The sequence below is a fragment of the Streptomyces tailanensis genome (assembly GCF_008386495.1).
Lineage (GTDB): Bacteria > Actinomycetota > Actinomycetes > Streptomycetales > Streptomycetaceae > Streptomyces > Streptomyces tailanensis.
In genome coordinates this window covers 16165-72659 of sequence record NZ_VTHJ01000020.1, presented here as the reverse complement: position 1 = coordinate 72659, position 56495 = coordinate 16165, and the positions used below count along the sequence as shown (strand labels likewise).

Below are 56495 nucleotides of genomic sequence, written 5' to 3'. Positions count from 1 at the left end.
CCGAGGGATACGACCCCACCACCACCGCGAAGGCGATGAGGGAGGCGATGGAGGCTGCCGAGTAAGGCGGGCGGACGTCCGAGCAGACGTCACAGTTCCTTCTCGTACCAGGCCACATCCCAGTACCGCCCGAACTTCCGGCCGACCTCCCGGTACGTACCGACGTGCCGGAAGCCGAAGCGTTCGTGCAGCCGCCGCGACGCCTCGTTCGGCGGGACTATGCCCGCGTACGCCCGGTGGAGGTCCTCTCCGGCGAGGGACTCGAACAGGGCCTTGTAGAGGAGCGTGCCCACGCCCCGGCCGCCGGCGTCCGGGGCCAGGTACGCCGACACCTCCACGGACGTGCCGTACGCCGGCTTCGCGCGAAACGCGCTGCTCGTGGCGTACCCAAGAATCTGCCCACCCGTCTCCCGGCCACCGCCCCTCAACGAGGCGCTTCGCGCCGCTGCGTCCAATTCATAGTTCGCCGTGGTGGCAACTATCAGGCGGTGTCGTCCGTCTTCAAGGTGGGAGAGGAGCCAAGGGCGGCGCTCTTCCGGAGTGAAGACAGCGGTATCGAATGTGATCGACGTCTCACGGATGTAGTGGTTGTAGATGTCAGTGAGGGCGGTGAGGTCGGCCTCGACTCCCGGTCTGACCTGCACCTCTTCGGACTCCGACGACATCTGGCCTCCTCGTGTGACGGCACAGGGTACTGCAAGATCAGAAAAATAGTGGGACGGCTTGGGAATTCTGTCCTGATTCCAGTCGTTGTTTCCTTCGGAAGCCGGGCACTCGGCACAGTGCCGGAAGAGTGTCCGCGCGGCCGCAGCAGACCCACGTAGACCAGACACGACCCTGCCAGCCCACCATCGCAAGGGAGCACGCATGGCAACCCGTGCCGTCGCCGCTCGTCGTTCGTCCGCTTCCGGCGGGAGCGACGCGGCAAGCAGCGTTCGCGCCTCTGGCGGCGAGATCGCCGACCGCGACCTGGTCGGCATGTACCTCGACGAGATCGCGCGTACGCCGCTGCTCGACGCCGCCAAGGAAGTCGAGCTGTCCCAGATCATCGAGGCGGGTGTGTTCGCGCAGCAGATCCTCGACGGCAAGGAGGAGGCCAGGGCGGACGCCACCCGTGAGGAGCTTCAGGCCCTCGTCGCCGACAGCGAGCGGGCCAAGGACATCTTCATACGGTCGAACCTGCGGCTGGTGGTGGCCGTGGCCCGGCGGTATCCGCGCAGCGGCCTGCCCCTGCTCGACCTCATCCAGGAGGGCAACGCCGGCTTGGTCCGCGCGGTGGAGAAGTTCGACTACCGCAAGGGCTTCAAGTTCTCGACCTACGCCACCTGGTGGATCCGTCAGGCCATCACCCGTTCGATAGCCGATCAGTCGCGGACCATCCGGCTGCCCGTCCACCTGGTCGAGGAGCTCGGGCGGATCCGGCGCGTCCAGCGCGAGTTCAACCGTGAACACGGGCGCGAGCCCGAGCCCCAGGAGATCGCCACCGAGCTCGGCTCCACCCCGGAGCGCGTCAGCGACGTACTCGACTGGGCCCGCGACCCGGTCTCCCTCAACATGTCCGTCGACGACGAGGGCGAGACCCAGTTCGGCGACCTGCTGGAGGACACCTCGGCCGTCTCGCCCGAGCAGTCCGTGCTCACGCTGCTGCGCAGCGAGGAGCTCGACAGTCTCATCGGGCGGCTCGACCAGCGCACGGCCTCCATCATCAAGATGCGGTACGGCATCGAGGACGGCCGCGAGCGCACCCTCACGGAGGTCGGCAAGGAGCACGGGCTCACCCGCGAGCGGATCCGCCAGATCGAGAAGCACGCGCTGCTCGAACTGAAGAAGCTCGCCCGGGACACGGGGTTCGACGCGGCGGCCTGACCGCCGCCGGACCCGACGCGGTGAGCACGGTCAGGGGCGTGCGCTGGCGTACCGCCGTACGTCGGCCACAACCTTGGCCGTACTACGCCGCTTCAACTCCCCGATCCCGGGGCACAAGACTTCCGAGCCCAAGACTTCACCGGGCCCGGAGCCGCCCGGCCCGGGACCCGGAGTCCGAGGGAGTCGAGGGCGCCGCAACGCAGCCAGTGCAGCCGTCGTACGCCGTACTCAAGGCTCTTGAGCCAACCTGAGCCAACCGAAGCCGAGTCCCGACGCTCTCCCCCCAGCGCCGGGACTCTCCCAGAGCCGGGCTTCGGCGCCTCCCCCCCCCCGGCGCCGGAGCCCGGCTCCTTTTGTCGTCATCGTCGTCAGCGCACGTCAGTCGCGCCGCCCGCCACCCGCCGCCCGCGTCAGACGCGCGCCCAACTCCCGTACGTAACGGACGAGTTCCGGTGGCTCATGCGCCGTGAACTCGCACTCGATGTGGGCGAGCCGCACCGCCAGCCATTCCATGGAGCCGCCGGAGGAGCCCCGCAGCCGACAGCTGTGTTCGTCGATGGGCTCCGGCGCGCCGAACCAGCGCGGGAGCCGGGCCGCGATGAACTCCACGGGCGCGGCGAACGTGACGTCGAACTCGTACGTCTCCTGCTGGTGGTACATCGACTGCCTCAGGTACTCCTCCGCGCTCCCCGTCGGCAGCTCGCGTGGCGCGAACCGGGCGCCCGTGGCGAAGGGTTCGGTGACCCGGTCGACGCGGAAGGTGCGCCAGTCGGCGCGGTCGAGGTCGTACGCGACGAGATACCAGCGGAGGCCGGTCGAGACCAGCCGATACGGCTCGCAGTGGCGGCGCGAGTCCGTGCCGTCGCCGGAGCGGTAGGCGAAACGCAGCCGCTCCTGGCCCGCCACCGCCGAGGCCATCACGGTCAGCGTCCCGGGCGCGACGGTCGCCCCGTCGCCGCTGGTCAGCGGGGTGGTGGCGGCCTGCAACGTGGCAACCCGGTGACGCAGCCGCGAGGGCAGCACCTGTTCGAGCTTGGCAAGCGCCCGCACGGACGCCTCGTCCACCCCCTCCACGGCGTGCCCGGCCCCGGCCCGCAGCCCCACCGCGATCGCCACGGCTTCCTCGTCGTCGAGCACAAGCGGAGGCATCGCCTTCCCCGCCACCAGCCGATACCCCCCGTCGGCCCCCTTGGTCGCCTGCACCGGATAGCCGAGCTCCCGCAGCCGGTCGATGTCCCGCCGGACGGTACGCCGCGAAACCCCGAGCCGATCGGCCAACTCGCCCCCCGGCCACTCCCGGGGCGTCTGGAGGAGGGAGAGGAGCTGGAGGAGCCGGGCGGGGGTGTCGGTGGTCATGAGAGCCCCTTTCCGGCCGGGGGTGTGCCTTTCGTCCTGAGCCTCGTCCTGCTTGTCGTCGTCATGAGTCGAGGGTGCCGGATATATAGGACGAGATCTGGCCTACTCCTGCTTCGCTCTGCCTCTTGTTGGTCGAAGCGCCCGTTCGTGTCCATTCCATGCCCGAACCTGTTTACTTTTCGGAAATCCGGGCGTAGCCTCCGAGCGAACCCACAGAATCGGGCATCGCATCACATCGGATCCGGATCAGTCGGAGGCGAACGGACATGTACGCACCGGAGCGGCAGCAGGAGATCCTCCGGCTCGCGCGTGACGGCGGCCGGGTGGACGTGGTGTCGCTGGCGGAGGAGTTCCAGGTCACGGCCGAGACGATCCGCCGCGACCTGAAGGCCCTGGACCGCGCCGGCCTCGTACAGCGCGTGCACGGCGGTGCCATCCCGGCCGGGCGGCTGGACTTCGAGCCCGACCTCGCCGAGCGCGAAGGCACGGCGGCCGACCAGAAGGACCGTATCGCGCAGGCCGCCCTCGCCGAACTGCCGACCGACGGCACGGTCGTCCTCGACGCCGGTACGACGGTCGCGCGCCTCGCCGCCGCCATCCCGCTCGAGGCCACGCTCACCGCGGTCACGCACAGCCTGCCGATCGCGGCCCGCCTCGCCGACCACCCGGGCATCCAGCTCCACCTGGTAGGCGGCCGCGTCCGCCACCGTACGCGCGCCGCCGTGGACGCCTGGGCACTCCGGGCTTACGGCGAAATCCGCGCTGATGTACTTTTCGTGGCGGCCAACGGCTTCTCCACCGAGCACGGCCTGACCACCCCCGACCTCGCCGAGGCCGCCGTGAAGCGCGCGGCGGTGGCCGCCGCCCGCCGCGTCGTACTGCTCGCCGACTCCTCCAAGCACAGCCAGGAACACTTCGCCCGCTTCGGCGCCCTGAGCGACGTGGACCTGCTGATCACCGACAAGGGGCTGAGCCCCGAAGACGCCCTCGCCATCGAGCGCGGCGGCACGGAAGTGCTGTGTGTATGAAACGAGTACGCATGATCCTCACCGTCACCCCAAACCCGTCCCTCGACCGTACCTACGAGGTCCCCTCCCTCGACCGCGGTGAGGTCATCCGGGCCACCGGCGAACGCATGGACCCGGGCGGCAAGGGCGTCAACGTCTCCCGGGCGGTTGCCGCCGCCGGGCAGCGCACCGTGGCCGTACTGCCGCTGGGCGGTGCGCCGGGCGCGCTGGTCGCGGACCTGCTCGACGCGCAGGGGATCGAGGTCGCGCGGGTGCCGGTGGCCGGGGCGACCCGTTCCAACATCGCCCTCGCCGAGTCGGACGGCGTCCTGACGAAGATCAACGCGCCGGGCCCGCAGCTGTCGGCCGCCGAGGAGGAACTCCTCCTGGAGACCGTCCGCGCCCAGTCCGTCGACGCCTCCTGGATCGCCTGCTGCGGCAGCCTCCCGCGCGGTCTCGCCCCGTCCTGGTACGCCGAACTCGTCGCCCGCGCCCACGCCGCGGGCGCCCGGATTGCGCTGGACACCTCGGGCCCGGCCCTGCTGGCCGCACTGCGTGAGCGCCCGGACGTCGTCAAGCCCAACGCCGAGGAACTCGCCGAAGCCGTGGGCCGCCCCCTCGCCACCGTCGGCGACGCCGTCAAGGCCGCGGAGGAACTCCGCGAGATGGGCGCCGACGCGGTACTCGCCAGCCTCGGCGCCGACGGGCAGCTGCTGGTGAACGCCTCGGGCGCCTGGTTCGGCAGCGCCCGCGTCGACGCCGTACGCAGCAACGTGGGCGCCGGCGACTCCTCCCTCGCCGGTTTCCTGATCGCCGGCGGCGACGGCCCGGAAGCCCTCGCCTCCGCCGTCGCCCACGGCGCCGCGGCCGTACAACTACCGGGCAGCGTCATGCCGACACCGGCCGACCTGGACCCGGCGGCTGTGACGGTCACGGCGGAGGCGCCGGTGGACCGGGTGCTGAGGGAGCCGGTGTCATGAGCGCCGCACCCCCGTTCCGGGAGGCCCTCAACGGTGTCGGCCACGAGTTACTCGCCTTGGTCACCGCCGTCCCGCCCCACCCCCTGTCGGCCCTCGCGGCCCGCGCCCCCCACACCCCCGTCCCCACCCCCGCCCACCACATCCCCAGGGCGATACGCGTGCGAAGGAGCCCGCGATGAGCGAGATGATCACCGCGGACCTGGTCGACCTCGACCTGTCCGCCGAGACGAAGGAAGCGGCGGCACGTGCCCTCGCCGAGCGCATGGCCGCGAAGGGCCGGGTCACCGACCTGGACGGCTTCCTCGCCGACGTCGCCGCCCGTGAGGCGCAGATGCCGACCGGCCTCGACGGCGGCATCGGTATCCCGCACTGCCGCAGCGAGCACGTCACCGAGCCGACCCTGGCCTTCGGGCGCAGCGCGGCCGGCATCGACTTCGGCGCGGCCGACGGTCCCGCCGACCTGATCTTCCTGATCGCCGCCCCGGCGGGCGCCGACGACGCCCACCTCACGATCCTGTCCTCCCTCGCCCGTCAGCTGATGAACGCCGAGTTCACGGACGCGCTGCGCTCGGTCGACGACGCGGCCCGCGCCGCCGCGCTCATCCGGGGCGACGAGGAGACGGAAGCCCCGGCGGACACCACAGACTCCGCGGCGGCGTCGGGCGGAACGGCCTCCCCCGACTCCGCCGCGGTCAGCACCACCACGGCCGAGCCCCCGGCCGACCCCACCGACGAGCCCACGGCCGACGGCGGTCGCCCGTTCCGTATCGTCGCCGTCACCTCCTGCCCCACCGGCATCGCGCACACCTACATGGCCGCCGAGTCGCTGGAGAACGCCGGCCGGGACGCCGGTGACGTCGAGATCGTCGTAGAGACGCAGGGCTCGGCCGGCTTCTCCCGGCTGGACCCGGCGGTCATCGCCGCCGCCGACGGCGTGATCTTCGCCCACGACGTGCCCGTACGGGAGAAGGGCCGGTTCGCCGGGAAGCCCACGGTCGACGTCGGCGTGAAGGCGGGCATCAACCGCCCCGCCCAGCTGATCACCGAGGTGCGGGAGAAGGCCGCGCGCGGAGAGGTCACCGCGGCTGCCAAGCCCGGCGGCACGCCCGTCGAGCGGGCCGGCGAGCCCGGTGAGGGCTACGGCACCAAGCTCCGCAAGTGGCTGATGTCCGGCGTCAGTTACATGGTCCCGTTCGTCGCGGCGGGCGGTCTGCTGATCGCCCTCGGCTTCGCGATCGGCGGCTGGGAGATCAACTCGGCCAAGCCGGTCACCGAGCACTTCGACTGGCTCCAGATCGACAGCTGGGCCGCCCTGCTGTTCCAGATCGGCGCCGTCGCCTTCGGCTTCCTGATCCCCGTCCTCGCCGGTTACATCGCGTACGGCATGGCGGACCGCCCCGGCCTCGTCCCCGGCTTCGTCGGCGGCATGATCGCCTCCAACATCGCCGCCGGCTTCCTCGGCGGTCTGGTCGCCGGTCTGCTGGCCGGTGCGGTGGTCCTCGCCATCCAGCGGATCAAGATCCCGCCGGTACTGCGCGGCATCATGCCGGTGGTGGTGATTCCGCTCGTCTCGTCGACCGTCGTCGGCTTCCTGATGCTGATCGTGATCGGCAAGCCCATCGCCGAGGCCCAGAAGGGCATGACCGACTGGCTGAGCGGCCTCTCCGGCTCCAACGCCGTCCTGCTCGGCATCCTGCTCGGCCTGATGATGTGCTTCGACCTGGGCGGCCCGGTCAACAAGGTCGCGTACGCCTTCGCCACCGCCGGTATCGCCGTGCAGGACCCGAGTCCCGCCGCGATGAAGATCATGGCCGCGGTGATGGCCGCCGGTATGGTCCCGCCGCTCGGCATGGCCCTCGCCACCACGATCCGCAAGAAGCTGTTCACCACCGCCGAGCGTGAGAACGGCAAGGCGGCCTGGGTGCTCGGTGCCTCCTTCATCTCCGAGGGCGCGATCCCGTTCGCCGCCGCCGACCCGCTGCGGGTCATCCCCGCCTCCATGGCGGGCGGCGCGGTCACCGGCGCGCTGACCATGGCCTTCGGTTCGACCCTGCGCGCCCCGCACGGCGGCATCTGGGTCACCCCGCTGATCGGCAAGCCGCTCCTGTACCTGCTGGCCATCGCGGTCGGTACGGCGATCACGGCCGGCCTGGTCATCGTCCTGAAGGGCATGCGCAAGACCCAGCCGGGCGCCGCGGCCGAGTCGGCCCCGGCCGCCGCGAAGACCGAAACGAAGGAGCCGGTCGCGGCCTGAGCACCACCTCTGGAATCCCGGTCGCAGCGTGAACCCGTGACCGTACGTCGGCCGCAGCCCCTCGCCGGGGCTGCGGCCGCACGCGTTCGGGCGCGGCCCGGATACCCCGCAGCACCCCGCGCGCCCCTTTGAGCGCCTTTACAACCCCTGTGAGTTGTACGCCGCACCTGCGAGATACGTCACGGTCCGGGCTCAAAGTCCCGTCCGGTGGTGTCTACTGGTGGGCATGCCTGAGCACGTGTCGATCCTCCAGTTGGTGGGCGTGGCCGCCCTCGCCCTCGCGGCGGTCATCTGGGTCGCCGTGCTGGTCCGTGTGCTGCGCCGGGACCGTGAGGTGCACCGCGTCCGCTTCGCCGAGATGGCCCGGCGCCGTGGTCACCGCCTGCGGGCCCTGCCCCACCAGCGCAGGAAGGGCCCGCACGTCGAACACGCGGAGCTGACCCCGGCGGAACAGGACGCCTTCGCGTTCCTGGCCCGCCAGTTCACCGACGACCGCCCCGCCTGAGCCCTTCACCGCGTACCTGAGTCCGGAACGGCTGCCCAAGCCCCGTCCTGAGCCCCTTCTTGCGCCTTACCCGAGGCTCCCCGCCCGTCGCTCCATCGCGTCCCGGGCCGCGTCCTCCGTCGCGTACACCTCGCACATATGACGTCCGTCCGGCGTGGCCGTGTGCTCGACCTCCCACAGGGAGACCTCCTGCCCGTCGATGAGCAGGAACGCGTGCTCGTAGAGCGAGAAGCTCAGCCCCGGCCGGCCGCGCCGACCGGGCCGGCTCGGGCGGCCGAAGGCCTGGGTGATCTCGTGCGCGAACGCGGTCCGCAGCAGCAGGGTGGCGAGCTCGTCCCCGGGAGGGTCCGGGTTCTCCGCGCGCCGCAGCAGCCGTCGGGCGTGGTCCGCCGAGTCGTCGGGCACGTACTCGTGGCGCGGCTCGGGGAACGCCGTCAGCTCCACCATGGCGGGCAGCTCGAAGTCGGGGGCGTCCGGCGGCAGCGGCAGGCGCGCGGTGGCGGCCCGCAGCTCCTCGTCGTCCGTGTACACCTCGTGCTGGGTCTCGCTGCCTGGCACGGTGTTGTGCACGAGCTCCCACAGCGTGACAGCGGATCCGTCGGTGAGCAGCCAGGTGTGCCGGTACGTCGCCCGGTGCAGCCCCGAACTGTAGTGCGCGGAGTGCAGCGAGCTGTCGTGCGCGAGGGCGCAGTCCAGCAGCCGTATCGTCTCGTCGGGCAGCTCGAAGGAGTTCAGGGCGCGACCGAGGAGTCGCGCGAGGTGCTCCTCCGGAGACTCGGGCGACTCGGGTGGCTCGTACGCTGCCGTCTCGTACGGAACGCTCAAGGTTTCTCCCGGCGTTGCTGCATGTCACCTTGTGGGTGCATACCGTAGCCCCTCGGTCGGACATCATGTCCGGGAACCGAGAAAACGTACGTCCATAAAACGCCGGAGCCGCGCGGTTGGTTCCCGCGCGGCCCCACGAACTCCCGGAAGCCCTTGGTCAGATGGGGTCCCGTCCTGGATCGGACGGCCCCGAACAATGGCCGGATGGCGCCGACTCTCGCTCGGACGATGCCGACTTCGGCTCGGCAGGCGCCGACTTCGGCTCGGGCGGCGCCGACCTCCACTCAGGCGGCGCTGCCCGCCGTCCAGGCGCTCCAGGACATGTTCCAGCCATTGAGACCGTTGTCCGGGGCGACCGTCTCGTCGGGAGAGTTCTTGACGACCACCACATCCCCGATCAGCGAGTTGTCGAAGAACCACTTGCCGACCGTGTCGCCGTTCGCCCCCTGGACGTCCGCGAGCCCGACGCAGCCGTGGCTGGTGCCCTGCCGCCCGAAGGGCGGGTTGGACCTGCTGTACCAGTAGTTGCCGTGGACGAACGTGCCCGACGTCGTCAGCCGCATCGCGTGCGGCACGTCCGGGATGTCGTACTCCCCGCCGAAGCCGACCGTGGATCCGTTCATCCGCGTCTGCGTGAACTTCTCCGAGATCACCATCTGCCCGTTGTACGTCGGGTTCTCCGCACTGCCGGCCGAGATCGGCACCGTCTTGATCGTCTTGCCGTCCCGTACGACCGTCATGGTCTGCGTGTTGACGTCGACCGTGGATACCTGTGAACGCCCGACGGTGAAGGTGACTGTCTTGTCCTGCACCCCGTAGACGCCGTTCGCGCCCTCGACACCGTCCAGGTCGATCTTCATCGTGACCTTGGACCCGGCCTTCCAGTACTCCTCGGGCCGGAAGTCGAGCCGCTGCGCCCCGAACCAGTGCCCGACCACCTCCTGCCCACCGCTCGACGTCACCGTGATGTGCGACTGCACGGCCTTCTGGTCGGTGATCGCCTTGTCGAACGTGAACGACACCGGCATCCCCACCCCGACCGTCGTGCCGTTGTCGGGCGTGTACGTGCCTATGAAGCTGTTGGCCGAGGAGACGGTGGTGAAGATGGAGTTGGCCGCCGACGTCTTTCCCCCGGCGTTCTTCGCGGTCGCCGAGATCCGGTACTTCGTCCCGCGCTCCAACTGCTCCTTCGGCTTCCAGGACAGCCCGTCCGCCGCGATCTCACCCGGTACGTCCGCGCCGCTCTCCGCCGCGGTCATCGTCACCTCGGTCAGCTTGCCATCGCTGACCTTCACACCGGTCGCGTTGATCGACGCCCCCGTCGAACCGTCCTTGGCCGAGATCGTGATCGTCGCCGCCGAGTCCTTGGCCGACGCGCCCTTGCCACCGTCCTTGTTGTCGGCCTTGGCGTCCCCACCGCACCCGGTGAGCGTCAACGCCCCGACCACCAGCACGGCACAGGCCCCCACCGCACGCCGCACAGCACTCTTCGGCCTCGTCACGATCTGCTCCCACTCCCACGCGTTCACGTGATCCACGCGATCCCCTCCCGTACGTGGACGAAGAGCGTCCGCCGACCGGGTGAGGTTCCCGACCGGCCCGATCCACAGCATCACGTGACAGAACCGGGACAATCGCCTACCCGGTAGGGCCCCTCCCCTCCCCCCCCAGCCCCCCTCCCCGGAACCCCCTACTCCGCCGGAACGGCGGCTCTCCCCACCCACGGCACGCCTCACTCGCGCTGTGTCATGCCCCTTCCTCGAACTCGCCGTACAACTCCCCGTAGGACGGCCACACTCCGCCCAGCCCGTCCACCGACTCGGCTGCCCGTACCGCTCGTACGATCGCCCGGGTCACCAAGTCCGCGCCTGCTGCGAGCAGTTCGTTCAGGGCGAGGGGGCCGGACTGGGGCGGCAGGGTGTGCGTGCCCGTCGCCAGGGTGAAGACCGTGTCGCCGTCGTTGAGCAGGTGGACGGGGCGTACGGCGCGGGCGATGCCGTCATGGGCGGTGCCGGCCAGCTTCTGGGCCTGGGCGCGGGTCAGGTCGGCGTTAGTGGCGACGACGGCCAGAGTGGTGTTCAGCGGAGGAGGCGGGCTTTTCGCGGCGGTTTCGGCGAGGCGCCGGAGCGCGACCTCGTGGATATCGGGCGCCGGATACGTCGTACGTCCCTCGAACAACTCCCCGTACAGCACCCCCGTCCCCGGATCCATCGCCGATCCCGCGGCGTTGGCCACCACCAGCGCGGCCACCGTGATCCCCGAGCCGAGCACGGTACTCGCGGTGCCGATGCCGCCCTTGAGCAGCCCGACCGTCGCCCCCGTCCCCGCGCCCACGCACCCCTCCACGACCGGGGCACCGGGCCCGGTCCCGGCGGCCGCCTCCACCGCCGCCCGGCCGGTCGCCGCGTCCGGTCTGGCCCGGAAGTCGCCACCGCGGCCCAGGTCGAAGACACAGGCGGCGGGCACCACCGGCACGACATGCGCCGGGTCGGGGCCGACCCGTACACCGCGTCCGTGCTCCTCCAGCCAGGCCATCACCCCCGACGCGGAGTCCAGCCCGTACGCGCTGCCCCCGGTCAGCACCACCGCCTCGACCTTCTGCACCAGGTTGCGTGGATCGAGAGCGTCGGTCTCCTTGGTGCCGGGGCCCCCACCGCGTACGTCCACGGCGGCGACGGCCCCGCCCTCGGAGGCGAGGACGACCGTCGTGCCGGTGAGCCAACCGTCGCCGTTGCGCGTCGCGTGCCCCACCCGTAGCCCCGCGACGTCTGTCAGAGCGTCAACTGTCATGAGCCCAGTCTCGTCCAGTGACTGGCGCCGTCGGTTGACCTCTCTAGCCCTTTTCCGGCTCTTACGCGACCGACGCCTTCACTCGCTCCATGCTCTCTCGGGCGGCCATGCGCGCGCCGTCAGTGTCACGCCGGTCACCACCGCCGGCAGGGGCACCGCGGGCCGAGGCGGCCAGCGTCGGGTCGGTGATCACGTAGACGTTCTCGCGGCTGTGTCTGCTGGTGGTGCGGCTGATTTGATGCCGGCGCCTTCGCGACCTGGGCGGCATGCGGAAGTCGACGCCGTGTCATGAAGTTCATCCACGTTCCCTGTGGAGTGTCGGAGCAATATCGCTATTCATCTGCGCTGATACCCATTGAGGAGTTCAATCGTCCGTGGGGGCAGCGTGAAGCGGTCCCAGTAGACGAACGGATGACCATGGAACGTGATGACCTGTCGACTCTGCGCGCACTGGGCTTCGAGGATGACGAGCTTCGGCGACTCGGTCTGTGGGACGTGCCGACCGGGGCCCCGGAAGACCTCGCGGAGGTGTACATCAGGCGCTCGAAGAAGCGGGACACGCTGACTACCGTCCGGGCCCATGTGCGGGATGTGTGTCGCCTCGCGGTCGTCGAAGGGAAGATGATCCGGCGTGTGTGGTTCGAGCAGCGGAGCGCGAGCAAGTCGCATGTCCGACGTGAGGAGTTCGAGAATGCGTACCAGGCAGTCTTGGACGGTCACTCAAAGACGCTTTACGTATGGAAGACCGACCGTCTTTCGCGTCGAGGCATGGGTCAAGTCGGCTTGCTCCTCGATGACTTCGACGATTGTGCTGCGCGTTTGGTGAGCGTCATTGAAGGGCTGGACTCTTCGAGGGGCGGACGGACTCTCTTCGGATTTCTCTCGGAGCGAGCTCGTGAAGAGGCCAAGGATATTTCGCTCCGGACAAAGACCGGGGGCGACGCGCATAAGGCGGAGGGGCGTTGGCCGGGCGGAGTGACACCGTACGGGCTCCGCTGCCCCAAGGGATCGGGGAAGCTTCAACATGACCCAGCGGAATACACATACGCGCGCACGCTGATCGCTGAGCGCCTGTTGGACAAGATGACACCTGCCGAGATCGCCAATGATCTCAATGAGCGGAAAATTTCCACACGCCACGGCAAGAAATGGCGGGCTCAGACAGTCATCAACCTTGCGCAGTCGCCGAGTTGGGCAGGTCTCATCCCGAACCGTGATCGCCAGACCGACGAATTCGGGACTCTCCTCGACAAGTGGCACCGTGGTGGAGGTCCGCTCCTTGGCGCAGGGGGTCATCCTGTCCGTGCGGGTCAGGGAGTGGTCACCTTCGAGGAGTGGGAGAAGATCAAGGCCATTATCTCGGGTCGCTCACGCCCAGGTACGACGATTGGCGACAGAACGCGCGGCATCCGCGAGGCAGCCACCATCATGACTGGCGTCCTGCGCTGTCCACACTGCAACGGCCCTATGGGGAACGGCGGGCGTAACTATCGATGCCTTGCCCGTGTGAATCAGGGAAAGTCTGTGTGTCAGGGGATCGCGACCATGCGTGAGCGGGTGGACGAGGCGATGGAGGTTCTTTGGATGGATCATGTCCTGAATCTAGTTCCGGACTCGCCCACGATCCGTGGGATCGCCCGACGTTGGCTGTCCTACCAGGACCCCGCGAAGGAGGCACGCAGGCGTTCTGTAGGGGCAGCGCTCGATGACGCGGTAAGTCGGGATATGAAACTGACTAGAGAATTCTTCATCGGCGGGGGCATGGATGAGGCACAGTTCGATGGCCTCCGAGGGGAACTGGCGGCCCAGATCGCGAGTCTCAAGGCCGAACTTGCGGATCTCTCAAAGGACTCTGACCTGTCGGCTCTTGCGAACCCTGAAGCACTGGCCGCCCTTTGGGAGGGTGCGGGAATTGCTGGGCGCCGGGCCCTCATTCAGGCAGCGCTGAATAGGGTCACCGTGAAGCCCCCCAAGGGACGGGGAGACAAAACACCGATCGTGGACCGTCTCGTGCCTGTCTGGAGAGACAAGAATGCCGACGCACTGCGTCTGGACGTTGGAGTCGAGGTTGGGGAACGCAGCAGGACGAGGCATGTCCCTGAGGCAGCCGCGTGAGTCCTGCCGCACCGCCACCTCGCGACCCGCCGCCCTGCGGCCGGGGCCCTTCGTACCGCACGATACGCCCACAGGGGGCGGACGGCCCTGGCAGGACCAGCTTCGTGGCTCACAACCTGGTACGTAGTGTGAACCTGCGGGACGGCAGGGACGCCTCTCGCCCGTCGGGGTCGTACCCTGGACGCATGAGTACCGCCCCCACCCGCGAGGCGCGCGAGCCGAGGCCCGCGCTGATTTTCGATGACCCGCTGGACCAGCAGTCTTCGGATGACACTGACCGCGGCTGGGGCGAGCGGCCCGGCGACGGCGGCGACAGCGCGGCCGACCTCAAGCGGTTCCTCGACGAGAAGCCGCCCCACCACCTCTGACGCCGCCGGGCGGGGGCCGTGAACGCCCCGGCTAGCCGCGGTCGTGTCCCGAGCCGCGCTGGGCCACCAGGGCGTCGCGGATCTCCTTGAGCACCTCCAGCTCGGTCACCTCGATGACCTCGTGGGCGCCCTCCTTCGCCTTGCGGCGGGCCTCCTGGCGGGCCAGGTACTTGGCCATGGGGAGGACCATCAGGAAGTAGACGACGGCCGCGGTGATGAGGAAGCTGAGGGTCGCGTTCAGCACCGAGCCCCACAGGATCGCGACGCCCTCGGTGACCGTACCGTCCGCCGCCACCTGACACGGGTCCTTCAGACACAAGCGGTACTGGTCGAGGTTCTTGGTGCCGAACGCCCCGATCAGCGGGCTGATGACCCCCTTCACGACCGAGTTGACGATGTTGGTGAAGGCCGCGCCGATGACCACGGCGACCGCCAGGTCGACGACGTTCCCCCGCATCAGGAAGGCCTTGAAGCCCTCCCAGATGCTCGGCTCCTTCTTCTCGCTCACCACGAGGCCTCTCTGCGCTGGTTGTAGAACGGCTGGTTGTCCAACGGCTGGTTGTACAACAGCCCGTTGTGGAACAAACGACTCCGCAACCTACGTCAAGGGTTGGCCGGCGTGTGCAGTTGGGTCCCTCCAACGAGGGCCTTGACAGCAGGCTCACCACAGCGTCACCGCCAGGCGGGACGTGGCGCCCGCGCCCGCCAGCCGTGCCGCCGTGGGGCGGGGCACCGACAGGACGACCAGGGCGCCGCTCTCGGTGGCGCTCGCGGTCGGCACCTCGGCGACGCGGGCGCCGCGGGCGACCACTCGGGCGGCGCCGATGCCCGTCGCGGACTCCTCGGCCGCGATCACGTCGACCCGGTCGCCGGGGCGCAGCAGCCGTACCGTCGCGCCGTCCGCGATCCGTACCGGGGCGGCCACCTTCTCGGCGGTTGCGCTCCGCTTGGGTACGGGGTCTGCCACGGGGTGGCCCCGGACCCGTTCGGCCTCCCTCGGGCCCGCGCCCGTCGCCAGCAGGGCGGCCACCGTCACCGCCAGGCCTGCCGCCATGGCTCGCCTTCGGCAGCGGGCCAGGCGGCGCAGGCGGTGTGCGCCGCCGCGTACGCGGAGTGGGGCGAAGTGGGGGACTTCGCAGGTGGGAGGGGTGTCTGTGCCGGGTGGGCCGGCGGCCCAGGAGGGGGTGCGTGTGGCGTGGGAAGGGCGGGCGGATGCGGATGTGGGGGAGGGGAAGGAAGAGGAGGAGGGCATGGACGAGGGACGGGACATGGGGTCACCACCTGCTGTGTGAGATCGGCTTGCGGTCCCACGATGAGGCTTCGCGGCGGAGCCTGCTGCGGGCTGTGGACCGTCGGCAGGTTGTGGAAAACTCCGGCACTCGAACGAGGAGTTCCGCCCCCGCCGCCCCTACCCGTCCCTCCACCACTCTCGGCTTCGCTCGAGTGGGGGGACCCCCATCCAGGGGCTGCCGCCGCCCCTTCAACCCCGCTCCTGGGGGCTGCCGCCCCCAGACCCCCCCCGCCTCCATACCCCGGCCGGGTGGGTGGGTCGTCCGCAGGTGAGTGGGTGGTGAATCGCCCTTCGGGCTCGTCCTCAAACGCCGGACGGGCTGGATATACGCCTCGTCACAAGCGCTGGACGGCGTGGAGGTGCCACCTCGTCTGAGCGGCGGTCCGGCCCCGCGGCGTCAGCCAGCCCTCCGGCGTCACCCCTTTACGGCAGTGCGAACCCCGGGTCCATGCCGCCCAAGGCCTTCGTGCACAGGCAATCTCGGGTGTCGGCCGGCGGTAGCGCGGCGACCGTGTCGAAGAGGACTCCGCGTAGGCGGTCGATGTTGGCGGCGAAGACTTCCAGGACTTCCTCGTGGGAGACGCCCTCGCCGGTTTCGGCGCCGGCGTCGAGGTCGGTGACGAGGGTCAGGGAGGTGTAGCAGAGCTCGAGTTCGCGGGCGAGGATCGCCTCGGGGTGGCCGGTCATGCCGACGACGGACCAGCCCTGGGCCTGGTGCCACAGGGACTCGGCGCGGGTCGAGAAGCGGGGGCCCTCGACCACGACCAGGGTGCCGCCGTCCACCGGTTCCCAGTCACGGCCGCGCGCGGCTTCGAGGGCGGCCTTGCGGCCGACCGGGCAGTACGGGTCGGCGAGCGAGACGTGGACGACGTTGGGGATCGTGCCGTCGTCCCGCGGGAGGCCGTCGAAGTACGTCTGGTCCCGGGATTTCGTACGGTCCACCAACTGGTCCGGCACGAGCAGCGTGCCCGGTCCGTACTCCGGCCGCAGACCGCCCACCGCGCACGGGCCGAGCACCTGGCGCGCCCCGACGGAGCGCAGGGCCCACAGGTTGGCCCGGTAGTTGATGCGGTGCGGTGGGAGGTGGTGGCCGCGGCCGTGGCGGGGCAGGAAGGCGACCCGGCGGCCGGCGATCTCGCCGAGGAAGAGGGAGTCGCTGGGCGATCCGTAGGGGGTGTCCACCTGTATCTCGGTCACGTCGTCGAGGAAGGAGTAGAACCCCGAACCGCCGATGACACCGATCTCGGCCGCGCCTGCCGGTGCCGATCCCGCCATGTTCTCCACGCTCTCCACGTGCTCCGTGTTCGCCATGCCCGCACCCTAACCGGGCCGCCCGCCCACCTCCGCCCGGCCCCGGAAACGCCGAAGACCCTGCCGACGTACGACGACGACAGGGCCCGGACGAAAGACCTACGCGGCGGAGCTGCTGCTGGTGGAGGAGGAGCCGGAGGAGGATGACGACGACTTCGAGTCGGACGACGAGGACGACGTCGACGACGAGGAGGTCTTCGAGTCCGACGAGGACGAGGACGCGGACGAAGCCGACTTCGACGCCGGGCTGCTGCTCGACGACGAGCCGCGGCTGTCGTTCCGGTAGAAGCCGGAGCCCTTGAAGACGATGCCGACCGCGGAGAACACCTTCTTGAGGCGGCCATTGCAGCTGGGGCACTCGGTCAGGGCGTCGTCGGTGAACTTCTGCACCGCTTCGAGGCCCTCACCGCATTCGGTGCACTGGTACTGGTACGTCGGCACTGGTCTTCCTCCTGGCACTCTCACTCGATGAGTGCTAACGACAGTCCATAGTGACCTATTCCCCGGGGATCAGTCCACTGTCAGCGGCACTCGGTGACCGATGACACGTGCGACCGTACGACTCCGGGGCCGCGTCGCGAGGCGCGAGCGCAGGGCCACGAGGGTCGCCAGCGCCAGTGCCGTACCGGCCATCGGGACCAGGAAACCGGCCCCGCTCCAGAGCCGGTCCTCCAGCTGTCCGGCGGCCGTGACGGCGGCCGCCTGGCCGAGTGCGACCGCGCCGGTGAGCCAGGTGAAGGCCTCAGTACGGGCGCCCGCCGGGACCAGACCGTCGACCAGGGTGTAGCCGGTGATCAGGGCGGGGGCGATGCACATGCCGACCACCAGGCCGAGCGCGGCGAGGACGAGCACGGAGTCGGCGGTCCACAGGGCGGAGGCCGCCAGCGCGAGGGCCGCGTATCCGACGATCAGGCGCCGCTGCGGAGCCACCCTCCAGGCGATCGCGCCGCAGACGAGGCCGGAGAGCATGTTGCCGGCGGCGAAGACGCCGTACAGGACGCCGTTCAGGCCGGGGTCGCCGATCGACTCGGAGAAAGCGGCGAGCGAGACCTGCAAGCCGCCGAAGACGGAGCCGATGCCCAGGAAGGTGACGATCAGGACGCGCACCCCGGGGACGGACAGGGCGGAAGCGTGCTCCACGCGCGCGTGGGCCATCGACACGACCTTGGGCTGGGTGCCCCGCTGGGCGGCGAACAGCAGACCGCCGATCAGGGTGAGCGCGGCCTCCGTGAGCAGACCGGCGGCCGGGTCCACGGCGGTGCACAGCGCGGTCGCCAGCAGCGGGCCGAGTACGAAGGTCAGCTCGTCGGTGACGGACTCGAATGCCGCGGCGGTGGTCATCAGGGGCGAGTCCTGGAGCTTGACGCCCCAGCGGGCCCGGACCATGGGCCCGACCTGCGGCACCGAGGCGCCCGTCGGCACGGCGGCGGCGAACAGCGCCCACAGGGGGGCGCCCGCGAGCGCCAGCGCCGTCAGGGACAGACCGGCCACCCCGTGGACGAGGACGCCCGGGATCAGGACGGCGCGCTGGCCGTAGCGGTCGGCCAGACGGCCGCTGTAGGGGGCGAACAGTGCCATGGAGACACCGGTGACGGCGGCGACGGCGCCGGCCGCCCCGTACGAGCCGGTGGTGTGCTGCACCAGCAGCACGATGGAGAGCGTCAGCATCGCGAACGGCTGGCGGGCCGCGAAGCCGGGGAGGAGGAACGTCCACGCGCCACGGGTGCGCAGCAGCTGCCCGTAGCCCGGGCGGGACGCCTTCGAGGTGTTCGAGGTGACCGTGGATGCCACGGCCGTGCCTTTCCGCTGCCTGGTAGCGCGGTCCCCGGTGTGTGGGGATCGGGCGCCGAGAGCTGTCCTCTTGCGCTACTGCGGTAGATGCCGGCGCCCACTGCGAGGGGCGTCCCGACCGCCATACGTTCGCGCCAGCTCTGCTTCAGACAGAGTTGGTCCGATCAAGTGCGCCTTCATCGTACAGGGTCACCGGCCGGGTGACCTGTGAAAATGAGCACCATGGGGCGACCACGCCCGTGATTCCAGAGGGTGTGAACCCTGTGAAACGCCCCCTTAACGACCTTCCCGTTGACGGCAACGACCTCCCCGTCAACGACCTTCATGCCCGTCCCCGTTGTTCCCCGTCCCCAGCCACCCGGCCAGCTTGCCGCCCTGGCCGACGGCCCTGAGGCGGCGTTCCGCGCTGTCGCGGACGGGGTCCGTGGCGACGACGAGGAGTTCGTCGCCGCGGCGCAGCACGGTGGTCGGGAGCGGCACGAAGGACTTGCCGTCGCGGACGATGAGGGTGACGGCGGCGCCCGCGGGCAGCCGCAGTTCGTTGACCTCGACGCCGTGCATACGGGACTTATCCGGGATGGCGACGGACAGCAGATGGCCGCGCAGCCGCTCCAGGGGCGCCGATTCGATGCCGAGATCGGCGGCCTCGTCGCCGGCGCCGCCGAGGCGCAGTGTGCGGGCCAGCCAGGGCAGGGTCGGTCCCTGGACGAGCGTGTAGACCACGACCAGCACGAAGACGATGTTGAAGATCCGGCGGCTGCCCTCGATCTCGCTCACCATGGGGATCGTCGCCAGGATGATGGGCACCGCGCCGCGCAGTCCGGCCCAGGACAGCAGTGTCTGTTCCCGCCAGGGGATCCGGAATGGCGACAGCGCGACGACGACGCTCAGCGGTCGGGCGACCATGGTGAGCACCAGGCCGATGACGAGCGCGGGCCAGATGTCGTCGCCCATCTCGTGCGGGGTGACGAGCAGGCCGAGCAGGACGAACATGCCGATCTGGGCGATCCAGCCGACCCCTTCGGCGAAGCCGCGGGTGGCCGGCCAGTGCGGCAGCTTGGAGTTGCCGAGGACCATGGAGGCCAGGTAGACGGCGAGGAAGCCGCTGCCGTGGGCGAGCGCGCCCGCCGCGTACGCGGCGACGGCGATGGCCATGACGGCGATCGGGTAGAGGCCGGAGGCGGGCAGCGCCACGTGCCGCAGGCCGTACGCGCCGAGCCAGCCCGTGGCGAGGCCGATGGCCGCGCCTATGGCCAGCTCCAGGGCTATGACGCCGATCAGGGCGTACCAGTGTTCGACGGGTCCGGACGCGGAGAGCGCGACGACGAGGATGACCACCGGGGCGTCGTTGAAGCCGGACTCGGCCTCCAGCGTGCCCGTCAGGCGCGCGGGGAGGGGGATTTTGCGCAGCACCGAGAAGACGGCCGCCGCGTCCGTGGAGGACACCACCGCGCCGATGATCAGTGCCTGACGCCACTCCAGCCCGACCAGGTAGTGCGCGCCCGCCGCCGTGACGCCGACGCTCACCGCGACACCGACCAGCGCCAGCGAGGCGGCGGCCGACAGGGCCGGCTTGACCTCCTTCCACTTCGTGCCGAGGCCGCCCTCCGCCAGGATCACGACGAGGGCCGCGTAGCCGATGACCTGGGTCAGCTCGGCGTTGTTGAAGTGGATGTCGCCGATGCCGTCCTGGCCCATGGCGACGCCGATGCCCAGGTAGACGAGCAGGCTGGGGAGCCCGCTGCGCGAGGAGATCCGGACCGCGGCGACCGCGACGAGCAGGACGAGCGAGCAGATGAGCAGGAGCTGGTTGAGGTCGTGGACAGTCAGGAGGGCCGTACCTTTCTCGTTTCTCGCCGATCAGGGCAGTAGCCGATCAGGGCAGTACCAGTACCCGTACTCTCCGACGTTTCTCGGACAGGGCACGGCAAGTACTTCGTTACCTTACCTAACTCTTGACGATTTCTTGACGCTTGCGGGTGCATGATCGAACGTCCGTCAGGGCCAGTTCCCGACTCCGCGTCAAGTCGTGTCGGGCCCTGCGCCTATGGTTGCTCCAGCGTTCAGTACAAAGCACAGCCCGACCTGCCGCTCGTGTTAGGACAGCAAGGACAGCGATGCCCCCCAACACCACCTCCTCCTCCGGCCAGCAGTCCGGCAAGTCCGGCAGGAAGAAGGGGCGCAAAGCCCGACTCCTCCTGATTGTCCTGGTCCTGGCCATCATCGGAGGCGTCGGCTACGGGGCGTTCTGGTCCGTCAGCACCGTCCGCGCCTCCTTCCCGCAGACCAAGGGCTCGATAACCCTGGACGGCCTCGCCGGTCCGGTGGACGTCAAGCGCGACGGCTACGGGATCCCGCAGATCTACGCCTCCACCGACGAGGACCTGTTCATGGCGCAGGGCTATGTCCAGGCGCAGGACCGGTTCTACGAGATGGACGTGCGCCGCCACATGACGGCCGGCCGCCTCTCGGAGATGTTCGGCGAGGGCCAGGTCGACAACGACGAGTTCCTGCGCACCCTCGGCTGGCACCGGATCGCCGAGGACGAGTACAAGAACGTCCTGTCCGCCGAGACGAAGAAGTACCTCGACGCGTACGCCAAGGGTGTCAACGCCTACCTCGCCGGCAAGAGCGGTGACGAGATCTCCCTTGAGTACGCGGCCCTCGGCTTCGAGAACGACTACACGCCCGAGGAGTGGACCCCGGTCGACTCGATCGCCTGGCTGAAGGCGATGGCCTGGGACCTGCGCGGCAACATGCAGGACGAGATCGACCGCGCCCTGATGACCAGCCGCCTCGGCCCGCAGCAGATCGCCGACCTGTACCCGCAGTACCCGTACTCCCGCAACGAGACGATCGTGCAGGAGGGCGCGTACGACGAGATCAACGAGGTCTGGTCCGGCGACGCGCAGTCCTCGCAGTCGTCCCGGTCCCAGTCGTCGCAGAGCACCGACGGCTCCACGCAGGGCGCGGGCGGCACGGGAACGGACGCGGGAACCGCCGGCACCTCCACGGACTCCGGGGCGCTCCAGACCCAGCTGGCGGGCCTCTACGACGCCTTGGAGGACCTGCCCGAGGCCGTCGGTGTGAACGGCAACGGCATCGGCTCCAACTCCTGGGTCGTCTCCGGCGACCACACCATCACCGGCAAGCCGCTGCTCGCCAACGACCCGCACCTGTCGGCCCAGCTGCCGTCGGTCTGGTACCAGATGGGCCTGCACTGCAAGTCGGTCTCCGAGAAGTGCCGGTACGACGTGGCCGGCTACACCTTCGCGGGCATGCCCGGCGTGATCATCGGCCACAACGCGGACATCTCCTGGGGCATGACCAACTCCGGCGTCGACGTCACCGACCTGTACCTGGAGAAGCTCACCGGCGACGGCTACGAGTACGACGGCAAGGTCAAGCCCTTCGACACCCGCGAGGAGACCATCGAGGTCGCCGGCGGCACGTCCAAGAAGATCGTCGTCCGCACCACCAACAACGGCCCCCTGCTGTCCGACCGCAACAGCGAACTGGTCCAGGTCGGCAAGAAGGCCGAAGTCGACCAGGACGCCCCCGACCGCGGCGACGGCTACGGTATCGCCCTGCGCTGGACCGCGCTCGACGCCGGCACCACCATGGACGCCGTCTTCGCGATGAACAAGGCCGCGGACTGGGAGGACTTCCGCGAGGCCGCCGCCCTGTTCGACGTCCCCTCGCAGAACCTGATCTACGCCGACACCGAGGACAACATCGGCTACACGCTGCCCGGCAAGATCCCCGCGCGCGCGAAGGGCCATGACGGCTCCGTCCCGGCGCCGGGTTGGGACCCCAAGTACAGCTGGGGGCCCGAAGGCACCAAGGACAACAAGAAGGACGACTATCTCGAGCAGGACGAGCTGCCCTACGAGTACAACCCGTCCCGCGGCTACATCGTCACCGCCAACCAGGCCGTCGTCGGCAAGGACTACCCGCACAAGCTGACCACCGACTGGGGCTACGGCACGCGCGCGCAGCGCATCACCAGCCTCGTCGAGTCGAAGATCAAGGGCGGCGGGAAGATCTCCACCGAGGACATGCGCCAGATGCAGATGGACAACAGCAGCGAGATCGCCAAGCTGCTCGTGCCGCTGCTGCTCAAGATCGACGTCGACGACAAGCACGTCCGTGAGGCGCAGAAGCTCCTGGAGGGCTGGGACTACACCCAGGACGCCGACTCGGCGGCCGCCGCGTACTTCAACTCGGTCTGGCGCAACATCCTCAAGCTCGCCTTCGGCAACAAGCTGCCCAAGGAGCTGCGGGTCGAGGGCCAGTGCCTGTCGGTCGAGCCGGTCGACACCACCGGACCGGCGGACGAGGACCAGAAGGTGCGCGAGTGCGGTCAGCGCGACGCCGACCAGGCGCAGCCGGACGGTGGCGACCGCTGGTTCGAGGTGGTCCGCCGCATCATCGACGACCAGGACAACGCCTGGTGGTCGACCCCGAAGACGCGCACCCAGAAGGCCGTGGACTCCCGTGACGAGCTGTTCAAGCGGGCCATGCGGGACGCCCGTTGGGAGCTGACCGCCAAGCTCGGCAAGGACATCGACACCTGGAGCTGGGGCCGGCTGCACCGCCTGTTCCTGAAGAACCAGACCCTCGGCACCGAAGGCCCCGGTTTCCTGCAGTACATGCTCAACCGCGGCCCCTGGAAGCTCGGCGGCGGCGAGGCCACGGCCAACGCGACCGGCTGGAACGCGGCCGGCGGCTACGAGGTCGTCTGGGTGCCCTCGATGCGCATGGTGGTGAACCTCGGGGACCTCGACAAGTCCAAGTGGATCAACCTCACCGGCGCTTCCGGGCACGCCTACAGCCCCCACTACACCGACCAGACCGACAAATGGGCCAAGGGCGAACTGCTGACCTGGTACTTCTCGGACAAGGCGGTCGACGACAACACCAGCGACACGCTGCTGCTCAAGCCATGACCTCCGGCTAGCGACAAAAACGGCCTCCACGCACGCGTGGAGGCCGTTTTTGCGTTCAGGCGAAGCGGCGCACCCCCGAAGGGGTCACCACCGCGTGCACCGGGCGGTCGTGTTCCTCCTCCGGGACCCGGTCGACGACCTCCGAGTCGTACAGGAGCACCACCAGGGCCGGATCGGCGCCCGCGCGCTCCAGGCGGGCGAGGACGCGGTCGTAGGAGCCGCCGCCGCGGCCGAGGCGCATGCCGCGGGCGTCGACGGCGAGGCCCGGCAGCAGGACGGCGTCGGCGCCGGTCACCGCGTCGGGGCCGAGGCGCTCGCCGGCGGGCTCCAGCAGGGCCATGCGGCCGCCGCCGTGTTGCACGCGCGCGAGGGAGCCCTCGCCGTCGTAGACGCCCCAGTCCAGATCGTTGTCGGGCAGCAGGACCGGGAGCAGGACGCGCACCCCGCGTGCGCGTAGCGCGTCGAGGAGCGCGAGGGTGCCCGGTTCGCTCCCCACGGAGACGTACGCCGCGACCGTGCGCGCGTGTGCCAGCTCGGGCAGATCGAGGGCCCGGGTGGCAAGGGCGTCCGTCGTTTTCCGGACGTCATCCTGCGTCAACCCTTTCCTCACCAGGAGGAGCTCTCGCCGCAACATTTGCTTGGCAGACTCCGGTCCGTTCCTCATCCTGCTCACAGGTTGCTCCAGTACTGTTCGTAATCGGCTTATATGAGAGCGAATTAATTGCAGCCACAGATTCGCCTCAAAGGCACCGGATATGGTTGCCGCCATGACTGAGGTGAACCCCAGGATCAGCAAGGCTGTCATCCCCGCCGCGGGTCTCGGAACCCGCTTCCTGCCGGCGACCAAGGCCACTCCCAAGGAGATGTTGCCGGTCGTGGACAAGCCGGCGATCCAGTACGTGGTCGAAGAGGCCGCATCGGCGGGGCTCGACGACGTCCTGATGATCACCGGCCGCAACAAGCGCCCCCTCGAGGACCACTTCGACCGGAACTACGAGCTGGAGTCGGCCCTGCAGAAGAAGGGCGACGCCGGCCGCCTGGCCAAGGTCCAGGAGTCCAGCGACCTCGCGACCATCCACTACGTCCGCCAGGGCGACCCCAAGGGCCTCGGTCACGCCGTCCTGTGCGCCGCCCCGCACGTGGGCAACGAGCCCTTCGCGGTCCTCCTCGGCGACGACCTGATCGACCCGCGCGACCCCCTCCTCAAGCGCATGGTCGAGGTCCAGGAGCAGCACGGCGGCAGCGTCATCGCGCTCATGGAGGTCGCACCCGAGCAGATCCACCTCTACGGCTGCGCGGCCGTGGAGAGCACCGAGGACGGCGACGTCGTCAAGGTGACGGGCATGGTCGAGAAGCCGGACCCGGCCGACGCCCCGTCGAACTACGCGATCATCGGCCGCTATGTCCTCGCCCCGCAGATCTTCGAGGTCCTGCGCAAGACCGAGCCGGGCCGCGGCGGCGAGATCCAGCTCACCGACGCCCTCCAGCAGCTCGCCGCCGACGAGAAGGTCGGCGGCCCCGTGCACGGCGTCGTCTTCAAGGGCCGCCGCTATGACACCGGCGACCGAGGCGACTATCTGCGTGCCATTGTCAGGCTCGCGTGCGAACGTGAAGACCTGGGCCCGGACTTCCGGACCTGGCTCCGCAGTTACGTAGCCGAGGAGATGTAGCCACTTTGAGCAGCGCCGCGACCCGCACCACCGGCCGGGACCAGTTCTGGTCGGTGACCGAACACCTGGAGGACATCCTCGCCACCGTCCGCCCCCTGGAACCCATCGAGCTGCAACTCCTCGACGCCCAGGGCTGTGTCCTGGTCGAGGACGTCACGGTGCCGCTGTCGCTGCCGCCGTTCGACAACAGCTCGATGGACGGGTACGCGGTACGGGTCGCGGATGTCGCGGGCGCGAGCGAGGAGTACCCGGCCGTCCTGACGGTGATCGGGGACGTGGCCGCGGGCGCGCCCGAGCAGCCCCATGTGGGCCCCGGCGAGGCCGCCCGCATCATGACCGGCGCCCCGCTGCCGCCCGGCGCCGAGACGGTCGTCCCCGTGGAGTGGACCGACGGCGGCCTCGGCGAGGGACCCGTCTCCGGGATGCGCGCCCGCAGCGCCAGCCCCGAGGACGCCACCGGCCAGGTCGCCGTGCACCGCCCCGCCGAGGCACGCGCGCACGTCCGCGCGAAGGGCAGCGACGTGCAGGCCGGCGAGCGCGCCCTCGCGGCCGGCACCGTCCTCGGCCCGCCGCAGCTCGCCCTGCTCGCCGCCATCGGCCGCGCCACCGTACGCGTGCGCCCGCGCCCGCGCGTGGTGGTGCTCTCCACCGGCAGCGAGCTGATCCCGCCGGGCGAGCCGCTCGGCACCGGCCAGATCTACGACTCCAACAGCTTCGCCCTCACCGCCGCCGCCCGGGACGCGGGCGCGATCGCCTACCGCGTCGGCGCCGTCGCCGACGACGCCGAGACCCTCCGCTCCACCATCGAGGACCAGCTCGTCCGCGCCGACATGATGGTCACCACCGGCGGGGTCAGCGTGGGGGCGTACGACGTCGTCAAGGAGGCTCTGGAGTCCGTCGGCGACGAGGACGAGGAGGGCGCCGGCATAGAGTTCCGCAAGCTCGCCATGCAGCCCGGCAAGCCCCAGGGCTTCGGCACCATCGGCCCCGACCACACCCCGCTGCTCGCCCTCCCGGGCAACCCGGTGTCGTCGTACGTCTCCTTCGAGCTGTTCGTCCGGCCCGCCATCCGCACCCTGATGGGCCTGGAGGACGTGCACCGGCCCACGACCACGGCGACCCTCCAGGCGTCCAAGGGGCTGACCTCGCCCGCGGGGCGACGGCAGTTCCTGCGCGGGACGTACGCCGACGGCGAGGTCACCCCCGTAGGGGGTGCCGGATCGCACCTGGTCGCGGCCCTAGCGCACGCGGACGCGCTGATCGTGATCCCCGAGGACGTCGAGTCCGTCGAGCCCGGCACGGAGGTCGAGGTCATCCTGCTCGGCTGACCGGTGCGGGGGAGCGGACGGTCCTGCTCGGCTGACGGGCGCCGGGGAGCGGACGGTCCTGCTCGGCCGACCGGTCCGGGAAGGGGACGGTCCCGCTCTGCCGAACCTCCGGGGGTGGCGTACCGTGTCGCGCACAACAGGCCGCGCGCCACATCGCGACGGGCCCCGACCGGGAGCGCCACACCACCATGACCACGCCGCAGGACCGACTGACCCACATCGACGAGGCGGGGGCAGCCCGCATGGTCGACGTCTCCGGGAAGGACGTGACCGCGCGCACCGCCCGCGCCAGCGGCCGGGTCCTGGTCTCCCCGCAGGTGGTCGAACTGCTGCGCGGCGAGGGCGTGCCCAAGGGCGACGCCCTCGCCACCGCGCGCATCGCCGGCATCATGGGCGCCAAACGCACCCCCGACCTCATCCCCCTCTGCCACCCGCTGTCAGTGGCGGGTGTCAAAGTGGATCTGTCGGTCGCGGACGACGCCGTGGAGATCCGGGCCACGGTGAAGACCACGGACCGTACGGGCGTCGAGATGGAGGCCCTCACCGCGGTCTCCGTCGCCGCGCTCACCGTGATCGACATGGTCAAGGCGGTCGACAAGGGGGCGGTCATCACGGACGTACGTGTGGAGGAGAAGACGGGCGGTAAGTCGGGCGACTGGAGCCGGTCATGACCGCCGGTTCGTATCGCGCGCTCGTCGTGACCGCCTCCAACCGGGCCGCCGCCGGGGTCTACGAGGACAAGGGCGGTCCCCTGATCGCCGAGGCACTCGCGGGGTTCGGCTTCGCCGTCGACGGCCCCCAGATCGTCCCGGACGGCGACCCCGTGGAGGCCGCGCTGCGGGCGGGCGTCGACACCGGGTACGACGTGATCGTGACCACCGGCGGTACGGGCATCTCGCCCACCGACCGCACCCCCGAGGCCACCCGCGTGGTCCTTGACCACGAGGTGCCCGGCATCCCCGAGGCGATCAGGGCCTACGGCCGGGACAAGGTGCCCACGGCGGCGCTCTCACGGGGCCTCGCCGGAGTCGCGGGCCGGACCCTGATCGTCAACCTGCCGGGCTCCACCGGCGGCGTACGGGACGGTCTGGCCGTACTGGAACCGCTGCTGACCCACGCCGTCGACCAGCTCCGCGGCGGCGACCACCCCAGACCCAGCCACGGGGGTGCGAGCTGAACAGCCCATCCTGGCCAGTCGTGCTGGCGGACGGCGATATCGTCCTGCGGCCCATAAGGATGCGCGACCAACGGGCCTGGCGCGAGGTCAACCGGCGCAACCGGGACTGGCTGCGCCCCTGGGAGGCGACCATTCCGCCGCCCACCCCCAGCGGGCCCATCGCGCACCGGCCGACGTACCGTCAGATGGTCCGCCATCTGCGGGCGGAGGCGAACGCGGGCCGGATGCTGCCCTTCGTGATCGAGTACCAGGGGCAGCTCGTCGGGCAGTTGACGGTCGCCGGGATCACCTGGGGATCGATGTGCTCCGGGCACGTCGGCTACTGGGTCGACGAATCGGTCGCCGGCCGGGGCGTGATGCCGACGGCGGTGGCGCTCGTCGTCGACCACTGCTTCCGGACCGTGGGGCTGCACCGCATCGAGGTCTGTATTCGCCCCGAGAACCGGCGCAGTCGGCGGGTCGTGGAGAAACTCGGATTCCGCGAGGAAGGCCTGCGTCCACGCTATCTCCACATTGACGGCGCCTGGCGGGACCATCTCGTCTTCGCGCTCACCGCCGAAGAGGTGCCGGAGGGTCTGCTCGGCCGCTGGCGGCGGGACCAGCGGCAACGGACGCGGAACGCCGGCTCCGACGCGGGCAAGCCCGGCCAGCCCCAATAAATGAAATACGTGTTCGAAAAAAATAGATCGCCCACGGATCGACCGGGGATCGGTCATGGAACGACCGGCGATCGGGATGACCGAGTCGAAGCCTTCTCGGTGCGTTAATTTCCTTCCCGCGGCGGCCTGCTGATCGCATCGTTCACAAAAAAAGCTCGAAATATCAGCCAGATCGTGCGACACACCGGCTCAATTGGCAGATGGCCTCACGCAAACCCCTCTACCGTGTGAGGCGTGAGCAGCAGCGGCCTCATCTACGCAGTCATCGTCGGGGCCTGGGCCGCCTACTTGGTGCCGATGTGGCTCCGTAGGCAGGACGAGCTGAACGAAGCCCGTCCGACGGAACGCTTCAGCACCGCCATCCGGCTGCTTTCCGGACGGGCGGGCATGGAGCGCCGATACGCCAAGGACCTGCGGGCGCGCTCCGCCGAAGAGGGGGAGCCCCACGCCGACCCGGGCGACGTCACCGACTCGGTGGACGTCCGGGCCTTCGCCATGCCCCCGCAACGGGAGCACACGAAGGCCCAACTGCCGGTGGAGCGGGGTGAGTCACCGCGACAGCCGCAACAGCAGGCGCACCAACAGCCGAAGCAGCAGGCGGGGAAACCGGCGCCGCAGGCGAAGTCGGCCAAGCAGCCGAGGGCCGCGCGCCGGGACACGTCGCCGGAGGCCGTGGCGCGGGCCCGGCGCTCGAAGGTGCTCGCGCGCCGGCGGCGTACGACCGTGATGCTCTTCCTCGCCTTCACGCTCGGCGCGGTCGTCGCGGCGGTCGGCGGACTCGCCTTCCTGTGGGCGCCGGCCGTACCGGCGGTGCTGCTGAGCGCGTACATCGCGCATCTGCGCCGCCAGGAGCAGAAGCGGTTCGCGTACACCATGGACCGGCGGCAGGCCGAGGTGGCGGCGCAGCGGCTGCGGGAGCGGCAGCCCCGGCGGCGGCCGGTGCCCGAGGCGGCGGACGCCGACGAGCCGGAGGACGGGCCAGAGAACACCGAGGAGACCAGGCCCGACCTGACCGCGCTCGCGGCCGACCGGCGCGCCCTCGTCGAGCAGACCGACCACGCCGAGTGGGTCGACCAGCAGCGCGAGCGCCAGCGGCGGCCCGCCCAGGGCGACAGCTGGGACCCGGTACCCGTGCCGCTCCCGACGTACGTCACCGCGCCGGTGGCGCCCCGGGCCACGTCCGGCGTCGACCTCGGCGCACCGGACGCGTGGAGCTCCGCGCGCTCCAGCGCCGCCGACCCGCACGCCTCGTCGAACGCGCCGGCGCGCGAGCCTGAGCCCGAGCCGGAAGCCGCCGCCGATGAGCCTCCGGCCGCCGACGCCCCCGGCGGCGGTCGCTCCGACGCCCGCCGCGCCAAGTCCGCCCGCCGCTCCCGTGAACGCGGCCGCACCCCGCTCTTCGACCAGTACGAGGACGGCGACCGCCCCCGGGCGGCCAACGAGTGACCTCCTCTGACCAGCCGGGGAGCCGGTCCGTGACCGCTCGGGAACGGATTTCCAAGCACCCGGACGGGGATGCTAGAGTTTCACTCGTTGCAAGGGCCTGTGGCGCAGTCCGGTAGCGCACCTCGTTCGCATCGAGGGGGCCAGGGGTTCAAATCCCCTCAGGTCCACGCAGCTCAGAGCCCCCAGTGGTGATCACCACTGGGGGCTCTGACGTGTTGTCAGACGGATGGCGCGGGCTGCACGGGCTGTGTGATCGCGTCGAAGTACGGCCAGCCGTCCAGCTCGACCGTCTGGGCCGAAGGGTGGAGCGCCAGGGCCGGGGCGGCGGCGTCCAGGAGGCGGCGGACCGTGCCGGGCTCGTGGAGGTTGAGGTAGGTGTGGTCCGGGAGGCGGACCAGGGCGCCGGCGTCGAAGTAGCAGTTGGAGACGACGCGGTTCTCGGCCGGGGAGAAGAGCAGGACCAGACGGCGGCGCCCGGGGCCCTCCGGGTAGAGGGTCAGCTTCAGATGGCAGTGGTCGTAGGCCACGCGGGAGCGTTGGCGGACCGTCCAGTGCCAGGTGGTGTCGCCGACGACGAGGCGGCGCAGGCGTTGGTTCTTTCGCACGACTGCACCGTAGGCGGGCAACATCCCTGGGCGCACGGGGATTTACGTGCCCCAGGGTTGCCCGGGGTCAGAGCGGCTTCGCGAAGCACAGGCTCAGTTCGTGGAAGCGGTAGTAGCCGAACTTGGCGCAGGGTTCGTAGCCGCTGGAGGTGTAGAGGGCGACGGCCTCGGGTTGCTTGGAGCCGGTTTCGAGGACCATGCGGGTACGGCCGACCGTGCGGGCGTCCGACTCCAGTCGGGCGAGGATGCGGCGGGCCAGGCCCAGGCCGCGGGCCTCGGGGATGACGTACATGCGCTTGAGCTCGGCGTCCCCGTCCAGATAGCCCTCGTCGTTGGCCTCCTGGGAGCGCCAGCCACCCGTGGCGAGCGGCCGGCCGTGCTCGTCGTACGCGATCAGGTACAGCCCGGCCGGCGGGGCGAAGTGCGCGGGGTCCACGAAGGTGGCGTCGCCGCCGTCGCCGTAGCGGACCTGGTACTCGGCCTGGACCTCGTCGTCCAGCTTGACGGCGTCGGGGTGGTCGAAGGGCACGGGACGGATGAGCATGTGCTGAATCGTACTTCTATGCGTATTCCTGACGTGGTCCTGGTGTGATCCGGTGTGATCTTCGTCGGAATCTGGACACTGTCCAAGGTGCGTCCAAGGTGTCGGTATCGTGCCCTGGTGCTGACTGTGACCACGGTGAATGTGAACGGGCTGCGTGCCGCCGCGAAGAAGGGCTTCGTGGAGTGGCTCGCCGAGACCTCCGCGGACGTGCTCTGCCTGCAGGAGGTGCGGGCCGAACCGCAGCAGCTGCCCGAGGGGGTGCGGCAGCCCGACGGATGGCATGTCGTGCACGCTCCGGCCGCCGCCAAGGGGCGCGCGGGCGTGTCGCTGTACAGCCGCCGCGAACCCGACCGGATCCAGGTCGGCTTCGGGTCGGCCGAGTTCGACGGCAGCGGACGGTACGTCGAGGTCGATCTGCCCGGGGTGACCGTGGCCAGCCTCTATCTGCCCTCCGGTGAGGTCGGGACCGAGCGGCAGGACGAGAAGGCCCGGTTCATGGCGGAGTTCCTCCCCTATCTCAAGGGGCTGCGGGAGCGGGCCGCCGCCGACGGGCGTGAGGTCGTCGTGTGCGGCGACTGGAACATCGCCCACCGCGAGGCCGACCTCAAGAACTGGCGGGGGAACGTCAAGAACTCCGGGTTCCTGCCGGAGGAGCGGGAGTGGCTGGGGCAGGTCTTCGACGCGGCGGACGGGGCGTACGTCGATGTCATGCGCGCCCTGCATCCCGATGTCGAGGGGCCCTACACATGGTGGTCCTACCGCGGGCGGGCCTTCGACAATGACAGTGGATGGCGCATCGACTACGAGGTCGCCACGGCCGGGCTGGCCGGCAAGGCGGTCAAGGGGTTCGTGGAGCGGGCGGCCACGCACGCGGAGCGGTGGTCGGACCATGCGCCGGTGACCGTCGTCTACGACCTCTGATCCAGACGGCGGTCCAGGGCCTTCGACAGGCGGCGGTCCAAGGCCAGCGACAGCTCCGCCTCCGCGACGCTCTTCGCGAGCGGACGCAATCGCCGCAGGTCCTCCGTCGTGCGTCCGCCCTGGGCGAGGATCAGATCGGTGAACAACTCCGCCAGGGCGTCGGCGTGTTCGCGTACGCGGCGGCCGGCCGACAGGACGTCCGCGAGGGGGATGCCCTCGCGGACGAGGGCGGCCGAGGCGTCCAGCAGGCGGCGGCTGATGTGGATGATGTCGCCGCCGTCGGTGGCGAGGTAGCCGAGGTCGAGGGCGGTGGCGAGGTTCTCCGAGGTCGCCTGGTCGCCGAAGTGGTCGGCGAGTGCCTCGGGGGTGAGGCGGACCGGAGTCTCCTCTGTGGGGGCGCCGAGGCCCAGCAGCTCGCCCACGTCGCGGCCGTGGTCGAAGGCCTCGGCCAGTTCGGCGATGCCGCTGAGGGTGTGGCCGCGTTCCAGGAGGGCCGAGATCGTACGGAGGCGGGCCAGGTGTGTGTCGTCGTACCAGGCGATACGGCCCTCGCGGCGGGGCGGCGGGATCAGTTTGCGCTCCCGGTAGAAGCGCAGGGTGCGTACGGTGATGCCGGCCTCCCTGGCCAGCTCCTCCATGCGGTACTCGCGTCGCTCGCCGTCTTCTGCCACGGCGGAAGCCTATGTTGTACCGCCGGTAACTTCAGTCTCCCCGCCCCCTACCCATCGGTACGGTCCTGCCCTACGCTCCCACTGCGCCAGTGATTACTGGCGTGGACATGAGGTGCGACCGTGGTACGACCGATCGGCGCGATGAGGCGTGGAGGTGCCGGGATGACCGGACGCGAGCAGGAGCCCGAGGGTGCACAGGGGCCTGGGGGCGTACCCGAACGCGAGCGTGTGCGGGTGGCGGTGATCGGGGCCGGCTTCGGCGGGCTCGGGGCGGCCGTACGGCTGCGGCGTGAAGGGATCACCGACTTCGTCGTCCTGGAGCGGGCCGGTTCCGTCGGCGGCACCTGGCGGGACAACGCGTACCCGGGCTGTGCCTGTGATGTGCCGTCCCATCTCTACTCGTTCTCCTTCGCGCCCCACCCCGACTGGCCGCGCACCTTCTCCGGGCAGGCGCACATCCGGGCGTATCTGGAGCAGGTGGCGGACACCTTCCGGCTCCGGCCGCACATCCGTCTGCACTCCGAGGTCAAGCGGATGACCTGGGACGGGGAGCGACTGTGCTGGGAGATCGAGACCAGCGGCGGGCGGCTGAGCGCCGACTTCGTCGTCTCCGCCACCGGGCCGCTCTCCGATCCGAGGATCCCGGCCGAGCTGCCGGGGCTCGACTCCTTCCCCGGCAAGGTGTTCCACTCCGCCCGCTGGGACCACGGCTACGATCTGCGCGGCAAGCGGGTCGCGATGATCGGTACGGGGGCGTCGGCGATCCAGATCGTGCCGGCGATCCAGCCCGAGGTCGGCCGGCTGACCCTCTTCCAGCGGACCCCGCCGTGGGTGCTGCCGCGCGTCGACCGGGACATCAGCGGCGTCGAGCGGTGGCTGCACCGGCGGCTGCCCGTCACCGCGAAGGCCCGGCGCGGACTGCTGTGGGGCATCCGGGAGTTGCAGGTCCAGGCCTTCACCAAGCACCCGGGCGAGCTGGGCCTGCTGGAAGGGCTGGCCAAGCGGCACATGGCCCGGGCCGTCGAGGACCCGGCGCTGCGGGCCAGGCTCACGCCCGACTACCGCATCGGCTGCAAGCGGATCCTGCTGTCCAACACGTACTACCCGGCGCTCACCAGGCCGAACGTCGACGTGGTCGCCTCGGGGCTGGCCAGGGTCGACGGCTCCACGCTCGTCGCCGCCGATGGGAGCACGGCGGAGGCCGACGCGATCGTCTTCGGCACCGGCTTCCATGTCACCGACATGCCCATCGCCGACCGGGTCGTGGGCGCCGAGGGCAGGACACTCGCGCAGGCCTGGACGGACAGCGGAACGAAGGCGCTGCGCGGGGCCTGCGTCACCGGCTTCCCGAACTGGATGACGATCATCGGGCCCAACACCGGCCTCGGGAACTCCAGCATGATCCTGATCATCGAGGCCCAGCTCACGTACATGGCCGACTTCGTACGGCAGTTGGACGTCCTCGGCGGCCGCGTCGCGCTCGACGCCCGCCCCGAGGCCGTACGCGCCTGGAACCACCGGGTCCAGGAGCGGATGAAGCGTACGGTCTGGAACACCGGCGGCTGCACCAGCTGGTACCTCGACGCGCACGGCCGCAACACGACCGTCTGGCCGGGGACGACCACGGAGTTCCGCGGCGCCACACGGCGCGTCGATCTGAGTGAGTACCGGGTGCTCCGGGCGGCGAGTGCTCAGGCAGCGACGGCCGCTGACAAGTCCCGTACGACCGACAAGGTGGAGGCCGGAGCGTGACCCGACTGATGCATGTGAAGCAGGGCCCGTACGCCCCGCCCGTCCCCGTACGGGAGTTGACGGCCGTGTCCGCCGACGGGGCCCGGCTGCACGTCGAGGTGCATGGGGCCGAGGGTTCACCCACTGTGGTGCTCGCGCACGGCTGGACCTGTTCGACCGCCTACTGGGCGGCGCAGATACGGGACCTCGCCGTCGATCACCGGGTCATCGCCTACGACCAGCGCGGCCACGGACGCAGCCCCGCCTCCGCCGCGTGTACCACGGACGCCCTCGCCGACGACCTGGAGGCGGTGCTCGCGGCGACGCTCGCGCCGGGCGAGAAGGCGGTGCTGGCCGGGCACTCCATGGGCGGGATGACGTTGATGGCGGCCTCGGCGCGGGCGGGCTTCCGGGAGCACGCGGCGGCGGTACTGCTGTGCAGCACGGGCAGTTCGCGGCTGGTCGCCGAGGCGCTCGTCGTACCCGGGCGGCCCGGACGGGCCCGCACCTGGCTCACCCGGAAGATCCTCGGTTCGCGGGCGCCGCTCGGGCCGGTCACGCCGATCGCCCGGCGGATCCTCAAGTACGCGACCATGGGCCCCGGTTCGGCGCCGGCGATGGTCGAGGCGTGCGCGCGGATCGTACACGCGTGTCCCACGCGGGTACGGTACGCCTGGTCGCACGTCCTCGACTCGCTCGATCTCGACCACGGCGTACGGGAGTTGACGGTGCCCACGGCCGTCGTCGTCGGCACGGCGGACCGGATGACGCCGCCCGTGCACGCGCGGGCGCTGGCCGCCGCGCTGCCGGACTGCGTGGGGGTGACCGAGCTCACGGGTGTTGGGCACATGGCGCCGGTGGAGGCGCCGGACGCGGTCACCGCGCGGATACGGGCGCTCGCGGCGGCGTACGTACGCGTCGAACCGGACGGGTTGTGGGACGAGTTGGAGGAGGCGGGGGCATGAGCAGGGGCAACGTTCTGGAAGGGCGGGTCGCGGTCGTCACCGGGGCCGCGCGGGGCGTCGGGGAACTCCTCGCCCGGAAGCTCTCCGTGCGGGGGGTGAAGGTCGCGCTCGTCGGGCTGGAGCCGGACGAACTGGGGCGGGTGTCGGAGCGGTTGTACGGCGAGAGCGCGTACTGGCACGCCGACGTCACCGACCACGAGGCCATGGCCCGGGTCGCCGAGGAGGTCAAGGAGCGCTTCGGGCGGGTCGACATCGTCGTCGCCAACGCCGGTGTGGCGGTGGGTGGTCCGCTCGTGGACTCCGATCCGGACGCCTGGCGGCGCGTGATCGAGGTCAACCTCGTTGGGTCCGCGGTGACGGGGAGGGTGTTCCTGCCGGCGCTGATCGAGAGCCGGGGGTATCTGCTGCAGATCGCCTCCCTCGCCGCGATCACGCCGGCGCCGATGATGACCGCGTACTGCGCGTCCAAGTCGGGCGTCGAGGCGTACGCGCACTGCCTGCGGGCCGAGGTCGGGCACAAGGGGGTCGCGGTCGGGGTTGGGTATCTGTCCTGGACCGACACGGACATGGTGCGCGGGGCCGATCAGGACGACGGGATGCGGGTGTTGCGGCAGCGGTTGCCCGGGCCCGCGGGGAAGACGTATCCGCTGGGGCCGGCCGTCGACCGGCTCGTCGCCGGGATCGAGCGGCGGGCCGGGCATGTGTACGGGCAGTGGTGGCTGCGGGGGATGCAGGGCGTGCGGGGGTATCTGCCGGGGCTCATCGGGACGTTCGCGCCGCGGGAAGTGCGGCGGGTCGAGGGGCGGTTGAGTGGGGTGCGTACGGGGCTTGTGGGGGCCGGTGGGGCCGCGGATGAGCGGGAGCGGGGGATCACTGGGGCTGCTGTTGCTACTGCGGCTGCTGTGACTGAGCGTGAGTGATCGACGTGCGTGTGTAGTTTGCTCGTGTTTGTCTGGTTGAGGCCCGATCCCCTCACCCAGTACGGGAGTGAAATCGCATGGGCATGAAGGATCAGTTCCAGGACAAGGCCGAGCAGCTTCGGCAACAGCAGGCGAAGCGGAAGGCCGGGCAGGGCGGGAAGTCTGGGCAGTCGCCCGAGGAGTCGCGTGGGCGGTCCCCGGAGGAGCGGCGATCCCGGGAGGAGCGGGAGCGGGAGCGGCAGCGGCAGGGTGGGGAGCGGCGGCGGCCGGAGACCGAGACTGAGCGGGAGCAGCGGGAGGCGGAGGAGCGGTTGGCGCAGGACTACGACATTTAAGTCGGCTGCGCCGCGGTAGTTGTGGAGTGGGGTGCCCTTTGATTGTGAGGGTGCCCCACTCTTGTCTGGATGCGAGCCCCTGTTTTTAGCGCGCCCTGGGTGGGAGCTTCGGGCGGGTTCGGGTTGGGACGTTTGTGTAGTCGGGGGGTGTGGCCGCTGGGGTGGTTGCCAGGAGGTTCATTGCCAAGGTCACCGCTGCTTGGAGTTGGGGGTGGCGGCCTTCTGCCCAGTCCAGGGGGGTGCGGTCGATTTCCAGGTCGGGGGTTACGCCCTGGTTTTCGATGGACCAGCCGTAGGCGTCGAACCAGGCGGCGTTCATGGGGACTGTGATGACGGTGCCGTCGCCGAGTTGGTGGCGGCCGGTCATGCCGACGACTCCGCCCCAGGTGCGCAGGCCCACCACCGGGCCGAGCTTGAGGAGTTTGAAGGCTGCCGTGATCATGTCGCCGTCCGATGACGTCGCCTCGTCGGTCAGGGCGACGACCGGGCCACGAGGGGCGCTGGAGGCGTACGACACCGGCTGGGCGTTGCGGGTGAGGTCCCAGCCGAGGATCGTGCGGGTGAGTTTCTCCACGACCAGTTCGCTGATGTGGCCGCCCGCGTTGCCGCGTACATCGACGATCAGGGCGGGACGAGACACCTCCATGCGCAGGTCGCGGTTGAACTGGGCCCAGCCCGAGCCGCCCATGTCGGGGATGTGGAGGTAGCCGCAGTGGCCGCCGCTCAGCTCGCGTACGACTTCGCGGCGTTTGGCCACCCAGTCCTGGTAGCGCAGGGGGCGTTCGTCGAGGAGGGGGGAGACGGCGACGCGACGGGAACCGCCTTCGCCCTCCGGGGGTTCGAACGTCAGCTCCACCGTCAGACCGCCCGCGCCCGCGAGGAGCGGATACGGCCCCGTCGTCGGGTCCACGGGGCGGCCGTCGACATGGGTCAGCACCGCGCCCTCCCTGATTCCCGTGCCGGCCAGCGGTGAGCGGGCCTTGGAGTCGGAGGAGTCGCCGGGGAGGATGCGGCGGATCATCCAACCCTCGTCCCTGTGGACGAAGTTGGCGCCCAGCAGGCCCTGGCGGCGCTGGTAGTGGGGCGGGCCCTCGTTGCGGCGCGCGGGGGAGACGTACGCGTGGGAGGTGCCCAGTTCGCCGAGGACCTCGCGGAGCAGGTCCGCGAACTCGTCGGGGGACGCCACCCGTTCCACCAGCGGGCGGTACTGGTCGAGGACGCCGTCCCAGTCGATGCCGCTCATGCCCGGGTCCCAGAAGTACGCGCGGATCAGGCGGCCGGCCTCCGCGTACGACTGGCGCCACTCCGCCGCCGGGTCGACCTCGTGCAGGATGCGGCGCAGGTCGATCCAGACGGTCGTGTCGCCGTCGCCGGACTCGGTGGAGGGGACGGCTCGCAGGTCGCCCTCGTCGACGACCACGAGGCGTGAACCGTCGCCGCTGACCGCGAACCAGTCGAGATGGCCGACCAGTTCGGACCTCTTCGCCTTGGTGATGTTGAAGTATTCGAGGGTCGGGCGGCCCGTCAGGTCGTCCGGATTGGCGAAGGTCTCGCCCAGCGCGCCCGAGATCGGCCAGCGCAGCCAGACCAGACCGCCGCCCGCGACCGGATGCAGCGCCGAGTACTTGGAGGCGGTGACCGGGAAGGGGGTGACGCGGTTCTCCAGGCCCTCGATCTCGACCGTCACCGCGCCACCGGTGTCCTCCTCCTCCGTCGGGTCCATGCCCCCGGCCACCGGGCGGCCGTCCGGGTTCAGGGCGAAGGGGGAGGGGGTGGCCGAGGAGAGCGGGACCAGGTACGGGCGGCAGCCGAGCGGGAAGGAGAGGTCGCCCGTGTGGACGTCGTACACCGGGTCGAAGCCGCGCCAGGAGAGGAAGGCGAGGTAGCGGCCGTCGCTGGTGAACACCGGGTTCTCGTCCTCGAAGCGGCCGTTGGTGACGTCGACGATGTAACGGTCCTTCATCCGCGCCATCTTGATCTGGCGGAGCGTGCGGCCGATGCCCGGGTGCGACCAGGTCAGCCAGGCGCCGTCCGGGGAGAAGGCGAGGTCGCGGACGGGGCCGTTGATGGAGGTGATGAGTTCGGTGGCTTCGGTGGCTTCGGTGGCTTCGGTGACTTCGGTGACTTCGGTGACTTGGGGGACTTCAGCGTCGTTCGGTCCCTTGTCCGTTTCGGTGCCTTCCTCTTCGCCCGCTTCTTCCTTCGGTTCTTCGTCGGGTTCTTCGCCCGGCTCCTGCGGCACCTCGACAATGAGCAGGCGGCCGTCGTTCGAGGCGATGGCGAGGCGTTCGCCCCGCGGGTCCGCGACCATTTCCAGTACCCGGCCCAGCAGGCCGGAGGCGAGGCGGCGGGGTGGGCGGGCGCCGGTGGCCCGGGGGAGGTGGGCGATCTCGATCGCGTCCTCGCCGTCCGCGTCGGTCACGTACGCCACCTGGCCGCCGGAACCGAGCATCTCGGGCAGCCGGACGCGTACCCCGGGAGTGTCGGTGAGGGTCCGGGCGGGGCCGTCGCGGTGGGTCAGCCAGTACAGGCTGCCGTGTACGACGACCGCGCTCGCCCGGCCCGTGTCGTCGACCGAGATGCCGTCGACGTGCTGCGCGGCCGGTACCTGGTACGGCCGTCGGCCGGTGCGCGACCCGCCGAGCCGTACGTCGAGGCGGCGGGGGAGGGAGACCTGGGAGAGGTCGTCCACGATCCACAGGTCGCCCGCGCACTGGTACACCACGCGGGTGCCGTCGCTTGCCGCGTGCCGGGCGTAGAAAGCGTCGTGGTCGGTGTGGCGGCGCAGGTCGGAGCCGTCGTACGCGCAGGAGTAGAGGTTGCCGACGCCGTCGTGGTCGGAGAGGAAGGCGATACGGCCGCCCACGAACATGGGGGAGTGGAGGTGGCCGCCGAGGTCGGCCAGCAGCCGCTCGCCGTGCAGCCAGAGGCGGCCCATGGCGCCACCCCGGTAGCGCTTCCAGGAGGCCGGTTCGTGGGGTGGGGTGCCGGTGAGGAGCAGGGTCTTGCGTTCGCCGTCGATCTCGGCGACCTGGATGTCGGAGACCGGGCCCCAGGGGAGCTTGCGGCCGGGGTCGCCGTCGGGGCGGACCTTGTACGCCCAGGTGAAGTGCGAGAAGGGCTCGCCGTGGGAGGCGACGGCCAGGATGTGCGAGTGGCCCTGCTCGTCGGGCGGGGCCCAGCCGCGGACCGCCGTGTCGGGGCTGCCCCAGTGGGTGAGCCGGCGGGCGGGGCGGCCGCCGTCCACCGGCGCCAGATGGATCTCCGGGACGATGCTGCGCCAGCTCGTGTACGCGATCTCGCGGCCGTCGGGCGAGAAGCGCGGCGTGGCGGCCTTCGTACGGTCGGCGGTGAGCCGCCAGGCGCGGTCCGAGCCGTCGAGCCGGGTCAGCCAGAGGTCGTCCTCGGCGACGAAGCAGAGGAGGTCGCCGCTGAGGTGGGGGAAGCGGAGGTAGCCGGGGGTTCCGGCCGTGTTCTCGTAGGCGTCGCTCACCTCCCCATGCTTTTCCGGGTGGGGGCACGCGGCAACTTGTGCGACACAGAGCACTCAGCCCACGTGACCCGGCGCACGTACGAAACGGTTTCGTTTTCTTGAGTCTCGGGGTATCTTCGTAAGCGTACGAAACCGTTTCGTTCGCGATGCGGGGTTGTTAGGCCCGTGCCTTTGTGCGCGCGGCCGGTAGCCTTGTCGTCTCGAACGTGCAGCCGGAGTAAGGGGAGTGGGATGACTGAGACCGCGACGGTGCGCCGCAGTCGACTTACGCCCGAGCGCGAGGCCGAGCTCTACGCGGCCGTCCTCGACCTGCTCCGGGAGGTCGGCTACGACGCCCTGACCATGGACGCCGTGGCCGCACGCACCCGGTCCAGCAAGGCCACGCTCTACCGCCAGTGGGGCGGCAAGGCCGAGCTGGTGGCGAAGGCGATGCGGGCCAACAAGCCGCACACCAACATCGCCGATGTCGACACCGGATCCCTGCGGGGTGATCTGCACACTCTGGTGAGTGGTACCGATGAGTGCGCCATGGAACAGAACAACGCGCTGATGCGGGGTCTGGCCATGGCGGTCCACGGAAATCCCGACCTGCTGAAGGCCTTCCGTGAGTTGATCATCGAGCCGGAGATGGCGGAGCTCCGCCGCGTGGTGCAGCGCGCCGTCGACCGGGGTGAGGTCCGTCCGGACAACCCCGCCGTCGAGTATGTGCTGCACATGTTCGTCGGTGCCTTCGTCGCACGGGGCATGATCGACGATCAGCCGCCGACGCAGAGCTTCCTCCGTTCGTACCTCGACGCCGTGGTCCTCCCTGCCCTCGGCGTGTCAACCACCCGGTAAATCCCCGCAGTTGGCAAGAAATCCCACCTGACGCCACCTCCCCCAGCCCTCGGCTCCGCTCGGGCCGGGGGGACCCCCCATCGTCGTCGGGCTGATCACCCCTGCCTCTCTTTCCCATCCCCGCCTTTGGCATGGGCTGATCCGTCCTGCCCTCCTGCACGTCCACGACCTGAACGGGAGTACGCCCCGTGGCCACATTCCTCTACAAACTGGGCCGTCTCGCCTTCCGGCGACGACGCTTCGTCGCCCTCCTCTGGGTGGCTCTGCTGACGCTCGCGGGCGTCGGCGCCGCCACCGCGCCCTCCGCGGGCTCGACCTCCTTCTCCATCCCCGGCACCGAGGCGCAGAGGGCCTTCGACCTGCTGGACGAGCGCTTCCCCGGCATGAGCGCCGACGGCGGCACCGCCCGGGTCGTCTTCAAGGCCCCCGAGGGCGAGAAGATGACGGACGCCGCCAACAAGGCGAGCGTCGAGGAGACCGTCAAGGAGCTGGGCACCGGCTCCGAGGTCGCCTCCGTCACCGACCCGTACCAGAGCCAGGCCGTCTCCCAGGACGGCACGGTCGCCTACCTGCAGGTGAGCTACGACGTCCCCGGCATGGAGCTGAAGGAGTCGTCGCGGGAGGCCCTGAACGAGGCGGCGCAGCACGCGCGGGACGACGGGCTGACCGTCGACGTCGGCGGTGATGCGCTGCAGGCGGCCGCGGAGGCCGGGGTCGGCGAGATCATCGGTATCGCCATCGCCGCGGTCGTCCTCGTGATCACCCTGGGCTCGCTGGTCGCGGCCGGACTGCCGCTGCTGACGGCGATCATCGGCGTGGGCATCGGCGTCGCCACCATCACCGCCCTCGCCAACGCCCTGGATCTGGGCTCCACCACGTCCACGCTGGCGGCGATGATCGGCCTCGCGGTCGGCATCGACTACGCCCTCTTCATCGTCTCCCGCTACCGGGCCGAGCTGGCCGAGGGCCGCGACCGTGAGGAGGCCATCGGACGGGCCACCGGCACGGCGGGCTCCGCGGTGGTCTTCGCGGGCCTGACGGTCGTGATCGCCCTGGCCGGCCTCTCGGTCGTCGGTGTCCCGATGCTGACCAAGATGGGCGTCGCGGCGGCGGGCACGGTCGTCATCGCCGTACTGATCGCCCTGACCATGATCCCGGCCCTGCTCGGCTATGCGGGCAAGAAGGTCCAGCCGGTGGGTGCGAAGGGCAAGCGGTTCGGCCGCAGGAAGGCCGCGACCCCGGAGAGCCAGGGACAGCAGGCCAAGCCCAACATGGGTACGCGCTGGGCGAGCTTCGTCGTCCGTCGCCCCGTCGCCGTACTGCTCCTCGGGATCGTCGGCCTCGGCGCCGTAGCGGTCCCGGCCACCTCGCTGGAACTGGGCCTGCCCGACGACGGCTCGCAGCCCACGTCCACCACCCAGCGCCGCGCCTACGACCTCCTGTCGGAGGGCTTCGGCCCCGGTTTCAACGGCCCGTTGATGCTCGTGGTCGACGCCGGCGCCAGCGCCGACCCGCAGGCGGCCGCCACCAAGGTGGGCGACGAGATCAAGGGCCTGAAGGACGTCGTGACGGTGACCCCGGCGACGCCCAACAAGGCCGGGGACACCTTCATCATCACCGTCATCCCGGACTCCAAGCCCTCCTCGACCCAGACCGAGGACCTGGTCCACTCCATCCGTGACGTCGGCGCCGGCATCAAGGCCGACACGGACGCGGAGGTGCTGGTCACCGGCACCACGGCGATGAACATCGACTTCTCGCAGAAGTTGAACGACGCCCTGATCCCGTACCTGGGTCTCGTCGTCGGCCTTGCCTTCCTCCTCCTCATCCTGGTCTTCCGCTCGATCCTGGTCCCTCTGAAGGCGGCCCTCGGCTTCCTGCTGAGCGTGCTCGCCGCGCTGGGCGCCGTCGTCGCGGTCTTCCAGTGGGGCTGGCTGTCGGGCGTCATCGGCGTCGAGGAGACCGGCCCGATCATGGCGATGATGCCGATCTTCATGGTGGGCGTCGTCTTCGGCCTGGCGATGGACTACGAGGTCTTCCTCGTCACCCGCATGCGCGAGGCGTACGTCCACGGGGAGAAGCCCACCCAGGCCGTCGTGACCGGCTTCAGGCACGGCGCCCGCGTGGTGACGGCCGCGGCGATCATCATGATGGCGGTCTTCGCGGGCTTCATCACCTCCAGCGAGTCGATGGTGAAGATGATCGGCTTCGGCCTCGCGATCGCCGTCTTCTTCGACGCGTTCGTGGTCCGCATGGCCATCGTCCCCGCCGTACTCGCCCTCCTCGGCGACAAGGCCTGGTGGCTGCCGAAGTGGCTGGACCGCGCCCTGCCGAACGTAGACGTGGAGGGCGAGGGCCTGCGGACGCAGGACGACGCGCCGGAGAACGCCGACGAGTCCGATGAAGCAGGAGAGGACAAGGACGAGGAACTGGTACGCGCCTGACGCGACCGCTTCCGGGTAGGACCAGCCGGTGAGGGCCCGTGGGGACGGGAGCCCTCACCGGCTTCCTGCGTGAAGTGAGGGACTTCCTGCCCGGCGGGCGTGTATGCCCCGCCCGCCCGGCGGACAGGAAGTACCCCATGACTGGACTCGGTGCCGTGTTCCGCCCCCAACTGCCCCCCGAGCGCCTCCGCGAGGTCGCCCGCCTCGCGGACGAGTCAGGCCTGGAAGAACTCTGGCTGTGGGAGGACTGCTTCAGGGAGGGCGGCCTCTCGACGGCGGCGGCCGCCCTCGCCTGGACCGAACGGGTACGGATCGGCGTAGGCCTCCTGCCGGTCCCGCTCCGCAACGTCGCCATCACCGCGATGGAGGTGGCCACCCTCCACCGCATGTTCCCGGGCGGCCGCGCCATCGTCGGCGTCGGGCATGGCGTGCAGGACTGGATGGGCCAGGTCGGAGCGCGGGTCGAGTCCCCGCTGATGCTGCTCCGCGAACATCTGGCGGCGCTACGTGCGTTGCTGCGCGGCGAGCGGGTTTCGGTCGACGGCCGCTACGTCAAGCTGGACGACGTCGCCTTGGACTGGCCCCCGGAGGCTGCCGTACCGGTACTCGCCGGTGCCACCGGTCCGCGTACGTTGCGCCTGACCGGGGAGGCGGCGGACGGCACGATCCTGCACGCGGGGACGCCCCCGGACGGCGTCCGCCGGGCACGCCAACTCATCGACGAGGGCCGGGAGTCGGCCGACCGTACCGACCCGCACGAGGTGGCCGTCTACCTCCTCACAGCCACCGGCCCGGACGCCACCGCCCGCCTCCGCGCCGAACTGGTGGCCGAGGGGCTGGACTCCGTCCCGGATCTCGGCGTCGCCGGGGACGCGGGCGCTGTCGCCAAGGCCGTGCAGCGGTTGGCCGAGGCCGGCGCGGACACGGTGATCCTTCAGCCGACGGGGGATGAACCGGACCCGGAGGGGTTCGTGCGGTTTGTGGGGGAGGAGGTTCGGGGGTTGGTGGCTTGAGGGGGTGCTGGGGTGGGTGGCTCCCCCCCAGTGGGTGCTACTTGGTCTTGTGCTTGTCCGGGTAACGCGGGAGGTCATCCGTCGGGATCGTCCAGTCGCCGATGGTGACGTCCTCACCGTAGAGAAAGTCCTTGCGGGTCGCGTAGCGGGGGCCGTCGGGGGTGGGGTGGATGTCGGTGAGGACGGCGCCTTCACCGGTACGAGGGTCGAAGATCGCGTAGATGGGGATGCCGAGCAGGGGGTAGTCGTGGGTCTTGCCGCCACTGCCTGGGCCGACTTCGTCTCGTATGTCAGCCGTGCGTGACATAGTCCGCCCAGCGGACAGACCGGTCGCGGTCGTCGTGGGGGGTGGGGGACCTGTTGCTGTGCGGGGTTCTTCTCCTGACGGCGGTCGGGGTGCTGTTCCTCGAGCCCACGACCCGCGAAGAGGAGGCCGACGCCTGGGGTGTCGCCGGCCGGATCTACGGTTACTGGCTCGTGGGTGGGCTGGTGCTGTTCTCGGTGTTGGGCATGGGCCGGACCCTGCTCGCCCACCTGGCCACGATGCTTGGTGCGCCTGTCGTGCTGTTTCTGATCGTGATGCTGTCGGCTGCGTCGTGACCGCGGAGCGCCTCGCGCGCTATCGGCTCTCCTCGATCGCCTCGCGAAGCCGCCGTACCGCCTCGGTCACCATGCCGTCGGCCAAGTTGCCGTAGCCGAGGACCAGGCCGTGGTCGGTGTGGGCGTCGGTGGCGTGGTACGCGGCGAGGTCGGCGACTCGTACGGAGCGGGTGGCTGCCGCACTGACCACGGACGCGGGGTTCACGGTCGGGGGCAGGCGGAGGATGAGGTGGAGGCCGGCTGCGATGCCGGAGATCATGTCGCCGCTCATTTCGGCGGCCAGGGCCTGGACCAGGGCGTCACGGCGGTTGCGGTAGCGCCGGCGGCAGGCCCGTAGGTGGCGGTCGTACGCGCCGGATTCCAGCAGCGTGGCGAAGGCCAGTTGGTCGATCGTTGACGGCTGGGTCGCCGCCTGGTCGGTTTCGTGGAGGTGGTTGGTCCAGCGGGGTGGGGCGACGATCCAGCCGATGCCGAGCGCGGGGGAGAGGATCTTGCTGAGCGATTTGAAGAGGATGACCCGGGACGGGTCCATGCCCTGGATCGCTGCGACCGGGCGGCGGTCGTAACGGAACTCCGCGTCGTAGTCGTCCTCCAGTACGACGCCGTCCACCTGGCGGGCCCAGTGCAGCAGGGCGGCGCGTCGTTCGGGGACCAGGACCGTGCCGAGGGGGAACTGGTGCGCCGGGGTGGTCAGTACGGCCCGTAGGCCGATGTGTCCGGCCAGGTCGTCTGTGCGCAGGCCGTCTTCGTCCGTGCGGATGGGGACCGGAGTCAGGCCCGCGGCTCGGATCACCTCACGTAGGCGTGTCCAGCCTGGTTCCTCGCATCCGACCGCCGTGATGCCCTGAGCGCGCAGGGCGTGGCAGATGCGTCGTACTCCGTCCGTCACGCTCGTACACATCGTTATGTCCTGCGCGGTTGCGGAGACGTCTCGGGAGCGGGCCAGGTACTCGGCCAGCAGACGTCTGAGGCGGACATGACCGCCGGGCGGCGGGTAGTCGAACTCCGTGAACGCCGCCGTCGTCACCTGCGCGCGGACGGCGTCCGCCCAGCGGCGTCGGGGGAACGCGCGCAGATCCGGCAGGCCCGGTGCGAGGTCGTAGCGGGCCTCGGTGGCGGGGTGTGTCGTACGGCGTCGGGCGTCGGCTTCGGCGGTGTTCGACCAGCGCACGCGGGTCGCGGAGCCCGTCCGGGCCTCCAGGTATCCCTCGGCCACGAGCTGGCTGTACGCCTCGGTCACCGCCCAGCGTGAACAGCCGAGGTCGGCGGCGAGTTGCCGGCTGGGCGGGAGGGCGGTGCCGACCTCGATACGGCCCTCCCTGATCGCCCTGCGCAGCGCCCGCTTCACCCGCTCGTGCAGCGGTAGCGGTCCTTCGCCGGGTCGGTCGTCCAGGTGGAGCAGGAGATCTCCCGCCAGATTGGTCGGTGGATTGGTCTGTGATTCCCGCATGACATTGGACAGTAGCAGCGAGCCAATTCTCAGTAGCTTCGGTTCGGTAGGACCTGAACTGCGAGCGACAAGACCTGAGAAGGGGATGTCATGGCTACCGTGCGGCGTTCACTGTCGACCCAGGACCACCACCCGCTGTTCCGCGGTGTGTTCGACAGCTGGCTCAGCAAGTCCGATGCCCTGTCGGCGCTGCCGGACGCGCCGGTCGTACCGGATGCGTTGACAAGGGACCCATGGTGGATACCTGGTAAGCGCACAGGAAGCGCTCATAGCATCACGCGCATTCCATGACGGGAACATTTGGAAAGCGCGGTTCGACATCATGAGCAAAGCACCCATCGGACACCACCACGAGCACGAGCACGAGATCGACGGTGGGCTCGCCCACGACATCCCCATGTTCGCCCGCCGCCGCATGATCAGGCTGCTCGCCGGCGCGAGCATGGCCCCGCTGCTGGCGGCCTGTTCGTCGGACGAGTCGAGCACCGCCTCGTCGAGCTCGTCCTCGTCGTCCTCCTCCGGTACCTCCTCCTCCGGCTCCTCCGACGCCGCCTGCGAGACCATTCCGAACGAGACGGCCGGGCCGTACCCCGGTGACGGGTCGAACGGCGTCAACGTCCTCAAGGAGAGCGGTGTCGTGCGCAGCGACATCACGAAGAGCTTCGGTTCGGCGAGCGGTGTCGCCGAGGGCATTCCGCTGACGATCACCCTGACCGTCGTGGACCAGGCCTCCGGGTGCGAGACGCCCAAGGAGGGCGCCGCCGTCTACCTCTGGCACTGCGACCGGGAGGGCAACTACTCCCTCTACTCCGAGGGCGTCACCGAGGAGAACTACCTGCGCGGCGTCCAGGAAACCGACGACAAGGGCCAGGTCACCTTCACGTCGATCTTCCCCGCCTGCTACACGGGCCGCTGGCCGCACATCCACTTCGAGGTGTACGGCAGCCTGGACGACGCCACCGCCGCCCAGAACATCGTCGCCACCTCGCAGCTCGCCTTCCCCAAGGACGTCTGCGACACCGTGTTTGCGACGGACGGCTACAGCCAGAGCGTCCAGAACCTGAGCCAGCTCTCCCTGGAGACCGACAACATCTTCAGCGACGGCTACGACCAGCAGCTCGCCACCATCGAGGGCAGCACGGACAAGGGCTACACGGCGACCCTCACCGTGCCCGTGTAACCCGGGCCTGGCCTCAGCCGAGGTGCGCCGTGTCGCCCCAGCGCGCCAGCCGCAGCCGTCCCCCGTTGTTGTCCCAGCGCGAGACCGAGGTGTTGGGGACGGGGGGGGCAGCTGGGCGGGGGGCGACGCGCCCAGTCCGGCCAGTACGAGGCGGACGGCGACGGCGATCGCGTCGTGGGCGACCAGCAGGACGCGCCGTCCGGGGGCGGCCCGGTCCAGCTCCGTGATGAGGTTCCGTACCCGCAGCACCACATCGGTCAGGGCCTCGCCGCCCGGTGGACGGTAGTACCAGTCGCCCAGCCGGGCGCGCCGCGCCCGGCTCCTCGGGGGAGCGGGCGCGTAGCGCGCCCGGCGTTCGCCGTGCTCTGCCCGTGCCGCACCACCCACATCCGGTCGAGGGACCACAGGGGCACCAGCCCGGTCATACGTGACAGCGTGGTTACGCCCGATCCGGAATCAGCTTTCCGCGGCTTCCCGAAGCCAATGGCTGCACCATTGGAGACCCTGCCCAGCGATCACGGACGGCACTCAGCGCGCCACCGGTGCCCCCGTCGCCGTATACGTCCGCCGCAGGAACCGCAGCAGCGCCTTCGTGTCGAACTGCATCACCTCGACACCCTGCGCGGAGTGGAACTCCATGACGGCCTGGACGCGACCGCAGGGCCAGATGCTCACGGGGCCGGCGGTGGTGGGGGCGCGCAGGCCGCGTTCGAGGAGGTCGCGGGGGAAGGTCCACTCGTGCGGGCCGGGGAGGTCGACGTGGACGGCGGAAGGCGCGTCGTCGGGGTCGTAGCGGAGGAGGACCGGCACGGTGTCCCGGTTCTCGGGGGAGTCGGTGACGACATGGGCCCGGGCGTACTGCTCGACGGTGACAGACATCGGTCGGCTCCTCACGTCCTCACGCTGAGTGACCCAAGCAGAAGCTGTGAATCCGCTGTCAGCTGCCTCTTTCATGTCCAATGTCGCATATTTTCCGCGTGGTGCCCCTGGGGCAACCTGTTCGCTAATCGGTTACGAGACGCTCTTGCGATGAAGTTGCAATAAAGCTCTATCATCGTAAGGTCCCAGCCGTTCCGGTCATCTGGGTCCCGTCCAGCCATCCGCGTCCCGAAGCGAGCCCTCGTATGCACGTCCCCGACGGATTCATCAACGCCCCCGTCTCGGCGGTCGCCGGAGTCGTCGCCGCCGGTGCGGTCGCCGTCAGCCTGCGCGGGGCCCGGCGCGAGCTGGACGAGCGGACGGCGCCGCTCGCCGGGCTCGTCGCCGCGTTCATCTTCGCCGTGCAGATGCTGAACTTCCCGGTCGCGGCCGGGACCAGCGGACATCTGCTCGGCGGGGCGCTGGCCGCGATACTCGTGGGCCCCTATACAGGGGTCCTGTGCGTGTCCGTGGTGCTGCTGATGCAGGGCATCCTCTTCGCGGACGGCGGCCTCACCGCCCTCGGCGTGAACATCAGCGTCATGGCGGTCGTCACGGTCGTCGTCGCGTACGCCGTCTTCCGGGGGCTCGTGAAGGTGCTGCCGAAGAAGCGGCCCTCCGTCACCGCCTCCGCCTTCATCGCCGCCCTGCTCTCCGTGCCCGCCGCGGCCGCCGTCTTCACCCTCGTCTACGCGGTCGGCGGCACCACCGACGTACCGATCGGCTCGGTTCTCACCGCCATGGTCGGCGTCCACACCCTCATCGGCATGGGCGAGGCCGCGATCACCGCCCTCACCGTCGGCGCCGTCATCGCCGTGCGCCCGGATCTGGTGTACGGGGCCCGCGGCCTGACCGCCCCGCTGAAGCTGCGCGTGAACGGCGAGCTCGTCGACGCGCCCGCCGCCCGGCCGGAGCCAGTGGCCGTGGCCGCCCGCTCGTCCCGCAAGTTCCTCCTCGCCGGACTCGGCGTCTCGCTCCTCCTCGCCGGTGTCGTCAGTTTCTACGCCTCCGCCGACCCGGACGGTCTGGAGAAGGTCGCCGCCGACAAGGGCATCGACGCCAAGGCCGAGGACCACGCCGCCGCCGACTCCCCGCTCGCCGACTACGGCGTCGAGGGCCTCACCAACTCCCGTCTCTCCGGCGGACTCGCGGGCGTGATCGGTGTCGGCGTCACGATCGTCGCCGGGACCGGTGTCTTCTGGGCCGTACGCAAGCGGCGTACCGGCGAGGACTGCTCTCCCACCTCCGTTCCCGAGAACGTCTGACATGGGCGCCGGCCACGCCCACAAGCTCTACCGGCACGCGCACTCGCCCGTGCACGCCCTGCCGCCGCACACCAAACTCGCGGCCGTCTTCGCCTTCGTGGTGGTCGTGGTGTCGACGCCGCGGGAGGCGATGTGGGCGTTCGGGCTGTACGCCGTGCTGCTCGGCGTGGTCGCGGCCGTGGCCCGCGTGCCCGCCGGGTTTCTGCTGCGACGGCTGCTGATCGAGATCCCGTTCGTCGCGTTCGCCGTGCTCATGCCGTTCGTGGCACAGGGCGAGCGCGTCGAGGTCCTCGGGATGTCGCTGAGCGTCAGCGGGCTGTGGGGCGCCTGGAACGTCCTCGCCAAGGGCACGCTGGGCGTCGCCGCCTCCGTCCTCCTCGCCGCCACCACCGAACTGCGGGAACTCCTGCTGGGCCTGCAACGGCTCAAACTCCCGCCGCTGCTCGTCCAGATCGCGTCCTTCATGATCCGGTACGGGGACGTCATCGCCGATGAGATGCGACGGATGCGGATCGCGCGGGAGTCGCGCGGGTTCGAGGCGAGCGGCGTACGGCACTGGGGTGTGCTCGCCAAGTCCGCCGGGGCGCTGTTCATCCGCTCCTACGAGCGGGGCGAGCGCGTCCATCTGGCCATGATCAGCCGGGGGTACGCGGGCAGCATGCCCGTCATCGACGAGGTGACCGCGTCCCGGGCGCAGTGGTCGTACGCCTTCGCCCTCCCGTTCGCCGCGCTCGTCGTATGTCTGCTGGGATGGAACCTGTGACCCCCTCCATGGACTTTGCTGCCCCGTCCCTTGAAGTCGCCGGGCTCGCGTTCGCCTACCCCGACGGCCACCAGGCCCTCTTCGGTGTCGACTTCAGCATCGGCCGGGGCGAGCGGGTCGCGCTGCTCGGGCCGAACGGCGCCGGCAAGACCACCCTCGTACTGCACCTCAACGGCATCCTCACCGCCGGCGCCGGGACGGTCACCGTCGCCGGACTGCCGGTCGGCAAGCGGCACATGGCCGAGATCCGGCGCAAGGTCGGCATCGTCTTCCAGGACCCCGACGACCAGCTCTTCATGCCGACCGTGCGGGAGGACGTGGCCTTCGGGCCGGCCGCGGCGGGGGTGAAGGGCGCCGAGCTGGAGGCCCGCGTGGACAGGGCTCTTGAGCAGGTCGGCATGGCCGGGTTCAAGGAACGGCCGCCGCACCACCTCTCCTTCGGCCAGCGGCGCCGCGTCGCCGTGGCCACCGTGCTCGCCATGGAGCCGGAGATCCTCGTCCTCGACGAGCCGTCCTCCAACCTCGACCCGGCCTCGCGGCGCGAACTCGCCGACATCCTGCGGTCGTTGGACGTCACCGTCCTCATGGTCACGCACGACCTGCCGTACGCCCTGGAACTGTGCCCGCGTTCGCTGATCCTCAGCGAGGGGGTCATCGCGGCCGACGGGGCGACCGGCGCGCTGCTGGGCGACGACGAGCTGATGCGGGCGCATCGGCTGGAGCTGCCCTTCGGGTTCGATCCGCGATCGGTCGATCCGCGATCGGTCGATCCGCGGTCGGTCCGGGCCGTCGAGCGGTGACCTTGGGTTACCTATGGTTACTACCCCTGGGTAACTTAAGGGTTCCTACCGGCCGGTACCTTGTGCGCGATGTATTCGTGCGCACCGGATTACGGGGGAGGCCGTTCATGACCGACGACGCCGCAGCCGACACCGCCGCAGCTGACCCTGCCGCCGTCGACACTCGTCCTACGAAGATCATGTACGTCGCCGAGGCCACCGCGCACGGCGGCCGGGACGGGTACATCACCAGCCAGGACGGTCAGATCGACCTCAAGGTCGCGATGCCGCCGCAGCTGGGCGGCGACGGTGACGGCACCAATCCCGAGCAGTTGTTCGCCGCCGGGTACAGCTCCTGCTTCCACAACGCGCTCGTGCTGGTGGGCCGCCGTGAGGGCTACGACCTCACCGGTTCCACCGTCGCCGCCAAGGTCGGTATCGGCCCCAACAAGCAGCGCGGCTACGGCCTCGCGGTCGCCCTCAGCGTCTCCCTCCCGGTCATCGACCAGGACATCGCGACCAAGCTGGTGGACGCGGCCCACCAGGTCTGCCCGTACTCGAACGCGACCCGGAACAACATCGACGTCTCGATCCTGCTGGGCTGATCCTGCTGGGCTGAGGAATCCTTGGCTTCGGCCGGGCGTTGCACCCATGGCCGTAAGTGGCGATGGGTGAACGAACTGGGAGTACGGGCGTGGACGTGAACGGCGTGGTGGCCGAGGGCTTCGAGCCGGTCAGGGAGGCGTTCGTACGCAACTTCGACACGCTCGGCGAGCGGGGCGCGGCGGTCGTCGTCCACCGGCACGGCCGCAAGGTCGTCGACCTCTGGGCCGGCACCCAGGATGTGGACGGGGACGGGGGCCGGCCCTGGCGGCACGGCACCGCCCAGATCATGCGCTCGGCCACGAAGGGCGTCGCCGCCGCCGTACCGCTGATGCTGGCCGAGCGCGGGGAGTTGGACCTGGACGCGCCGGTGGGCCGGTACTGGCCGGAGTTCAAGGCGCAGGGCAAGGACCGGGTGCTGGTGAGGCATGTGCTGAACCACCGGGCCGGGCTCCCGGTCCTCGACCGCCCCCTCACTCCCGGCGAGGCGCTCGACCCGCGCCGGGGCCCCGAGGCCGTCGCCGCGCAGACCCCCGCGTGGGAGCCGGGCACCGACCACGGCTACCACCCGCTGACGTACGGCTGGATGCTGGACGAACTGGTGCGACGCGTGACGGGCCGGGGCACGGGTGAGTGGATCGCGTCGGAGATCGCCGCCCCGCTGGGTCTCGATCTGTGGCTGGGCCTGCCGGAGGCCGTCGCGGCGGAGGGCCGGGTGGGGCGCGCGGGGCGTCTGGAGGCGGAGCCCGAGCCCGCCGGGGCGCCGCGGGTCCGCGCCAAGCGCGTTGTCACCGAGGCCTACGACGACCCCGGCTCCCTCACCCGCCGCGCCTTCGCCGCGATCACCCCGTTCCCCGACCAGAACGACCCCGCGTACCGCGCGTCGGCCCTCCCCGCGGCGAACGGCATAGCCACGGCGAACGGCCTGGCCCGCTTCTACGCGGCGCTGATCGGGGAGGTCGACGGGGTGAGGCTGTTCGGTAGGGCGACCATGGAGGCGGCCCGTGCGGAGGAGTCGGCCGGCCCCGACCGCACCCTCGTCATCAACACCCGCTTCGGCCTCGGCTACATGCTCCACGGCAGCGCGTCACCCCTCCTCGGCCCCGGCTCCTTCGGCCACCCCGGCCGAGGCGGCCCCCTCGGCTTCGCCGACCCCGAGTCCGGCATCGCGTTCGGCTATGTGACGAACGGCTACCGCAAAACGGTGACGGCGGACCCGAGGGCACAGGCGCTGGTGAGGGCGGTACGGGCTGCGCTGCGCGCCCCGTAGGGGCGCGGGGCTGTATCGATATGCGGCTCCGCCGCGTGGGCGCGAGCAACCACATACGGCCCGCAGTCGCGAAATCACAGTCGTCCCCGAGCTATAAGGCGCCCGGCTCCGCCCGCGGAGCGGAGAGCGACCGTCCGGTTGAGCGACCGGACCGGCCCAGGGCTCCCCCGCTGGTGTCCTGGCCCGGTCCCGATGATCCGGACGGCCGCCCTCCGCGGCGGTCACCAGGATGCGCGGAAGATCCCCGTTTTGTCGTTGGCGACCGGTCCACAGTCACTTGGCAGCGCGTCCACTGCTCCGCACGGCGGCGCCACGTCGCACCTCGCTCGGCGGTATGCCGTACGCCGCCCGGAACGCCCTGCTGAACTCGGCGGCGCGCGGAAACCCCCAGCGCGCCCCGATCACATGGACCGGCGTGGCGCGCAGGACCGGATCCGGGTCGGTGAGATCGCGGTGGGCGTTGCGAAGCCGCTGGTCACGGATGTACGCGGCGACGGTGAGCCCCTCGGCCTGGAAGAGGCGGTGCAGATAGCTGCGTGAGATGTGGTGCGCGGAGGCGACGGCCGTGGGGGTCAGCTCGGGGTCGCCCAGGTGCCGTCGTACGAACGCCTTGATGTTCAGGGTCAGGGTCCGGCCGTGGGCCTCCGGCGGCAGCCGCGGGTCGGTGTCGACGGCGTGGGCGAAGAGCGCGGTGACGAGGTCGGCGGCGACCGTGCCGAGACGGGGGGCGTCGGACGGACGGTACGGGCCGGTGTCCGCCGCCAGCTGCATCAGGAACTGCGCCAGCAGCGTCCCGATGCCCTCCCGCCCCGACAACCTGCTCCCGATCACCTGGTCCGCCTTGTGCGCGGGCAGGGCGACGAGCGAGCGCGGTATCTCCACCCCGACCGTGGTGACCGGTTCGGTGCCGGTCTGCACCTCGAACGCCATCGACGAACAGCTGACGTGGAAGTCCTGGATCTCGTACGCGACCTGTTCCCTGCCCCAGCTGGCCGCGCCCTCGCCGCGGAGGAGGAGGGACAGGTGGAAGGTCTCCGGGTCGGAGCGGCGGATCAGCTTCGGGGTGCGGCGGAAGACGATCGGGTCGAAGGTGGCCGGCCAGACCGTCACGTCACCGAGGGCGATGAGGCGTTGGTGGGCGCGGTAGCCGTCGGCCGGGGCGGGGGTCGTGGGGGCCAGCAGCATGGGCGCGTGCGTGCGGCTCATCAGCTCCGACCAGGCGTCGAACCGGTCGGCCACCGGCAGATCCACGGTCCGGAAGACCAACTCGTGCAGCACGGCCGTAGTCAACCACAGGGGTTGCCGTGGGGAGTTGGGCACCCGGAGCTCAAGCCGGTCGGGGCGGGGTCTCGCTTACCGGCGCGAGCCGGGTGCCGCTGCGTCTGCGGCATGGCTGCCCGCCGCTGCGCGGGGCGTGGCGGCGGGCAGTTGGGACGGCCGGGTTCGACCTGACTCAGAGGGCTATCGGGTGCGACGTGCGGCCCGATGCCTCGTCTATTTCGTCGTGGGCCTTGGTGAGGAGCTTCATGGCGAGCTCGTTCAAGGCCCTGGCTCCTGCTATTTCCTCGCCGACCCGGGGCTGATTGGGGTCGGTGTGGTGGCGGCTGGCGTAGCCGTTGGCCCGTACCTCTTTCCCGTCGGGGAGCCGTACGAGGGCCGCCGCCCGCGTGCGCTGATTGTCCTCCTGGAATTCCAGCTCGACATGCCATCCGACAGCGGTGTGCATCATGACGATCACCTCCGGAACCGCTGCTTCCAGAGTGCCCCTCCACGCCCGCCGATGCACGGCCTGGCCCAGCAGAGAACCGACTCCGCTGATCGCGATCGTCAGGCCCAGGCCGGTCACGACGGCTGCCGAGACCGTCGGCAGCCGCCGGATGAGCGGGCTGTCGCCCGGGCGCCGGAACCTCTGCAGCGTCGTACTGGCGCTGACCAGGATCAGTCCCAGGCCGACAAGGTGGCCAGGAACGCCTCGGTCGCGGTCGGCACCTGCGTGGCCGCCTTGCCCCCGCCCGAACCCGAGCCCGATGACGTGGAGGCCGAAGCCGAGGCCGAGGATGATGACGACGACGAATCGGAGTCACCCGATCCGCAGGCGGCCGCGAAGAGGAGTACGGCGGCGACACCGGCAGCTTGGGTCGGCCCCCTATCCGGCCCGCAGCATCAGCCCGATCCCCACCACCAACAACCCCGCCGCCACCATGCGCGGGGTCCCGAACCGTTCCTTGAAGAACACCGCCCCGATCGCCGCCCCGACGATGATCGACGACTCCCGCAGCGCCGCGATCGGCGCCAGTTCCGCCTTCGTCTGGGCCCACAGCACCAGGCCGTACGCCGCCACGGACAGCGCGGCGCCCAGCAGACCCACGCCGGCGTACGGGCGGAGCAGCGTGACGGTCTGCCCGCGCCAGTGCCAGATCGCGTACGCCGGGATCGCCAGCCCCTCCAGCGCCATCAGCCAGGCGATATAGCTCATCGAGGACCCCGAGGCCCGTACGCCCAGGCCGTCCACCACCGTGTACGCCGCGATCGACAGGCCCGTGGCCAGCGCCGCCCCGATCGCCGCCCAGTGCGGCCGGCTCCCGCGCAGGCCCCACAGCGCGACCCCGGTCAGCCCGGCGCAGCTCAGCAGAATGCCGGCCGCCGCCCAGCCGTCCGGCACCTCGTGCGCGAAGACGGCGGCGAGGACGGTGACGACGAGGGGGGCGGAGCCGCGTGCGAGGGGGTACGCCTGGCCGAAGTCGCCCAGCTTGAAGGACGTCATCAGCAGCACGTAGTAGACGAGATGGATCACCACGGAGGCGATCAGATACGGCCACGCGCCGGGCTCCGGGAACGGTACGAACGGCAGCGCCGCCAAACCGATCAGCGCGCCGCCGCCGGATATCAGCGTGAAACCGACCAGCTTGTCCGTGATCTTGTGGGCTATCGCGTTCCAGCTGGCGTGGGTGACCGCGGCGAGCAGCACCGCCACGGTGACCAGCGGCGTCACGCGCCGCCCTGCTCGCGCACGTCCACCAGGGTGGCGCTGGCGTGGGCGATCAGCGTCTTGGGGTCCATGGGGAAGACGGTGTACGGCGTGCCGGCCGCGGCCCAGACGATGGTGTGGTCGAGCAGGGAACGGTCGGCGAGTACGCGCGTCCTGGTCCGGTGCCCGAAGGGCGGGACGCCGCCGATGGCGTACCCCGTGGTCTCCCGTACGACGTCGGCCTTGGCCCGGGTGACCTTCTCGGCGCCCAGTTCCTGCCGGACCAGCTCCACGTCGACCCTGGACGCGCCGTCCATGAGGACCAGTACGGGGACGCCGTCCGCGGCGAAGATCAGGGACTTGCAGATCTCGCTCAGCTCGCAGCCGAGCGCCGCGGCGGCCTCGGCGGCGGTGCGGGTCGCTTCGGGGAAGCGGCGGATCTCGGCGTGCAGTTCGGCGAGGCCCAGCGTGGCGAGTGCCTCGGCGAAACGGGGGTGGGCTCCGGAACCCTCGGTGTCCTGCGCGGCGTTCG

The 56495-nt window shown here is 70.5% G+C and carries 53 protein-coding genes, 1 tRNA gene and 2 pseudogenes (1 of these 56 running past the window's edge); 32 read left to right on the top strand and 24 right to left on the bottom strand.

All coding sequences use genetic code 11. The features are described from left to right. Positions 1 to 65: the end of a DUF1330 domain-containing protein gene (locus F3T56_RS18480; protein ID WP_149826279.1), read on the top strand. Its footprint begins 286 nt before the window's first position; the window shows 65 of its 351 coding nt (coding positions 287-351); its start codon lies off the left edge, out of view; its stop codon occupies positions 63 to 65. 24 nt (positions 66 to 89) lie between these two features. Here the strand turns inward: F3T56_RS18480 and F3T56_RS18475 are convergent, their stop codons facing one another. Continuing rightward, a complete protein-coding gene (locus F3T56_RS18475; RefSeq protein ID WP_149826278.1) occupies positions 90 to 665 on the bottom strand; it encodes a GNAT family N-acetyltransferase in 576 nt (191 codons plus the stop codon). 202 nt (positions 666 to 867) lie between these two features. Between F3T56_RS18475 and F3T56_RS18470 the strand changes: the two genes are divergently transcribed. Continuing rightward, on the top strand, positions 868 to 1866 hold the full coding sequence (locus F3T56_RS18470) for a sigma-70 family RNA polymerase sigma factor (protein WP_149826277.1): 999 nt from the start codon (positions 868 to 870) through the stop codon (positions 1864 to 1866). Between the two features lie 378 nt (positions 1867 to 2244). Here the strand turns inward: F3T56_RS18470 and F3T56_RS18465 are convergent, their stop codons facing one another. Next, the gene (locus F3T56_RS18465; RefSeq protein WP_149826276.1) at positions 2245 to 3222 is read right to left on the bottom strand and encodes a helix-turn-helix transcriptional regulator; all 978 of its coding nucleotides are present in this window, start codon (positions 3220 to 3222) and stop codon (positions 2245 to 2247) included. A 266-nt stretch (positions 3223 to 3488) separates the two neighbouring features. Between F3T56_RS18465 and F3T56_RS18460 the strand changes: the two genes are divergently transcribed. The 5 genes from F3T56_RS18460 (at position 3489) to F3T56_RS18440 (ending at position 7968) form a co-directional block, all read left to right on the top strand. Next, positions 3489 to 4250, top strand: coding sequence for a DeoR/GlpR family DNA-binding transcription regulator (locus F3T56_RS18460; protein ID WP_149826275.1), 762 nt, complete (start codon positions 3489 to 3491; stop codon positions 4248 to 4250). Positions 4251 to 4261: 11 nt separating this feature from the next. Further along, the gene (gene pfkB, locus F3T56_RS18455) at positions 4262 to 5209 is read left to right on the top strand and encodes a 1-phosphofructokinase (RefSeq protein WP_149826335.1); all 948 of its coding nucleotides are present in this window, start codon (positions 4262 to 4264) and stop codon (positions 5207 to 5209) included. Further along, on the top strand, positions 5206 to 5388 hold the full coding sequence (locus tag F3T56_RS18450; protein ID WP_149826274.1) for a hypothetical protein: 183 nt from the start codon (positions 5206 to 5208) through the stop codon (positions 5386 to 5388). The genes pfkB and F3T56_RS18450 overlap by 4 nt, the downstream gene beginning before the upstream one ends. Continuing rightward, positions 5385 to 7463, top strand: a complete 2079-nt coding sequence (locus F3T56_RS18445; RefSeq protein ID WP_149826273.1) for a PTS fructose transporter subunit IIABC — start codon at positions 5385 to 5387, stop codon at positions 7461 to 7463. Before F3T56_RS18450 ends, F3T56_RS18445 begins: the two co-directional genes overlap by 4 nt. A gap of 226 nt (positions 7464 to 7689) precedes the next feature. Beyond that, the gene (locus tag F3T56_RS18440; RefSeq protein WP_149826272.1) at positions 7690 to 7968 is read left to right on the top strand and encodes a hypothetical protein; all 279 of its coding nucleotides are present in this window, start codon (positions 7690 to 7692) and stop codon (positions 7966 to 7968) included. A 66-nt stretch (positions 7969 to 8034) separates the two neighbouring features. Here the strand turns inward: F3T56_RS18440 and F3T56_RS18435 are convergent, their stop codons facing one another. From F3T56_RS18435 to F3T56_RS18425, 3 genes are all read right to left on the bottom strand, one after another. After that, positions 8035 to 8793, bottom strand: coding sequence for a DUF6227 family protein (locus F3T56_RS18435; RefSeq protein WP_149826271.1), 759 nt, complete (start codon positions 8791 to 8793; stop codon positions 8035 to 8037). A gap of 284 nt (positions 8794 to 9077) precedes the next feature. Next, entirely contained in the window at positions 9078 to 10295 is a 1218-nt protein-coding gene (locus F3T56_RS18430) for a L,D-transpeptidase (RefSeq protein ID WP_149826334.1), read from the bottom strand. A 244-nt stretch (positions 10296 to 10539) separates the two neighbouring features. Next, the gene (locus F3T56_RS18425) at positions 10540 to 11583 is read right to left on the bottom strand and encodes a P1 family peptidase (RefSeq protein ID WP_149826270.1); all 1044 of its coding nucleotides are present in this window, start codon (positions 11581 to 11583) and stop codon (positions 10540 to 10542) included. A 288-nt stretch (positions 11584 to 11871) separates the two neighbouring features. Between F3T56_RS18425 and F3T56_RS18420 the strand changes: the two genes are divergently transcribed. Continuing rightward, on the top strand, positions 11872 to 13698 hold the full coding sequence (locus tag F3T56_RS18420; protein ID WP_149826269.1) for a recombinase family protein: 1827 nt from the start codon (positions 11872 to 11874) through the stop codon (positions 13696 to 13698). A 185-nt stretch (positions 13699 to 13883) separates the two neighbouring features. After that, positions 13884 to 14066 (top strand): hypothetical protein, encoded by a 183-nt coding sequence (locus F3T56_RS18415; RefSeq protein WP_149826268.1) that lies wholly within the window; start codon positions 13884 to 13886, stop codon positions 14064 to 14066. A 31-nt stretch (positions 14067 to 14097) separates the two neighbouring features. On the opposite strand, the gene mscL is transcribed toward F3T56_RS18415, so the two are convergent. The 6 genes from mscL to F3T56_RS18385 form a co-directional block, all read right to left on the bottom strand. Next, positions 14098 to 14574: a large conductance mechanosensitive channel protein MscL gene (mscL, locus tag F3T56_RS18410; RefSeq protein WP_149826267.1), complete on the bottom strand. Its 477-nt coding sequence runs from the start codon at positions 14572 to 14574 to the stop codon at positions 14098 to 14100. 153 nt (positions 14575 to 14727) lie between these two features. Continuing rightward, a complete protein-coding gene (locus F3T56_RS47910; RefSeq protein WP_425473589.1) occupies positions 14728 to 15318 on the bottom strand; it encodes a hypothetical protein in 591 nt (196 codons plus the stop codon). A gap of 462 nt (positions 15319 to 15780) precedes the next feature. Beyond that, the gene (locus F3T56_RS18400) at positions 15781 to 16632 is read right to left on the bottom strand and encodes an S-methyl-5'-thioadenosine phosphorylase (RefSeq protein ID WP_149826333.1); all 852 of its coding nucleotides are present in this window, start codon (positions 16630 to 16632) and stop codon (positions 15781 to 15783) included. 135 nt (positions 16633 to 16767) lie between these two features. Continuing rightward, positions 16768 to 17109: an FmdB family zinc ribbon protein gene (locus F3T56_RS18395; protein ID WP_149826265.1), complete on the bottom strand. Its 342-nt coding sequence runs from the start codon at positions 17107 to 17109 to the stop codon at positions 16768 to 16770. Between the two features lie 69 nt (positions 17110 to 17178). Further along, positions 17179 to 18459 (bottom strand): MFS transporter, encoded by a 1281-nt coding sequence (locus F3T56_RS18390; RefSeq protein WP_149826264.1) that lies wholly within the window; start codon positions 18457 to 18459, stop codon positions 17179 to 17181. 312 nt (positions 18460 to 18771) lie between these two features. Beyond that, positions 18772 to 20289, bottom strand: a complete 1518-nt coding sequence (locus F3T56_RS18385; RefSeq protein WP_149826263.1) for a potassium/proton antiporter — start codon at positions 20287 to 20289, stop codon at positions 18772 to 18774. Positions 20290 to 20576: 287 nt separating this feature from the next. On the opposite strand from F3T56_RS18385, the gene F3T56_RS18380 reads away from it, so the two are divergent. Then, entirely contained in the window at positions 20577 to 23408 is a 2832-nt protein-coding gene (locus F3T56_RS18380; protein ID WP_149826262.1) for a penicillin acylase family protein, read from the top strand. Between the two features lie 55 nt (positions 23409 to 23463). Here F3T56_RS18380 and F3T56_RS18375 read toward each other — a convergent pair whose 3' ends face one another. After that, entirely contained in the window at positions 23464 to 24042 is a 579-nt protein-coding gene (locus F3T56_RS18375) for a 5-formyltetrahydrofolate cyclo-ligase (RefSeq protein ID WP_149826261.1), read from the bottom strand. A 133-nt stretch (positions 24043 to 24175) separates the two neighbouring features. On the opposite strand from F3T56_RS18375, the gene galU reads away from it, so the two are divergent. The 7 genes from galU (at position 24176) to F3T56_RS18340 (ending at position 29855) form a co-directional block, all read left to right on the top strand. Then, positions 24176 to 25078: a UTP--glucose-1-phosphate uridylyltransferase GalU gene (gene galU / locus F3T56_RS18370; protein WP_149826260.1), complete on the top strand. Its 903-nt coding sequence runs from the start codon at positions 24176 to 24178 to the stop codon at positions 25076 to 25078. Positions 25079 to 25083: 5 nt separating this feature from the next. Continuing rightward, positions 25084 to 26406: a molybdotransferase-like divisome protein Glp gene (gene glp, locus F3T56_RS18365; protein ID WP_149826259.1), complete on the top strand. Its 1323-nt coding sequence runs from the start codon at positions 25084 to 25086 to the stop codon at positions 26404 to 26406. A gap of 188 nt (positions 26407 to 26594) precedes the next feature. Then, positions 26595 to 27077: a cyclic pyranopterin monophosphate synthase MoaC gene (gene moaC, locus F3T56_RS18360; protein WP_149826258.1), complete on the top strand. Its 483-nt coding sequence runs from the start codon at positions 26595 to 26597 to the stop codon at positions 27075 to 27077. Next, positions 27074 to 27583: a MogA/MoaB family molybdenum cofactor biosynthesis protein gene (locus F3T56_RS18355; protein WP_149826257.1), complete on the top strand. Its 510-nt coding sequence runs from the start codon at positions 27074 to 27076 to the stop codon at positions 27581 to 27583. Before moaC ends, F3T56_RS18355 begins: the two co-directional genes overlap by 4 nt. A gap of 20 nt (positions 27584 to 27603) precedes the next feature. Then, positions 27604 to 28242, top strand: coding sequence for a GNAT family N-acetyltransferase (locus F3T56_RS18350; RefSeq protein ID WP_149826256.1), 639 nt, complete (start codon positions 27604 to 27606; stop codon positions 28240 to 28242). A 234-nt stretch (positions 28243 to 28476) separates the two neighbouring features. Further along, a complete protein-coding gene (sepX, locus tag F3T56_RS18345) occupies positions 28477 to 29688 on the top strand; it encodes a divisome protein SepX/GlpR (RefSeq protein ID WP_149826255.1) in 1212 nt (403 codons plus the stop codon). Positions 29689 to 29781: 93 nt separating this feature from the next. Next, positions 29782 to 29855: transfer RNA gene (locus tag F3T56_RS18340), tRNA-Ala, on the top strand. A gap of 51 nt (positions 29856 to 29906) precedes the next feature. Here the strand turns inward: F3T56_RS18340 and F3T56_RS18335 are convergent. Then, positions 29907 to 30293, bottom strand: coding sequence for a hypothetical protein (locus F3T56_RS18335; protein WP_246203686.1), 387 nt, complete (start codon positions 30291 to 30293; stop codon positions 29907 to 29909). Between the two features lie 67 nt (positions 30294 to 30360). Then, on the bottom strand, positions 30361 to 30837 hold the full coding sequence (locus F3T56_RS18330) for a GNAT family N-acetyltransferase (protein ID WP_149826254.1): 477 nt from the start codon (positions 30835 to 30837) through the stop codon (positions 30361 to 30363). Positions 30838 to 30963: 126 nt separating this feature from the next. Here F3T56_RS18330 and F3T56_RS18325 point away from each other — a divergent pair, with 126 nt between their 5' ends. Then, a complete protein-coding gene (locus tag F3T56_RS18325; RefSeq protein WP_149826331.1) occupies positions 30964 to 31758 on the top strand; it encodes an exodeoxyribonuclease III in 795 nt (264 codons plus the stop codon). Here the strand turns inward: F3T56_RS18325 and F3T56_RS18320 are convergent. Continuing rightward, positions 31746 to 32429, bottom strand: coding sequence for a MerR family transcriptional regulator (locus tag F3T56_RS18320; RefSeq protein WP_149826253.1), 684 nt, complete (start codon positions 32427 to 32429; stop codon positions 31746 to 31748). The genes F3T56_RS18325 and F3T56_RS18320 overlap by 13 nt on opposite strands. Before the next feature lie 162 nt (positions 32430 to 32591). Here F3T56_RS18320 and F3T56_RS18315 point away from each other — a divergent pair, with 162 nt between their 5' ends. The 4 genes from F3T56_RS18315 (at position 32592) to F3T56_RS18300 (ending at position 36380) form a co-directional block, all read left to right on the top strand. Continuing rightward, positions 32592 to 34181 (top strand): flavin-containing monooxygenase, encoded by a 1590-nt coding sequence (locus F3T56_RS18315; protein ID WP_149826252.1) that lies wholly within the window; start codon positions 32592 to 32594, stop codon positions 34179 to 34181. After that, a complete protein-coding gene (locus tag F3T56_RS18310) occupies positions 34178 to 35125 on the top strand; it encodes an alpha/beta fold hydrolase (RefSeq protein ID WP_149826251.1) in 948 nt (315 codons plus the stop codon). The genes F3T56_RS18315 and F3T56_RS18310 overlap by 4 nt, the downstream gene beginning before the upstream one ends. After that, complete coding sequence (locus F3T56_RS18305) at positions 35122 to 36045, top strand: SDR family oxidoreductase (protein ID WP_149826250.1); 924 nt, start codon at positions 35122 to 35124, stop codon at positions 36043 to 36045. The genes F3T56_RS18310 and F3T56_RS18305 overlap by 4 nt, the downstream gene beginning before the upstream one ends. Positions 36046 to 36122: 77 nt before the next feature. Then, positions 36123 to 36380, top strand: a complete 258-nt coding sequence (locus F3T56_RS18300; protein ID WP_149826249.1) for a hypothetical protein — start codon at positions 36123 to 36125, stop codon at positions 36378 to 36380. 85 nt (positions 36381 to 36465) lie between these two features. Here the strand turns inward: F3T56_RS18300 and F3T56_RS18295 are convergent, their stop codons facing one another. After that, positions 36466 to 39873 carry a S41 family peptidase gene (locus F3T56_RS18295; protein WP_149826248.1) on the bottom strand — a complete coding sequence of 1136 codons (3408 nt, stop codon included), beginning with the start codon at positions 39871 to 39873 and terminating at the stop codon, positions 36466 to 36468. A 231-nt stretch (positions 39874 to 40104) separates the two neighbouring features. Here F3T56_RS18295 and F3T56_RS18290 point away from each other — a divergent pair, with 231 nt between their 5' ends. The 3 genes from F3T56_RS18290 to F3T56_RS18280 all read left to right on the top strand — a co-directional run bounded on the left by F3T56_RS18290 (position 40105) and on the right by F3T56_RS18280 (position 44167). Continuing rightward, complete coding sequence (locus F3T56_RS18290) at positions 40105 to 40710, top strand: TetR/AcrR family transcriptional regulator (RefSeq protein WP_149826247.1); 606 nt, start codon at positions 40105 to 40107, stop codon at positions 40708 to 40710. 188 nt (positions 40711 to 40898) lie between these two features. Continuing rightward, positions 40899 to 43154 (top strand): MMPL family transporter, encoded by a 2256-nt coding sequence (locus tag F3T56_RS18285; protein WP_149826246.1) that lies wholly within the window; start codon positions 40899 to 40901, stop codon positions 43152 to 43154. A 137-nt stretch (positions 43155 to 43291) separates the two neighbouring features. After that, positions 43292 to 44167 carry an LLM class flavin-dependent oxidoreductase gene (locus F3T56_RS18280; protein ID WP_149826245.1) on the top strand — a complete coding sequence of 292 codons (876 nt, stop codon included), beginning with the start codon at positions 43292 to 43294 and terminating at the stop codon, positions 44165 to 44167. Positions 44168 to 44204: 37 nt separating this feature from the next. Here the strand turns inward: F3T56_RS18280 and F3T56_RS18275 are convergent. Further along, a pseudogene (locus F3T56_RS18275) lies at positions 44205 to 44426 on the bottom strand (Uma2 family endonuclease); the annotation flags it as partial. Between the two features lie 137 nt (positions 44427 to 44563). On the opposite strand from F3T56_RS18275, the gene F3T56_RS18270 reads away from it, so the two are divergent. Then, positions 44564 to 44767, top strand: a complete 204-nt coding sequence (locus tag F3T56_RS18270) for a hypothetical protein (RefSeq protein ID WP_246203685.1) — start codon at positions 44564 to 44566, stop codon at positions 44765 to 44767. A gap of 19 nt (positions 44768 to 44786) precedes the next feature. Here the strand turns inward: F3T56_RS18270 and pdxR are convergent, their stop codons facing one another. Continuing rightward, positions 44787 to 46217, bottom strand: a complete 1431-nt coding sequence (gene pdxR, locus F3T56_RS18265; RefSeq protein ID WP_149826244.1) for a MocR-like pyridoxine biosynthesis transcription factor PdxR — start codon at positions 46215 to 46217, stop codon at positions 44787 to 44789. Between the two features lie 322 nt (positions 46218 to 46539). Between pdxR and F3T56_RS18260 the strand changes: the two genes are divergently transcribed. Beyond that, positions 46540 to 47397: an intradiol ring-cleavage dioxygenase gene (locus F3T56_RS18260; protein WP_149826243.1), complete on the top strand. Its 858-nt coding sequence runs from the start codon at positions 46540 to 46542 to the stop codon at positions 47395 to 47397. Positions 47398 to 47583: 186 nt separating this feature from the next. Here the strand turns inward: F3T56_RS18260 and F3T56_RS47905 are convergent. Together F3T56_RS47905 and F3T56_RS18250 are read right to left on the bottom strand one after the other, a co-directional pair. Next, a pseudogene (locus tag F3T56_RS47905) lies at positions 47584 to 47646 on the bottom strand (hypothetical protein); the annotation flags it as partial. A 279-nt stretch (positions 47647 to 47925) separates the two neighbouring features. After that, the gene (locus tag F3T56_RS18250) at positions 47926 to 48276 is read right to left on the bottom strand and encodes an SsgA family sporulation/cell division regulator (RefSeq protein ID WP_149826242.1); all 351 of its coding nucleotides are present in this window, start codon (positions 48274 to 48276) and stop codon (positions 47926 to 47928) included. A 245-nt stretch (positions 48277 to 48521) separates the two neighbouring features. On the opposite strand from F3T56_RS18250, the gene F3T56_RS18245 reads away from it, so the two are divergent. The 5 genes from F3T56_RS18245 to F3T56_RS18225 all read left to right on the top strand — a co-directional run bounded on the left by F3T56_RS18245 (position 48522) and on the right by F3T56_RS18225 (position 52995). Beyond that, the gene (locus F3T56_RS18245) at positions 48522 to 49580 is read left to right on the top strand and encodes an energy-coupling factor ABC transporter permease (RefSeq protein WP_149826241.1); all 1059 of its coding nucleotides are present in this window, start codon (positions 48522 to 48524) and stop codon (positions 49578 to 49580) included. Between the two features lies 1 nt (position 49581). Then, a complete protein-coding gene (cbiQ, locus tag F3T56_RS18240; protein ID WP_149826240.1) occupies positions 49582 to 50343 on the top strand; it encodes a cobalt ECF transporter T component CbiQ in 762 nt (253 codons plus the stop codon). Between the two features lie 8 nt (positions 50344 to 50351). Further along, entirely contained in the window at positions 50352 to 51143 is a 792-nt protein-coding gene (locus tag F3T56_RS18235) for an energy-coupling factor ABC transporter ATP-binding protein (protein ID WP_425473588.1), read from the top strand. Positions 51144 to 51250: 107 nt separating this feature from the next. Next, on the top strand, positions 51251 to 51727 hold the full coding sequence (locus tag F3T56_RS18230; protein WP_149826238.1) for an organic hydroperoxide resistance protein: 477 nt from the start codon (positions 51251 to 51253) through the stop codon (positions 51725 to 51727). A gap of 89 nt (positions 51728 to 51816) precedes the next feature. Beyond that, positions 51817 to 52995, top strand: coding sequence for a serine hydrolase domain-containing protein (locus F3T56_RS18225; RefSeq protein WP_172639005.1), 1179 nt, complete (start codon positions 51817 to 51819; stop codon positions 52993 to 52995). A gap of 273 nt (positions 52996 to 53268) precedes the next feature. Here the strand turns inward: F3T56_RS18225 and F3T56_RS18220 are convergent, their stop codons facing one another. The 4 genes from F3T56_RS18220 to F3T56_RS18205 form a co-directional block, all read right to left on the bottom strand. Beyond that, the gene (locus F3T56_RS18220) at positions 53269 to 54273 is read right to left on the bottom strand and encodes an AraC family transcriptional regulator (protein ID WP_149826236.1); all 1005 of its coding nucleotides are present in this window, start codon (positions 54271 to 54273) and stop codon (positions 53269 to 53271) included. Positions 54274 to 54448: 175 nt separating this feature from the next. Beyond that, positions 54449 to 54724, bottom strand: coding sequence for a DUF1876 domain-containing protein (locus F3T56_RS18215; RefSeq protein ID WP_149826235.1), 276 nt, complete (start codon positions 54722 to 54724; stop codon positions 54449 to 54451). 417 nt (positions 54725 to 55141) lie between these two features. Beyond that, positions 55142 to 55987 carry a DMT family transporter gene (locus tag F3T56_RS18210; RefSeq protein ID WP_149826234.1) on the bottom strand — a complete coding sequence of 282 codons (846 nt, stop codon included), beginning with the start codon at positions 55985 to 55987 and terminating at the stop codon, positions 55142 to 55144. Next, on the bottom strand, positions 55984 to 56495 hold a 512-nt coding region (locus F3T56_RS18205), incomplete at its 5' end, for a YbaK/EbsC family protein (protein WP_246203683.1). The genes F3T56_RS18210 and F3T56_RS18205, both read right to left, overlap by 4 nt.

Coding starts and splice junctions, on each gene's coding strand:
- F3T56_RS18445 (WP_149826273.1), top strand. CDS start 5,385: ATGAGCGAGATGATCACCGCGGACCTGGTCGACCTCGACCTGTCCGCC.
- F3T56_RS18440 (WP_149826272.1), top strand. CDS start 7,690: ATGCCTGAGCACGTGTCGATCCTCCAGTTGGTGGGCGTGGCCGCCCTC.
- F3T56_RS18470 (WP_149826277.1), top strand. CDS start 868: ATGGCAACCCGTGCCGTCGCCGCTCGTCGTTCGTCCGCTTCCGGCGGG.
- cbiQ (WP_149826240.1), top strand. CDS start 49,582: ATGGGCGCCGGCCACGCCCACAAGCTCTACCGGCACGCGCACTCGCCC.
- F3T56_RS18315 (WP_149826252.1), top strand. CDS start 32,592: ATGACCGGACGCGAGCAGGAGCCCGAGGGTGCACAGGGGCCTGGGGGC.
- F3T56_RS18300 (WP_149826249.1), top strand. CDS start 36,123: ATGGGCATGAAGGATCAGTTCCAGGACAAGGCCGAGCAGCTTCGGCAA.
- pdxR (WP_149826244.1), bottom strand. CDS start 46,217: ATGCGGGAATCACAGACCAATCCACCGACCAATCTGGCGGGAGATCTC.
- galU (WP_149826260.1), top strand. CDS start 24,176: ATGACTGAGGTGAACCCCAGGATCAGCAAGGCTGTCATCCCCGCCGCG.
- F3T56_RS18260 (WP_149826243.1), top strand. CDS start 46,540: ATGAGCAAAGCACCCATCGGACACCACCACGAGCACGAGCACGAGATC.
- F3T56_RS18380 (WP_149826262.1), top strand. CDS start 20,577: ATGCCCCCCAACACCACCTCCTCCTCCGGCCAGCAGTCCGGCAAGTCC.
- F3T56_RS18375 (WP_149826261.1), bottom strand. CDS start 24,042: ATGTTGCGGCGAGAGCTCCTCCTGGTGAGGAAAGGGTTGACGCAGGAT.
- F3T56_RS18420 (WP_149826269.1), top strand. CDS start 11,872: ATGAAGTTCATCCACGTTCCCTGTGGAGTGTCGGAGCAATATCGCTAT.
- F3T56_RS18245 (WP_149826241.1), top strand. CDS start 48,522: ATGCACGTCCCCGACGGATTCATCAACGCCCCCGTCTCGGCGGTCGCC.
- F3T56_RS18280 (WP_149826245.1), top strand. CDS start 43,292: ATGACTGGACTCGGTGCCGTGTTCCGCCCCCAACTGCCCCCCGAGCGC.
- F3T56_RS18230 (WP_149826238.1), top strand. CDS start 51,251: ATGACCGACGACGCCGCAGCCGACACCGCCGCAGCTGACCCTGCCGCC.
- F3T56_RS18415 (WP_149826268.1), top strand. CDS start 13,884: ATGAGTACCGCCCCCACCCGCGAGGCGCGCGAGCCGAGGCCCGCGCTG.
- F3T56_RS18465 (WP_149826276.1), bottom strand. CDS start 3,222: ATGACCACCGACACCCCCGCCCGGCTCCTCCAGCTCCTCTCCCTCCTC.
- F3T56_RS18215 (WP_149826235.1), bottom strand. CDS start 54,724: ATGATGCACACCGCTGTCGGATGGCATGTCGAGCTGGAATTCCAGGAG.
- F3T56_RS18460 (WP_149826275.1), top strand. CDS start 3,489: ATGTACGCACCGGAGCGGCAGCAGGAGATCCTCCGGCTCGCGCGTGAC.
- F3T56_RS18425 (WP_149826270.1), bottom strand. CDS start 11,583: ATGACAGTTGACGCTCTGACAGACGTCGCGGGGCTACGGGTGGGGCAC.
- F3T56_RS47910 (WP_425473589.1), bottom strand. CDS start 15,318: ATGCCCTCCTCCTCTTCCTTCCCCTCCCCCACATCCGCATCCGCCCGC.
- pfkB (WP_149826335.1), top strand. CDS start 4,262: ATGATCCTCACCGTCACCCCAAACCCGTCCCTCGACCGTACCTACGAG.
- F3T56_RS18400 (WP_149826333.1), bottom strand. CDS start 16,632: ATGGCGGGATCGGCACCGGCAGGCGCGGCCGAGATCGGTGTCATCGGC.
- F3T56_RS18305 (WP_149826250.1), top strand. CDS start 35,122: ATGAGCAGGGGCAACGTTCTGGAAGGGCGGGTCGCGGTCGTCACCGGG.
- F3T56_RS18450 (WP_149826274.1), top strand. CDS start 5,206: ATGAGCGCCGCACCCCCGTTCCGGGAGGCCCTCAACGGTGTCGGCCAC.
- moaC (WP_149826258.1), top strand. CDS start 26,595: ATGACCACGCCGCAGGACCGACTGACCCACATCGACGAGGCGGGGGCA.
- F3T56_RS18250 (WP_149826242.1), bottom strand. CDS start 48,276: ATGTCTGTCACCGTCGAGCAGTACGCCCGGGCCCATGTCGTCACCGAC.
- F3T56_RS18330 (WP_149826254.1), bottom strand. CDS start 30,837: ATGCTCATCCGTCCCGTGCCCTTCGACCACCCCGACGCCGTCAAGCTG.
- F3T56_RS18475 (WP_149826278.1), bottom strand. CDS start 665: ATGTCGTCGGAGTCCGAAGAGGTGCAGGTCAGACCGGGAGTCGAGGCC.
- F3T56_RS18355 (WP_149826257.1), top strand. CDS start 27,074: ATGACCGCCGGTTCGTATCGCGCGCTCGTCGTGACCGCCTCCAACCGG.
- F3T56_RS18235 (WP_425473588.1), top strand. CDS start 50,352: ATGGACTTTGCTGCCCCGTCCCTTGAAGTCGCCGGGCTCGCGTTCGCC.
- F3T56_RS18290 (WP_149826247.1), top strand. CDS start 40,105: ATGACTGAGACCGCGACGGTGCGCCGCAGTCGACTTACGCCCGAGCGC.